This window comes from Pseudarthrobacter sp. fls2-241-R2A-168 (genome assembly GCF_030209335.1).
Taxonomy (GTDB): Bacteria; Actinomycetota; Actinomycetes; order Actinomycetales; family Micrococcaceae; genus Arthrobacter.
On sequence record NZ_JARVSG010000033.1, the window covers coordinates 168,607 to 226,277 of the forward strand.

Sequence of the window (57,671 nt, forward strand, 5' to 3'; positions counted from 1 at the left end):
CGGGCGGCTGGCCCTGAATGCGCGCGCACTGCGGGAAGCTGGTTATGAAGTCCGCACCGCGCGTGATGCGGACGGCCTCGCCCGCTTGCTGGCTGCAGGCGAACCTTCCGTCATCGTGGTGGACACGTCCTTGTCCGCGGTCGAAGCCGAGGCGCCAGTCCTGGTGATGGTGGATCTGGACAGCCCGGCCGAACTGGCAGCCATGCAGCCTCCCGGCGTCCACGACTGCATCGCCAAACCCCCGCCGCCCAAGGAACTGGTCCACCGGGCCACGTCCCTGATCAGCCAGGTGGCCCGGCGCAGGATCGCCCGGCAGGAGGCTGAGGCGCTGCGCGAACAGCTCCGGCAGGTTTCCGCCGCAGTGCGCGGAACCAACGATCCCCAGGAGATCGCCGGCCATGTGGTCGCTGGCTTCGGGCGAACGTTCAAGGCAGACCACGTCCGGCTGACCACGTTCGAGGACGAGCGGGTTCCCCCCATCACCGCCGCATGGACCAGGCCGGGCCTTGAACCGCTGGCTGACACCGCGCTGCCGGACGAGGACTCCGCCCGGCAGACGGCCGACATGCTGTGGGCCGGGGCCGAAACGTTGAGCTCCTCCGAGGGGTCCGAAGAGGACGGGCAAACAGGCGAGCCCGGAGGCAACCCGCGCCCTGGCCCTGCGGCCTCGCTGCTGGCGGTGCCGATGGGTGAAGGCAGCTCCTCGCTGGGCATCATCTGGATCGCGATGCTGGACGAGCCGCGGCAATGGTCCCGCGCAGAGCTTGGCCTGATCCAGCACGTGGCCGGCAATGCAGCACACGGGCTGATCCAGAGCCACCTGATCAGCAGCCAGCAGCAGGTGGTCAAGCAGCTTCGGCAGCTGGACAAGGCGAAAACCGACTTCCTCGCCACAGTGAACCACGAGCTCAGGACCCCGCTGACGTCCATCATGGCCTACCTGGACATGATCCAGGAAAGCACCGAGCAGCCCGTATCGCCCGAAGTCCACCAGATGCTGGACATCGTGGTCCGCAATACCGAGCGGCTCCGGATGCTGATCGAGGACATGCTCAGCGTGTCCCGCAATGGCCTCGAAGACAATCTGATGCATCTCACCCCGGTGCGCCTGGGCCAGACGCTGGACCTGGTGGCGGGGGCCCTGCGGCCCCTGGCCCAGCTGCAGAATGTCACTATTGCGGTGGATCCTGCACCGGAGGACCCCGAAATCCTGGCTGACGAGGTGCAGCTGCAGCAGGTATTCACGAATCTGGTGTCCAACGCCATCAAATTCACGCCAAGCGGCGGCCGGATTGAGGTGGGAAGCGAGTCCCATGCGGCGGCAGACGGCACCCGCTGGGCAACCGTCAGCGTGGCTGACACCGGCATCGGCATCTCCAGCGAGGAAATCGACCACGTTTTCACCAGGTTCTACCGGGCGTCCAATGCCATGTCCGGAGCCATTCCCGGAACCGGGCTGGGGCTGGCCATTACCAAGGACATTGTGGCGCGGCACGGCGGCCGGATCGACGTGGCCTCCACCCTGGGCTCCGGCACCACCGTCACAGTGAGCCTTCCACTGGATACTGACCGCAACCGGGCCAACTGAGCGCGGGAGGAGGAACCGATGTTTGCCGACAACGACCCCCGGCTTTCGCAACTGCTCGAAGGCATTGTGCGGCTGGCGTCGGGAGACCTCAATTCACGGATCAACGTTTCTGAAGCCCGCGACGAACTTGATGCCATCATTATGGGCACCAACCTCCTGGCCGAGGATCTTCAGATCATTTACGAGGAACTCGAACAGCGGGTGCAGGTACGCACCCAACTCCTGCACGAAGCCCACCTGGAAATGCAGAAAATGGCCATGCAGGACCCCCTGACCGGCCTGGCCAACCGCTCTGCGCTCATCGACGCCTTGAGGGCTGCCATCGAGGACAGTGCGGATGAGGGGCCCGTGATCCTGTTGATGGACCTGGACGCCTTCAAGTCCATCAACGACAGCCTCGGCCACACCGCCGGCGACCAGGTACTGGTCACCGTGGGCGAACGGGTCCGCGCGGCGGTGCGGGACACGGACGTCGTCGCCCGGCTGGGCGGGGACGAGTTCGCGATCGTGATGCCGGCGGTCTCCGCCGACCAGGCCGCCATCGCGGGGCACCGCATCCTGGCGTCGCTGAATGACCCGATCGAGCTGCCGGGGAGGAGCGTGCGCTGCGGGGCCAGCATCGGGCTGAGCGTTGGCGGCGCCGGCCAGACGCCCGAGGACATGCTGATGGAGGCCGACGTCGCCATGTACGCCTCCAAGGCTGAGGGGCAGAACAGGCTCCACCGGTTCGAACCCGGCCTGCTGCTGGTACGCAGGCTCCGCAGCCAACTGGTGGAGGACCTCCGCACCGCTATCAGGACCGACGGATTGACCCTGCACTACCAGCCGGTAGTGGAGCTGGGCTCCGGCCGGATCGAAGGCGTGGAGGCGCTGGTCCGCTGGAACCACCCCACCCGCGGGCTCATAATGCCCGACGAATTCATTCCGTTGGCCGAGGAGGCCGGGCTGATCTCCGAACTGGGGCTGTGGGTGCTGCGGGCCTCGGTGCGCCAGCTGCGGGAATGGATCGCCGGACAGTTCGTGGACCAGCGTTTCTCCGTGCGGATCAACATCTCCGCCACGGACCTGCAAAGCCTCCAGTTCATTGAGGATGTGCGGAACGTCCTGAAGGAAACCGGCGTCCGGCCCGAACAGGTGGTCCTGGAACTGACCGAGGTGGCCATCGTCAAGGGCAATGAACTGGACCGTTACTCGCTGGGCGGGCTGCGCGGCCTCGGCGTCGGGATCGAAATCGATGACTTCGGAACAGGCTATTCGTCCATCAGCTATCTGCGCCGCTTGCCGGTGGACCGCGTCAAGGTGGACCGCTCGCTGATCGACGGCCTTGGCACCGATCCAGGCCAGCCGGCACTTGTGGCGGCTGTCCTGCAACTCATCCGGGCCTGCGGCCTGGAAGCGGTCTGGGAAGGGGTCGAAACCGCGGAACAGGCGGAGATCCTCCGCGGCCTGGGCTGCCTCAGCGCCCAGGGCTATTACTTCAGCAGGCCGGTTCCGCCGGACCAGGTTCCCGATCTGTTGGCGGCACAGCCGGAAAGCGCTAACCAGTAAGGCGAAATGTACTGCGCTTTTGTCCGCCCCGATATACGATCATCGTGCTGGGTCTAATTTTCGTCACCGTGATTTTGCGGCTTGCCAGCATCATTGGACTTTAGAAGCGGTTATAAATTGAACATCAAAGGGCCATTGGGTCATTACTTCGTCAACTGGGGGCGTAGCTAATGTCGGTTCGAGTACAGGCGTGGGGAATCATCGCCGCTGTTTTGGGGGATCCGGATCCGTCCGGGGCCGCTGTCCGGCAGCGCCTCAGCAAGAGCCTCGATGAAAATCCTGGCGTGCCCGAAAGGGCCTTGCTGGAATATCTCCTGGAAACCCGTCGCAGCGACGCCAACACCGTTGAAACGCTGGACAGTGTCCGGAAAATGCGCCTGGAACCCAGCGCTATTCCGCCACAGATTGCGGAACGTATTGACGCAATCCGCAGCATGTCCCGCATCAGCGCATTGCTTGAAAGCCAAATGCTGATGACGGCGTTCCAGCCCATTTATGGGCTGGCCGACGAAACAGTAGTGGGTGTCGAGGCGTTGTCGCGCTTTGTCAGCGACGATGGCGCGGCCGCGGAACTGTGGTTCGCCGAGGCAGCAGCCGTAGGCCTGGGCGCGAACCTGGAGTTTTCCGCCCTCGGATCAGCCGCTGCCGCAGCCCGGGATCTCCCGCAAAACCTTTACGTGTCGTTGAACATTTCACCCACGTCCTGCCTGGATCCGCGGCTGCCGGAATTGTTCGAGCACATCGACCTGCCCATCAGCCGGGTGGTGCTCGAACTGACCGAATCCGTCAGTGACGAGGAGTACCCGCAGTTCATCGCCGCCATCAACCCGCTGCGCGACCAGGGCCTGCGCATCGCGGTTGATGACACCCACCCGGGGGCCGGTGCGCTGAGCCGGATGGTGCACCTGCGGCCGGACTTCCTGAAGGTCGGCCGGAACGTCATTGGCGATGTGGACAACGACGGCATCCAGCGCGCCCTTGCCGGCTGCCTGGCGGACTTCGCTGAGCAGATCGGCACCACCCTGATAGCGGAGGGCATCGAGACAGTCGGCGAGCTCAAGGTCCTGACGGAGCTGGGCATCAGCGCCGGCCAGGGCTACCTCCTGGGCCGGCCGTCGGTGCGGCCGCAGGACTGGGCGAGCTGGAACACCCGCCTGGACATGGACGGCCTGAAGAGCCAGCTTGTGGGCCCGGAACAGTCCGGGCACGTTTCGCCGCCCAAAGAGATGCACTGACAAACGACGTGCACTGATAACGAGCTGCACTGACTCAGGCCGGCCCGGCATGGGCCGGCCTGCTTACTCGTCGTGGCCCTGGTCGCCGCTCATCTGGTCCTCGGCTGGCGGCGTCTCGCCCGGAGGCACTCCCCCGCCGGGCTCCAGCCCCGTGACGTTGCCCTCCGCCGGGTCCGGATTCGGTGAGCCTGCAGAGTCCCTGCCTCCCTGCGGACCGGCGCCCTGCAGACCGGCGTCCGGGTGAGGTTTGCCCGGCTGGTCAGGATTGGCGGGGTCGTTTTCCGGATGGTAACTGCTCACAGTATGGGTCCTTCCTGCCCGGCCGCGGCCCGTTGCCTCAGCTCTGGACTAATTGTAAGCATGCTGATAATTCTGGAAGGGTAATGCTCCGGAAAGTCCACTGGGGGCGCCGGAGCGCGATGTCGGAAGGAGCAGTCACATGGGTATCGGCGACAGCATCGGCAAGGCAGCAGAGAACGCCATGGAGGATCTGGCCGGAACGAGCGATCCCGCCGAGAAACGGGATGTTCCTGACCCCGCGGATCCCAACAGCGACGTGGAGGTCCACTCCTCCCTCAGCGAAGGGTCCAACGCCATGGAAGCCGAGAAGCAGAAGGCACCCGGACTGAAGGCCGGACCAGCGCCAGGGCCAGTCTCGGAGTCGCCCTTGGGCGGGGACGTTGACGACACCAACAATGATCGGGCGAACGACGACGGCGGGCTGGCCGGCAGTGCATCCGCTCCCGCCGGCGGGACGGAGTCGGGTGGCGGAGGCTCAACTCGGGGCGTTCCGGGGGTTTCCGGAGGATTGCCGGACAGCAACCCCGACGAGTTGAGGGCCGATCCGACCGAAGGTGACCAGGACCCCTCCACGAGCACAGGCCGGGACTATAAGGAATAGGCCAACAGGGAATAGCCCGCCCGGTCAGGACTCCTGCCGTCCGTCGGGCCACTCACCGCGTTCGCGCAGCACGTCCCGGAGCAGGTCCGCGCGGTCGGTGACGAGCCCGTCCACATCCAGCTCCAGCAGGCGGCGCATCTCAACGGGATCGTTGATGGTCCAGACATGGACCACCAGCCCCAGGGAGTGCGCACGCCGGACAAACCCGGGGGTGACCACCTCGATCCCGCCCCTGCGCGCAGGCACCTGGAGGGCGTGGACATCATGCAGGATCCGGCGCATGGCCCAGCGGAAAACAGGTCCCGGCAGCAGCCGCCCCAACACAACAAACAGGGCCACCGGAACAACGCCGGCCGACGACGCCACAGGCCGGCTCAGCAGCTTGAGCACGGCCCGCCGCCGCCGGTCCGAAAAGCTGGTCACCAGCACCCGGTGGTGCGCCTGGTGGCGTTCGATGGCGGCGGCAAGGCTCCGGACGGAGTTCCAGTCCTTGACGTCCACGTTGAGGCGCGCGCCGGGAAGCCCGGTGACCAGGTCATCAAAGGTGGGGACGGGCTCACGGCCTCCGATCTTCGCCAAGGCCACGTCGGCAGAGGTCAGGCTGGCGATGCGGCCCGCCCCGTCGGTCACCCGGTCCAGGGTCTCGTCATGGAAAACGAGCACCACCCCGTCCACTGTGGTGTGGACGTCCGTTTCCAGGTACTGGTAGCCGAGTTCGACGGCGGCGTGGAACGCGGCCATGGAGTTCTCCAGCCCCTCCCGTGAAAAACCGCGGTGGGCCATGGCGACTGGCGGCTGGGCCCCGGTGCCGGAGTGGGTGAAGAATGGCAGACTCACGTTGTGAGCGTACCGGAGCGGGAGCGCCCGCAGGGCGCTGCCGCCAAGCAGCCCCTAGTCTTCGTCCGGGAGTATCTCCACGCCGTCGCTGCAGTGCAGCAATGTACGCCCGCGGCCGCCGTCGAGGTTCACCCATACCGCGGTATGGTCGCCGGTGATCGCGTCCACCAGCCCACCCGTTTCAAAACCGGGCGTGAGGACCACGCGGACGCGGTCGCCCTGCCGGAGCTGTTTCCAGTGCGGAGCGGGCGTTGCCTTGCGCAGCGGCGCATCAGCAGCGCCGTGTTTTACAGTTCGTGCCATCGTTACCCCTTGAGCCGTAAGGGGAGGTGTTGCCCCCTGCTTCCACCTTAGGGAGCAAAGGTGAACGCCAGGTGAGCGCAGGCTGTGAAAAGGGCTTAGGGAAGCTGGACACCCAGCGAAGCCAGCCGGGCCTCGAGGACCTGGGCCACGCCGTCGTCGTCAAAATGCGGCGCCTGCTGCCCCGCTGCGAGGATGGCCTCCGGGTGTCCACTGGCCATCGCGTAGCCGTGGCCGGCCCAGCGGAGCATTTCGATATCGTTGGGCATGTCCCCAAAGGCCACAACGTCAGCGGCGTCAATGCCCAGCGAGGCCGCGTATTCCGCCAGCGTCACCGCTTTGTTGATGCCGGGAAGGCACAGCTCCAGCATCGCAACCCCCGGCGAGGAGTGCGTGACGGCCGCCAGATGTCCGACGGCGGGCCGCACCTCGGCGAGGAAGTCGTCAGGGGTGCCCTCCCGGACGATCGCCAGGAACTTGACCACCGAGTCATCCGCGGCGAGGGTTTCGGCGAGCGGCGCGGGGGTGAACTCGCTGAGCAGCTCGCTGGATTCGTTCTCGATGAAGCCGGGTTCGAGGTGGAAGCCGGTCAGGGTTTCGGCGGCGAACAGGGCGGCAGGGCGGAGCTCCTTGATGATCCGGCGGACCTCCAGCACGGTCCCGATGGGCAGCGTGCGGGCGGACACCAGCTTTTCCGTTTCGAGGTCCCAGACCACGGCGCCGTTGGAGCAAATGACGGTGCCGGTGTGTCCGAGCTGGTCCTGCAGGGGGTGCAGCCAGCGCGGCGGCCGGCCGGTGACAAAGACGAGTTCGACGCCGGCGTCGCGGCAGGCGTGGAAGGCGCGGACGGTGCGGTCACTGATTTTTCCGTCGTGTCCAAGGATCGTTCCGTCAATATCGCTCGCTACCAACCGCATCTGGCAAGTCTACGTGGCCGTCCCCTGCTAGAAGCTTGCGACGGTGAGGCCCAGGCCCAGGAGGCCGCGGCCTGCCTGCTCAAGGATCGGATCGGTGGCCAGGGTCGGATGGTTGAGCAGGACGCTGACGTCGCGCTGGATCCGTTGAAGGGGGTGTGCAAGCCGGTGGGCGCTGCCGCCGGAGCCCGCCATGATCATGGTGACAGCCTGCGCGGACGCCTCGCCGCTGAGGGCAAAGGACAGCCGGTATTGCGCCCTTTCCTCCTCGGTCATGCCCGCGCCCGATACCTGCCCCGACTGCCGCCGGTGGGACGCTGCTGACAAACGCGCCGCCTCTGCCCAGTGCAGCCGCGCGGTGGTGACAAGCCCGTAAGCCTGGGCAAACCGGGCCTGCGCGAGCGGCGAATCACCCTGGCGGTTCTCCACTGTGTTCTTGACCTTGCGCTTGAGCATCTGTCCCCGGAACAGTTCCAGGGCATATTCCGCGGCGCCCAGGGCAGCGGACGGCGCCACGATGTTCAGGAGGGTGGCCATGGGCGTATGGATCATTGGATCCGGATGGATCCGGCTGCCGGGGTTGTCCGCAGCGGCCAGCAGTGACCATTCCATGGTTCTGTGGGCGGGGACAAACAGCCCCTCGGCATGGATGTCATTGCTCCCGGTTCCCCGAAGGCCGGCGGTGTGCCAGGTGTCCACCACCTCCACATCATCAATGGGAACGAGGCACTGCAGCCTGACTTTGCTGTGCCGGGGCCCGTCCTGCTCAACTGCCAAAAGTGCCCACTGTGAGTGCAGCACTCCCGAGGCGAAGCTCCAGCGGCCCGTGATGAGGAACCCGCCAGGCACTTTCCCGGCAATACCAAGGGGTGCGCCGGTGGCGGCGGCCAGAGGGGCGGGCCCCTCGGCGAAGACTTCATCCTGGGCGGCCTTGGGCCAGCGTGCGAGCATCCAGACGTGCTCGATCAGGTGTCCAACGTTCCAGGCAGTGGAAGGGCAGCCTTGCGCCAGCCTTCGCACCACCTCGACGTAGGTGTCCACGCCCATGCCGTATCCGCCCACCCCTTTGGGGGCGAGGATCTTGAAGACGCCCGCCTCCTGCAGCTCAGCCATGGTGCTCTCGGGGATGCGCCGGAGGCGTTCCGTTTCCTCGGCGCGCTCCCGCAGCCGGGGAATGAGGGCATCAACGCGGGCGAGCAGTTCATCATGGGTGGGGATATACCCGTGCGCCTTGCTCAAAGCATGGAAGCCGGCGTCGAGGTCCAGGGGTGCGATCGCGGTGTCGTCAAGAAAAATTGTCATGTGCGGTCCTGTTCGGAAAGTGGCCGGGTTCAGGCGGGCAGGTTCAGCGTGTGCCCGGTGTGGTCCCGCTTGGCTGCCAGGTAGCGGTGGTTGGCTTCGGAGAGGTGCACGCCGGTGGGAACCTGCTCGGCGACGCTGATGCCGTGGCTGCTGAGTTGCGCCGCCTTGTCCGGGTTGTTGCTCAACAGCCGGATGGAGTCCACGCCCAGGGTGGTGAGCATCTGGGCGGCAGCGGTGTAGTCCCGTTCGTCCTCGCCGTGCCCCAGGGCAACGTTGGCTTCGTAGGTATCCAGGCCCGTGTCCTGGAGTGCGTAGGCATCCAGCTTGGCGTAAAGACCGATTCCGCGGCCTTCCTGCCGGAGGTAGAGAAGGAAGCCGCCGGTGGCCGCAACTGCTTCGACACCTTCGCGAAGCTGGGGTCCGCAGTCACAGCGTTCACTGCCGAAGACGTCGCCGGTCAAGCATTCGCTGTGGAGCCGGACCAGGGGCGCCGGCCGCCCGGGTCCCTGCTGCAGCAACGCCTGTTCCCATTCGCCCAGCGCGAGGAGCAGGTGCTCTTTGCCATCGGCCAGCCCGTGGAAGGTCATAACGTCGGCCGGGACTGTGAATCCGTCGTCGAACCGAAGCGGCACGGAGACCTGGCTCCGGACGGTTACCTTCCTTCCCGCTGCTTCCTGGGTCCACGCAGTGGCGGCATCGGCGAAGCCGGGGACGTGCTGTTCAAAGGTAGCGGTCATGTCAGTTCCTAGCGGAGGTGGTTGAATCTTCAACTAACCTTACGCCTCATTACTTGAAGCTTCAAGTCTTTTGCTGGAACAAACCGCAGGACCTCAGACTTCCGCAGGAACTCCTTGCTTCCGGCCGGTACCACCCAGCCGGGCCGTGACCTTCGCCGCCGCGGCGGCACAGGATTCCCCCAGCGCCTGGAGGCGGTCCTGCGACACCCGGAACCGCGGAGCCGGGATCAGGACCGCGGCCACCATCTCGCCGCGGTGGTCGAAGACGGGGGCAGCAAGTCCCACTTCGTCGATGGACGTTTCGCCGTAGTTGATGGCCCAGCCGCGCCGCGCGTCGTCCTTCAACCGGACGAGGTACGCGTCCAGGCTGGCTTCGTCCAGGCCTGGGTAGGTGATGGCGCCGCTGCTGAGGAGGGAACGGACACGGGGTTCGGGTTCCTGGGCCAGGAAGACCTGTACTGAGGCGCTGAAGGCATCACTGTAACGGGCGCCAAGCGGCGTGGTGTGCTTGATCTGGTGGCGGCTGGCGATCTGTTCCACGCAGATGGATTCATCGCCGCTCCACACCATCAGGGCGCTGGTTTCCCCGGTTTGTTCGGACAGCTCGCGGAGCACGGGGTAGGCCACCCGGCGCTCCTCAAGTTCCGCCAGCAGGGGCCCTGCCACGGCAATCAGCCCCAGTCCCAGCCGGAACCGGCGCGTCTCGGCGTCCCTCTCCACCAGGTGCTCCTGCTCAAAGGTGGCCAGGATCCTGGAGACTGTGCTCTTGTGCAGGCCTACGCGGTTGGCGATCTCGGTGACTCCGAGGAGCGGCTCATCCGCGGTAAATGTCCGGAGGACGGCAATGGCGTTGACGATGACGGAAGCGCCCTTGGTGTCGCCGTTGCCAGTGGTTTCGGGTTCTGTTGCGCTCATGATGTAGACCATCATTCCCTAATGAAGGCCGAAAGCGGCGCCGGTATGGTCCCGGCGCCGCCTCGGATATGGGTGCTGCCGAGCTTAGGCTCCGATGATGTTGTATTCGGGGCCGAAGGGGAACTTGGTGATGTTTTCCGCACCGTCTTCGCCCACCACCAGGATGTCGTGCTCGCGGTAGCCGCCGGCGCCGGGCTGGCCGTCCAGGACCGTGATCATCGGTTCCATGGAAACCACCATGCCCGGTTCCAGCACAGTGTCGATGTCCTCGCGGAGCTCGAGCCCGGCTTCCCGGCCGTAGTAGTGGCTGAGGACGCCGAAGGAGTGCCCGTAGCCGAAGGTGCGGTTGGCCAGCAGGCCATGGCCGACGTAGATCTCATTCAGCTCGGCGGCGATGTCCTTGCAGACGGCGCCGGGCTTGATGAGCTCCAGGCCGCGCTTGTGCACCTCCACGTTGATGTTCCACAGCTCCAGTGAGCGGGCGTCCGGCTCGCCGTAGAACAGGGTGCGCTCAAGGGCGGTGTAGTAGCCCGAGGTCATGGGGAAGCAGTTCAGGGACAGGATGTCGTGTTCCTGGATCTTGCGGGTGGTGGCCCAGTTGTGGGCGCCGTCGGTGTTGATGCCGGACTGGAACCACACCCAGGTGTCGCGGATTTCGGAGTTGGGGAAGGTCCTGGCAATCTCATGGACCATGGCCTCGGTGCCGATCAGGGCCACCTCGTATTCGGTGATTCCTGCCGTGATGGCGTTGCGGATCGCCTCGCCGCCCAGGTCCCCGATGCGGGCACCGTGCTTGATGACTTCGATTTCCTCGGCCGACTTGATCATGCGCTGGCGCATCGCTGCCTGGGCCACGTCCACCAGGGCCGCGGACGGGAATGCCGCCTGGATCTTGTTGCGGTTGTCCAGCGGCAGGGAGTCGTCTTCGACCCCGAGCCTGCGGACGCTGATGCCGCGGGTGCGCAGCACCTCCTGGATGGCGAAGATGTAGTTGTCGCGGCGCCAGTCGGTGTAGACGATGTTGTCGCCATAGCTGCGGCGCCACGGCATGCCGGCGTCGATATTGGCGGTGACGGTGACGGTGTCGTCCTTGGTGACCACCATGGCGTACGAGCGGCCAAAGTAGGTGAAGAGGAAGTCGGAGTAGTACTTGATGGAGTGGTAGCTGGTGAGGACGACGGCGTCGAGGTCCTTCTCGGCCATGATGCTGCGGAGGCCGGCGAGGCGGCGCTCGAACTCGGCGTCGGAGAAGGTGAGGCTGACCTTTTCGCCGTTCTTGAGGACCTTCAGGCGCTCCAGTTCGGCGACGGACGTTGCGTTCTCGGTGGTGATGGTCATCGTCATGATGCCTTTCTGTTGATGCATTTCTTGAGGTGAGGTTGGTCTGGAAGGGAAGCTATTCGTGGCGCAGGGGCTCCCTGCAGGTTTCCCTGGACAGGGCCACGGCCACGAGGGACACCAGGGCGGCGGCGACCAGGTACCAGGCCGGCGCGAGGTCGTTGGCCGTGGCGGCGATCAGGAGGGTGGCCATAAACGGGGCGGTGCCGCCGAACAGGGCATTGGAGAGGTTGAAGCTGACGGCGAAGCCGCTGTAGCGGACGCGGGTGGGGAACATCTCGGCCAGGAAGCTGGGGAGCGTGCCGTCATTGAGGGTGAGCATGGCGCCCAGCAGGATCTGGACCAGGACCACCACCAGGAAGTTTCCCGTTCCCAGCAGGGCGAACGCCGGCACTGTCAGCAGGATGAAGCTGACCGATGCGGCAATCAGTACCTTCTTGCGGCCATACCGGTCCGAGAGCATTCCCGTGAGGAAGATGAAGCCGATGTAGGTGACAAGCGCCACCGTAGTGGCCAGGAATGATTCGGTAGCGCCCAGGCCAAGCTCGGAGGACAGGTACGTGGGCATGTAGCTGAGGATGACGTAGAAGCCGACGGCGTTGAGCAGCACTGCCCCGACGGCCTGGAGCAGCTGCCGCCAGTGGTTCCGGAAGAGACTGGAAACCGGTGCCTTGACGGCCTCGTCCTCCTTGGCCAGTTCGCGGAAGACCGGGGTGTCTTCGAGCTTGGTACGGATGTACCGGCCGATGAGCCCCATCGGAGCAGCCAGGAGGAAGGGCAGGCGCCAGCCCCAGCTGTGCATCGCTTCGGAGCTGAGCAGTGTTGTCAGCAGGCCGGCGAGCAATGACCCCAGGAGCAGCCCGGCGGCCGTGCTGGCGGGCACGACGGCGGCATACAAACCGCGCCGGTTGGCGGGGGCGTATTCCACCAGGAACGCTGATGCTCCGGCGTATTCTCCCGAGGCGGAGAAGCCCTGGACCACCCTGATGACCAGGAGCAGGACCGGAGCCCACAGCCCGATCATGTTGTATCCGGGGATCAGGGCAATGCAGAACGTGGCCCCGGACATGATCAGGATGGACAGCGAGAGGGCGGTTCGCCTGCCCACCCGGTCTCCGATATGCCCCCATACAAAACCGCCGAGGGGGCGTACCAGGAATGAGATCGCAAACAGGGCAAAGGTCAGGAGGAGCCCGGCCTGGGGATCCGTTTGTGGGAAAAAGACTGCAGCGATGGTGACGGCCAGGTAGCCGTAGACCGCGTAGTCGAACCATTCAACAAAGTTTCCAATGAAGCTGGCCGCGATCACCCGGCGGCGGGTTTCCTTGCTGACGGCACTGTCAGCGGAATTCGAGCCACCGGGCTCCGCGTGCAGACCCTGGTTCCGGGCCACGGAGGAAGTTTCGTTACTCATGTATCCACCAAAGTTGTTGTGGTTGCATTCGGCGCAACGCTGTTGCATCAGATTAGGCGTGATGGCCGCCACAGTCAATATGCTGGAGAGCTGAGCGTCGAGGCGGAGTTGCCTAGGCGAAGGAGGCGTCGACCAGAACGGTTGAAGCGTGAGACGATGAACGGAAGTTGCTTCAGTAGCAGCCCTGTTGCATCAAAGAGGACGCGCGACGCCAATGGGCGCGCTCGACGAGCCGCAGTGACGGGCCGTTCTATTGACACCCCGCAGGCCGACTGACATATTTCGAGTACGCATAATGTGAATCGTGTTGTTCATTACGCAATTCAGGATTCACAACGCAGGTGGAGCGAACGGGATCGACCATCCCTTTGGGGCCGGTTACCTACCCCTTCGGGTAGCCGCCGGGAGGAGCCGCGGCTCCTAGAATTGTTTGTCGGGTCGGGATCGTCGTTCGGCCAACGAAAGGAACACAGGAACCATGGTTCACAAGGTCAAGGCAGTCATTGCCAAGGAAAAGAACGCCCCCGTGTCAGTTGAGACCATCCTGGTGCCGGATCCCGGACCAGGCGAGGCACTGGTGGACATCCTCACCTGCGGCGTCTGCCACACGGACCTGCACTACAAGCAGGGCGGGATCAACGATGAATTCCCCTTCCTGCTGGGCCATGAAGCAACCGGTGTTGTCAGCGCGGTGGGTGACGGGGTTACCTCCATCGCCCCGGGCGACCGCGTCATCCTGAACTGGCGTGCGGTGTGCGGCGAATGCCGGGCGTGCGCAAAGGGCCAGCCGCAGTACTGCTTCAACACAGCCAACGCCACCCAGAAGATGACCCTTGAGGACGGCACGGAACTCTCCCCCGCCCTTGGGATTGGCGCCTTCGCCGAGAAGACCCTGGTTGCCGCCGGGCAGTGCACCAAGGTGGACCCCGACGTTGATGCCGCCGCCGTGGGCCTGTTGGGCTGCGGTGTAATGGCTGGCATTGGCGCCGCCATCAACACCGGCGAGGTAAAGCGCGGCGAATCCGTGGCCGTGATCGGCTGCGGCGGTGTGGGCATCGCCGCGATCGCCGGCGCCAAGCTGGCCGGCGCCACGACCATCATCGCCGTGGACATCGACGCCAACAAGGTCGAAATGGCCAAGTCGCTGGGCGCCACGCACGGCATCGATTCCAGCAAGGAAGACCCCATCGAGGCCATCCGTGCCCTCACGGGAGGCAACGGAGCTGATGTGGTGATTGACGCAGTCGGCCGCCCTGAAACGTACAAGCAGGCCTTCTACGCCCGCGACCTCGCCGGCCGCGTGGTCCTGGTGGGCGTCCCCACTCCGGACATGCAGCTGGAACTGCCCCTGCTGGACGTCTTCGGCCGGGGTGGCTCGCTGAAATCCTCCTGGTACGGCGACTGCCTGCCCTCCCGCGACTTCCCCATGCTGGTGAGCCACTACAAGCAGGGCAACCTGGACCTGGACGCTTTTGTCTCCGAGCGCATCAGCATCGACCAGGTGGAGGAAGCCTTCGAGAAGATGCACGAGGGCAAGGTCCTGCGCTCCGTTGTTGAACTGCCTGCCGCGGGGGTGGTTTCCTGATGACCGTCCGGATTGAGAACCTGGTCACCTCTGGCACTTTTTCGCTCGACGGCGGCACCTGGGACGTGGACAACAACGTCTGGATCGTGGGCAACGACGAGGAATGCGTCATTATCGATTCCCCGCACGACGCCTCAGCCATCCTCAACCAGGTTGGTGGCCGGAAGGTCAAAGCCATCCTGCTGACCCACGCGCACAATGACCACATCGGCGCCGCACGCGAGGTGGCTGACGCCGTCGGCGCACCCATCTACCTCAACCCGGAGGACCTGGTCCTCTGGGAACAGGTCTACCCGGACACCGGGCCGGACCAGGAACTGCACGACGGCGACGTCTTGGAGGTGGCTGGGGCGACCCTCAAGGCCATCCACACCCCGGGCCACTCCCCCGGTTCCACGTGCTTCCGCCTGGAAAGCGAAGGAACGGTCTTCACTGGGGACACGCTCTTCAACGGCGGCCCGGGTGCCACCGGGCGGTCCTACAGCGACTACCCCACCATCCTCACCTCGATCCGGGAACGGTTGCTGACGCTGCCCGGTGACACGGTGGTCCGCACCGGACACGGCGACAACACCACCATCGCCGCGGAGCAGGAAACCCTGGCGAAGGTCGCCCCGTAGCCATCGAAGTACCAGAAGTGTCCAGCAAAGGCGCACCAGGAACCTTGGTGCGCCTTTGCTGGTGCCAGAACTACGTATGCCGGTAAGGAAGTTGGAACGATGAAGTTCGGTAAGCAGCCCGCCCCCGTCGCGGACATCAATGAGGACGACCTCGAAGTCCACAAGCCCAAGACCGAGGCGGCCGGTGTGAAGGCCGTGATGGTGGCGCTGGAACGCGCGGTGGCGCAGGCCGGTGTGACCCGGACTGCGCAGTCGTTGCTCCGGTTGAACCAGCGCGGCGGTTTTGACTGCCCTGGGTGTGCTTGGCCTGAGTCGGACAAGAAGCGCAAGGCGGCCGAGTTCTGCGAGAACGGCGCCAAGGCCGTGGCCGAGGAAAACACCCTCCGCACGGTGGGCGCCGAGTTCTGGGCGAAGCACTCCATCGCCGAGCTGTCTACCAAGACGGAGTACTGGCTGGGCAACCAGGGCCGGTTGAGCGAGCCGGTGGTGATCCGTGCCGGTGAGACGCACTACTCGCCGATTTCCTGGGCGGACGCGTTTGAACTGATCGGGGAGCACGTCCGGGCCAGCACGCCTGACCGGTGCGTTTTCTACACGTCCGGCCGGACCGCGAACGAGACAGCCTTTATGTACCAGCTGTACGCCCGGGCCCTGGGCACCAACAACCTGCCGGACTGCTCCAACATGTGCCACGAATCGTCCGGCTCGGCGCTGAACCCCACCATCGGCATCGGCAAGGGCACCGTCTCACTGGACGACATCCACGACGCCGAACTGATTTTTGTGGTCGGCCAGAACCCAGGCACCAACCACCCGCGCATGCTGTCCGCGCTGAAGGAGTGCAAGGACAAGGGCGGCAAGGTGGTGGCGGTCAACCCGCTGCCCGAGGCCGGGCTGTTTAACTTCAAGGACCCGCAGACCGTCTCCGGCGTCGTCGGCGGCGGCACACCGCTGGCCGACGAATACCTGCAGATCAAGGTGGGTGGGGACCTTGCCCTGTTCCAGGCGCTGGGCCACCTGCTCCTGGAGGCTGAAGAACAAAACCCTGGGACCGTCGTCGACCATTCCTTCATCGCCGCCCAGACCGACGGGTTCGACGCCTACCGCCAGGCCCGCGGAACGCTGGACTGGGCCGAGACCGAGAAAGCCACCGGTCTGACCCGCGCACAGATCGAAACAGTGGCCGGGATGCTCATCAAGTCCAAGGCGTCCATCTTCTGCTGGGCGCTGGGCGTGACGCAGCAGCCGCACTCGGTGGACACCATCAAGGAAATGGTCAACGTCCTGCTCCTGCAGGGCAACTTCGGCAAGCCCGGCGCCGGCGCCTGCCCGGTCCGCGGGCACTCCAACGTTCAAGGCGACCGGACCATGGGCATCTGGGAAAAACCCAAAGAATGGCTCCTCGAAGCCCTCGACACCGAGTTCGGGATCACCTCCCCCCGGCATCACGGCTACGACGCGGTCGAGTCCATGGAAGCGTTCGAACGCGACGAAGTGGACGTGTTCGTTTCGATGGGCGGGAACTTCTCACTGGCCTGCTCGGACACCGAAACCCTGGAAGCCGGGATGCAGCGGATCGGGCTGACCGTGCACATCTCCACCAAGCCGAACCGCTCGCACATCGTCCACGGCCGCACCTCGCTGATCCTGCCCACCCTGGGCCGGACGGACAAGGACGACAAACACCCCAAGGGCGCCCAGTTCCTCTCTGTGGAGGACTCCATGTCCGTGGTCCACTCCACCCAGGGCAGGCTCACCCCGGTCTCCGAGCACCTGCTCGCCGAGCCGGTGATCGTGGCACGGATGGCCGAGGCCACGTTCGGCCCCGACCACTCCGTGGACTGGAAAGCCATGGCCGAGGATTACGACGTGATCCGCGACCACATCGAACGCGTGCTGCCCGGCTTCGAGGACTTCAACGCCCGGGTCCGGACCAAAAACGGGTTCGTGCTGCCCAACCCGCCGCGCGACACCCGGTCCTTCAAGACCGACATCGGTCGCGGCCGCTTCACTGTCAGCCCGCTGGAATACCTCACCCCGCCCGACGGGCACCTGGTGCTCCAAACCATCCGCAGCCACGACCAGTACAACACCACCTACTACGGACTGGACGACCGGTACCGCGGCATTTCGGGCGGCCGGCGCGTGATCCTCATCCACCCTGAAGACCTGGCCGAGCTCGGTTTCGAGGACCGCGACCTCGTGGACGTGGTCAGCACCTTCCGCGGGCACGACCGCACGGCGGACAAGTTCCGGCTCGTGGCCTACCCCACCGCGAAGGGCTGCGCCGCCGCGTACTTCCCCGAAGCCAACGCCCTGGTCCACAAAGAAAACGTGGCCCGCGAGTCCAACACCCCCGGCTTCAAAGCCATGTTCGTCCGCTTCACGCCGCACGTAGAGGAAATCGCCGCCGAGGTCGCTGCCGCAGAGCTGGAGCCCGCCGCGGCAAGCTAGCAGTGCATTTGCCCCTGGGAAGTTCTCCCTTCAACAGGCAAGAAGGAACGACGGCGACATCCGGCAGGTGCCGGGTGTCGCCGTCGCTGTTTTATCACCGCGTGGGCGGCCTCCTCACCGGTGGAGGGCTAGACGGGGTTGTTGCCGTCGGGTTGCTCTTCGGGATCCTGGTCATCGCCGTAGCCGCCCGCCGAGGCAAGTCCGGCTACCTGCTGCCCTGCGTTGGTCTGCCCGGGCGTGAAACTCGTATCCGGGGTGTCTCGTGAGTCTCCCCCCGCCTCTGGCGCGACATCCTGCCGCAGGTGCTCATCTGAGGGAATGTTCTTGGAAACCTCGTCATCTGCCATCCCCTCAGCCAAGCACCAGCCGTCAGCGAGGGCAAGGTTTGGGACACCCGGCATCTCTTCGCGAGATGTCATATAACAGCAATGTTCGACGCCGGGACTGCCGTTAAGTGCCATTTCGCGGGCACGAAGAAGGGTGGTTGGGCCTGCCGGTCTCAAGCAGGTCCAACCACCCTTCGCGGCGCGGGCTAGCCGCGGAGGCGCTCCATGCCCGGGTCGAAGAGGGGTTCAGGCGTGACGGTGGCCGCCACACGGCGCCCGAAGTACTCGATCTCCACGGCGTCGCCCTCGGTCACCGAAGTTGGCAGCCATGCGTAGGCGATCGGCTTGCGGACGGTGTAGCCGTAGGCGGCGCTCGTGACGTACCCGGCGGCTTCGCCGTTCACGTACACCGGTTCCTTGCCCAGCACGATGGACGTGCCGTCGTCGACCGTCAGGCAGCGCAGCGTCTTGGCGGCGGGCTGTTCCCGAAGGGCAACCAGGGCTTCCGCCCCCACGAACCCGATCTTGTCCTTGGCCACGGAGAAGCCCAGGCCGGCCTGGTACGGGTGGTGCTCGGACGTCATGTCCGTGCCCCACAGCCGGTAGCCCTTCTCGAGGCGCATGCTGTTGAACGCGCCGCGGCCGGCGGCGATGATGCCGTGCTCGCGGCCCGCCTCGAACAGCAGGTCCCAGAGCTTCAGGCCGTACTCGGCGGTGGTGTAAAGCTCCCAGCCGAGTTCACCCACGTAGGACAGCCGCATGGCGGTGACGGGGATGCCGCCTACGGAGATTTCCTTGGTCCGGAAGTACTTCAGGCCGTCGTTGGTCAGGTCGTCGGAGCTGACCTTGCCGATCACCTCGCGGGCCAGCGGCCCCCACAGCCCGATGCAGCAAGTGCTGCCGGTGATGTCCGAAACATGCACCCACTGGGAGGGATCGGCGGCGGACTGCTTCCGCGCTTCCACCCGCAGGTAATCGAAGTCCACGTTGCTGTTGACGCCCAGCTGGAAGTCTTCCTCCGCCAGCCGCGCGACGGTCACGTCACTGCGGATGCCGCCGTCGTGCTCCAAGAGCAGGCAGTACGTCACGGCACCCGGCTTCTTGGCAATGTTGCCCGTGCTGAGCCGGTGCAGCAGCGCCTGCGCGCCGGGGCCCACCACGGACAGCCGCTTCAGCGGCGTCATGTCGAAAAGTCCGACGGCGGTACGCGTCTTCCACGCCTCGGCCGCCGAGATGGGGGACGAGTACAGGGCGGACCAATCGTCCCGCTCCGGCGTCTGCCAGTCCTCCGGCAGCTCCTCGAGCAGGCTGCGGTTGGCTTCGAACCAGTGCGGCCGCTCCCAGCCGGCGGACTCCAGGAAGAACGCCCCGAGCTCCTTCTGGCGCACGTTGAAGGGGCTGACGCGCAGGTCCCGCGGGGATTCCCTGGGCTGCAGCGGGTGCATAACGTCGTAGATTTCCACGAAGTTCTGCTGGGACGTCTCGCTGACATACGCGTCGGATGTCTGCACCTTCTCGAAGCGGGTCAGCTCGCAACCGTGCAGGTCCGTGCGGGACCGGCCTTCCACCAGCAGCTCCGCCATCGCCTTGGCCACGCCGGCCGAGTGCGTAACCCAGACGGCTTCGGCCACGAACAGGCCTTGGAGGTCGGGCGCCTCGCCCATGAGCGGGCCGCCGTCGGGGGTGAAGGAGAAGATGCCGTTGAAGCCGTCCTCGATCGCGGAGCTGCGCAGCGCCGGCAGCAGGTCCTGGCTGTCCTCCCAGGCTGGCAGGAAGTCTTCCAGGGTGAACTCCAGGCGGGAGGGCATGCGGTGGTCCGACATTTCCTCTGCGGCGACCCTCGGCAGGGCGGACATGTCCACCGGCATGGGGCGGTGGGCGTAGCTGCCGATGCCGATGCGGTTGCCCCATTCGCGGTAGTACAGGTCCTTGTCCTGGTAGCGCAGGATGGGCTTGCTGGCACCCTTGGGAAGCTCGTTGACGCCCTCGAGTTCGAGCAGCGGCGTGCTGACCACGTACTGGTGCGCGAGCGGCAGCAGCGGTACTTCCAGGCCCACCATCTTGCCGAGCTCACGGCCCCAGAAGCCTGCACAGGACACCACGATGTCTGCCGGGATCAAACCCTCGGACGTTTCCACGCCCGTCACCTTGCCGCCCTCCTGGGCGATCCCGGTGACGGTGGTGTTGCCCTGGTACGTCACGCCGGCCCCGCTGGAGCGCTCGATCAGCAGCTGCACCGCACGGGCGGCCAGGGCCAGGCCGTCGGTGGGGATAAGCAGGCCGCCCAGTACTTCGCGGCCGCCGGTGAGCTTGCCGGTGTTCAGCAGCGGGTAGATCTTTTCGCATTCGTCAGCGTCGACGATCCGGCTTTCGACCCCCCAGGAGGTCATCACGCCCATCTTGCGGTGGAGATCGGCCAGCCGAACGGGGGTGGTGGCCAGTTCCAGGCCGCCTACCTGGTTGAAGCAGGACTCCCCGTCCTTGCTCAGGGCGAGGAACTTGTTGACCGTGTAGGTGGCGAATTCGGTCATGGTGCGTGACTGGTTGTTCTGGAACACCAGGCCCGGAGCGTGCGACGTGGAGCCGCCGGCAAGTTCCAGCGGGCCCTGTTCCACCACCGTGATGTTGGTCCAGCCGCGGGTAGCGAGTTCGTCGGCAAGGTTGGTTCCGACAATGCCGGCGCCGATAATGACAACGCGTGGTGATGCGCTCATGGGTGTTGTTTCTCCTGTTTTGCGTGGCGGGCGTTGGCGTTAGCGGAAGACGACAGTGCGGGTTTTGTTCAGCAGGACCCGGTGCTGGCAGTGCCACTTAACTGCGCGGGACAGTGCCTGGGACTCGGCGTCCCGGCCGACCGTGACCAGTGCGTTCGGGTCGAGGCTGTGGTCCACCCGGTACACTTCCTGCTCGATGATCGGGCCCTCGTCCAGGTCTGCGGTGACGTAGTGCGCAGTGGCTCCGATGAGCTTCACACCGCGGTCGTAGGCCTGGTGGTAGGGCTTGGCACCCTTGAACCCGGGCAGGAAGGAATGGTGGATGTTGATGGCCCGGCCGCGGAGGCTGGCGCACAGGTCGTTGGACAGGACCTGCATGTAGCGGGCCAGGACCACCAGGTCCGCGTTGTACTCGGCCACCAGTTCCAGCAGGCGGGCTTCGGCTTCGGGCTTGGTAGCGGCCGTCACCGGGACGTGGATGAACGGCAGGCCGGCGGCTTCCGCCATGGGGCGAAGGTCCTCATGGTTGGACACCACAACCGCGATCTCCGCACCCAGGCTGCCGGCGCGCCAGCGGAAGATGAGGTCGTTGAGGCAGTGGCCGAACTTCGAAACCATCACGAGCAGCCGCTGCGGGCGGCCGTCGTGGATGGAGAATTCCATGTCGAACTCATCGGCGACGGCGGCGAACTCTGCGCTGAGGCCTTCCGCGGAAACTTCCTTGTCTCCCGGGGTGAAGGCCGTGCGCAGGTAGAGCTTGCCGCTGATGTGGTCATCGAATTGCTGGTGTTCAACAATGTCGAAGCCGCGGTCAGCAAGGAATGCCGTGATGGCCCGGACAATTCCGGGGCGCTCCGGGCACGCAAGGGTGAGGACGTACTGCACGGTGTCGGTGCCGCGGACGCCGGCAACGTCGCCGGCCTCCACCGTCACGTTACCGGTGGGGCGGCCTTCGAGGACTGTGGTCATGGTCTACTCCTAATTCTTTGCTTGGGCTTGGGTGTCAGCGGGGGAAGCCGGGCAGCGGCCGTCGTCCGGGCAACGCTGATCACACTGATGCTTGGTGACGAGGTCGAACTGGGCGCCGCCGTGCTGGTCCACGCCGCTGCGGATGGCGCGCTCCACTACGGAGTCCGCCAGCCGGCGCCGGAGGGAGAGGGGATCGCGGCGCAGGTCCTTGACCAGGGCGAAGCACAGCAGCAGCATGACCAGCACGAAAGGCAGGGCCGCCACAATAGTGATCCGCTGCAGGCCGGAGAGCGCTTCCGAGGGTTCATCGCCGCCGGCCAGCAGCATGACCGCTGCCACGGCGCCGGTGAGGAGCCCCCAGAAGATAACGAGGCCGCGCTTGGGATCGGCGGCGCCGTTGGAGCTCAGGGAGGCCATGATGATCGACGCCGAGTCGGCTCCGGTGATGAAGAAGATGGCCACCAGCACCATGGCCAGGACGATGACGGCGGCGGTCAGCCAGGCGGGCATGGACATGTTCTTCACCAGGTCGAACAGTGCCCCGTCGAAGTCGATGCTCGGGACTCCGTTGGTTGTGGTCACCATGCCCGGCGTTCCCGCCTTGTCCGCTTCCTGCTGGATGTGGAAGGCCGTGCCGCCAAAGATGCCGAACCAGATGACGCTGACGATGCTGGGAACCAGCAGGACGCCGGTGACGAACTGCCGGATGGTGCGGCCCCTGCTGATGCGGGCGATGAACATTCCCACGAAAGGCGTCCAGGAAACCCACCAGGCCCAGTAGAAGATGGTCCAGCCGGACATCCACTTGCGCAGGGCCTCGTCCCCCACTGCTTCGGTGCGGGAGGACATTTCCGCGAGGTCCCTGGCGTAGTCCCCCACGGCGGCAGGGATGAGGTTGAGGATGAACAAGGTAGGCCCGGCAATGAAGACGATGAGCGCCAGGACCACGGCCAGCACCATGTTGATGTTGGACAGCCATTGGATGCCCTTGCTGATGCCGGAAACAGCCGAAGCCACGAAGCAGGCCGTCAGGATGGCAACGATGGCCACCAGGACCGGCGTGCCGATTTCCCCGACCCAGCCGTTCGAGGTCAGGCCGCTGCCGATCTGGAGGGCCCCGAGGCCCAGGGATGCGGCGGTGCCGAAGAGCGTTGCGAAGATGGCAAGGATGTTGATGAACTTCCCGGCGGGGCCTTCCACTGCCCGGAGCCCGAAGAGTGAGGTAAAGGCAGCGGAAATCAGCTGCCGGCGGCCCAGGCGGTAGGTGCCATAGGCCATGGCGATTCCGACGACGGCGTACATGGCCCAGGGATGGAGGGTCCAGTGGAAGATGGAGGTGGCCATAGCTGTCTGGATCGCGGCAGGCGTGCGGCCGTCCACCGTTCCGGGCGGCGGGGAGATGTAGTGGTAAAGCGGTTCGGCCACGCCGTAGAACATCAGGCCGATGCCCATGCCGGCGGCAAACATCATGGCAATCCAGGAGACAGTCCGGAACTCGGGCTTTTCGCCGTCCTTGCCCAACGGGATGTTGCCCCATTTGCCGAGCGCAAGCCAGAGGACGAAAACAACAAACAACGAGGCCAGGACCATAAAGAGCCAGCCGGTGTATTCCATCACCCACCCGAGGGCGGCTGTTGACGTGGCGGCCAGGCTGTCCCGGCCCAGGAAGCCCCAAGCCACAAAGGCCAGGGCGAGGACACCGGTGATGCCGAAGGTGGCCTTGTCGAGGGTGAGCTTACGGTTCCGCCGTTGTGCCACTGCCTGTTCGGCCTTGGTCTGGCGGAGTTCCTGCATGATTTGTTCGGTGTCCTCCGCGTCGTGTGATTCGTGCGCGGAAGGAGAGTTCTCCGGTGCAGGAACCACGTTGGGCTCCTCCAGCTCAAGGGGGGTTTGGGCATCCATACGGATGTCGCTGTTCAAAGCCATGTCAAGTCCTTTGGTTTGAATTCATGGGCTCACGCTGTACACCGGCGTCCCCAAACCGGGCGGAAGATCGGTGTCTTCCTGGCTATTCATTGATGAAGGTCAGTTGTGCTTCCAGCATGGCGACTGTTCCGTAAAGAACAACACGTCTCGCCATAAGCAACACAGTGGCCCGAATCACAGTCGCATGTCAAGGTATTTCTCAAGTCTTAAGCCCTATTTCAAGGGTTCCGGCTGCGCCTTGACAGCCGGAACCGGGCTAGGCATCGATAACGAGGTCCGTCTGCGCCGTGGAGCAGCAGGGCAGGAACTTGCCCGCAGAGATTTCCCGCGCCCGGATTCCGCCCTGGTGGTTCATCTCGACGTCTCCTGAGAGCTTGACGACCTTGCAGGAGCCGCACATGCCTTCCTTGCAGTTCGCGCCGATCCTGACGCCGGCACGCTGCGCCGCCTCGAGGATGTGTTCGGTAGGGTCGATCCGCACATTGATGCCGGTACGCATAAAGGACATGGTGAGGCTGCCTGTTCCCACCGTGTTGAAGGTGGAGGCGTCAGGGGGTCCAGCTTCCGGCTCGCTGCCCGGGCTGTCGACGGCGGGGTTGGAGCCGGGTGTGTCCGGGTCGCTTATTTCCAGCGGCAGCCCTGAGGCCTGCAGCGTCCCGTCCGCGTCATAGCCGGGCTCATAGAGCCCGAACGCGGCGGGCTGGCTTTCGTAGTAGTCCTCGGCGGATTCAGCGATTTCGTCGGCGATTTCCTCCGCGACGTCGGCTGCAAGGGACACTTCCTGCTGGTATTCAAGGAGCGTCTGGCGGTCTCCGGAGAAGAACTCCATGTAGATGGACGTGTCGTCGACGCCGACCTTATTGAGGAGCCCGGTGGCGGTGTTCAGGTAACCCTCGGGACCGCATGCGTACACCTGGCGGCCATTGGCATCGGGGGCCACCTCCTCGAGCATGGCCGCCGTGAGCCTTCCCCTGAGCCCTTCCCACCCCTCCGGTACGCTGCGGTCGCCCAGCGAGTAGTGGACCTTGAAGCGGGAATCCACGGAGGCGATGTAGGCCAGTTCCCGGTGGAAGGCAAAGCCTCCGGCATCCGAGCCGTGGTAGAGGACCACAACATCGGCGTGTCCCGGCAGGGAATGGATGGTCCGCACCATGGACATGACGGGTGTGATGCCCGCGCCGGCAGCAAGCAGGAGATACCGCGCCCGCCGGTCGGCGTCGGGCAGGTGGAATGCTCCCACCGGTCCCAGCATCTCGAGGACCGTGCCGGGTTTGATGTTCTCGTGCACCCAGGGCGAGACCAATCCCGTGGGGTCGCACTTGACGGTAATACTGAAGGTCCAGGGCTCGGTGGGCGAACTGGACAGCGAATAGCTGCGGTCCACCGGCTCCTGGTCCTCGCCATTGACGGGAAATGCGACGTTCACGTACTGGCCGGCACGGAACGCCAGCGGCGCACCGTCGCAGCGGCGGAACACGAAGGTCATCATGGCGCCGGCCTCGGGAACCGTCTCGACGCATTCGGCCATGAACTCCTGCGGATGCCACGGGCCCAGCGCACGGGCTGCCCGGGCGGGCGCCTCAGGGCTTCCCATCACCCTGTTCCACGGCATCTCAAGACCGCGGATACGCTGTGGCTCCTGGGTTGCCGTTTCAGTGAGGAGTTCAATCATGCCAAGTGCTCCTGCACGCGCTGCACGTACCAGTTGATGAACGCCTCGACCTGGTATTCGCTCTTCATGTAGGGACCGGGCTCGTAGGCGGGGCTGCCGGCACCCTGCTGGCACAGCTCCACGAACGCCTTGTCCTGCAGGTTCGTTTGCTTCCAGGTGTAGGTGAGCTTCTCCAGGTCGTAGTCGACGCCTTCCACGGCGTCGTCAGCCACCAGCCAGGTGGTGCGTACGAGGCTCTGGTGTTCGTTGATCGGGAAAACACCGAACGTGATGACGTGGTCGCCGAGGAAATGGAACCAGCTGTTGGGCTGCAGGTGCATCGAGCAGCGGCCAAGGCGGAAGTCGGGCAGGTCACCCAGCAGCTTCTTGGAAAGCCTCCGGCCGTCCGCGGAGAACGATTCGCCCTCTCCATCGAGTGATTCCCGTGAGATACGGATCCCCGCGATGCGCGTATCAAGCTCCTCGACCACCTCGTAGGGAAGGCCGTAGCGGCGGCAGCGCTCCTCGAGGGAGGACTGGGCATCCTTGTTCCGGTTCCACACTTCCTCAAGGTGGGGCGGGATCAGGCCCTCGGTCAGGCCCCAGGTGGGGAAGAGGGAGCAGGCCAGCTCAGGGTGGCCGTCGCAGTGGTAGCACTCACGGTTGTTCTCCATGACGAGCTTCCAGTTGCCCTCTTCGATGATGTTCTGCTGGTAGGCGATTTTTGTCTTGGAGAGATCGTGCGGCGCCAGGTAGGGCTCAAAGATCTTTGCGGTTTCGTCGAAGTCCGTCGGCGGTTCATCAGCGATGCAGACGAAGATGAGCCCGGCGATCTCGCGGCCGTGGGCGCGCTTGAGGCCGAAGCAGCTCTTGTCGAACTTCGTTTCCCCCGGCGCGGAGGCGTGGATCAGATTTCCCTCCGGGGAGTAGGTCCAGGAGTGGTAGCCGCAGACCAAGTTTCCGGTTGACCCGGCAGCTTCGGTGAGAACGCGGGCGCCGCGGTGGCGGCATACGTTGTGCAGGACGTTAACCGCGCCGTCGTCGTTGCGCAGCACAATCAGGGAGTAGGGACCGTAGTCGACGGTGACGTAGTCGCCCGGCTCCGGCAGTTCGGCGGTGCTGGCGGCAAAGATCCAGTGCTGGCCGAAAATGGCCTCCATGTCGATGTTGAAGATCGAGCGATCGGTATAGAAAGGGGCATCGAGGGAGTAGCCGGTGCGCCGGAACTCAAACAGCGCGGCAATTTCCGCCAGCTGCTCGGCAGGCAAGGATGCAGCGAGTTTTCCGCGTGAATTGAGGGGGACGTTCACTGAAGCAGTCATGGGTTTCCTCCCGGGAGGCATGGAGTAGTGGGTGTTGCGTTGGCCATGCGTGCGCGGGGTGCTACCGGCATGGTCGAAGTAGTTGTAATGATGAGATTAGGGTCACAGCGGCTGCAACAAAAGCGCAAGATTTTGAAGATAACCCTGCACAATAGATGCATGATCGATCCACGGCTCATAACACTTCGGGTGTTTGCCCGGTGCGGCACTGTTGGCGCGACCGCGGAGCTGACCGGCTACTCTCCCTCGGCGGTCTCCGCGCAATTGCGGGAGCTCCAGCGCGTGCTGGGAATGCAGCTGCTGACGAAGGACGGCCGGGGTGTGCGGCTCACGGCCACTGGCCGCTTTCTCGTGGAGGGCTCAGACACCCTCATCGCGGAATGGGAGAGCCTGCGCGCCGCGGCCATGGAGGCCGGCGACCAGGTCCAGTCCCGTTTCGGGCTTGGCGGATTCTCCACCGCGGCCGCCCAGTTGCTCGCGCCGCTGGCCGCCACTCTGCGCTCGACACGCCCCCTTCTGGAGGTACAGGTTCTTGAGGCTGATCCGGCCCGCTGCTTTGACCTGTTGGTTGCCGAACGAATCGACCTTGCAGTCATTGTCGCCATGCAGTCCGACACTTACGGTGAGGACGATCCGCGCTTCGAGCAGAGAGTTCTGCTCGACGATCCACTGGACGTCATCATTCCCGGTGACCATCCGCTGGCATCACGGGAAACAGCAACGCTTGAAGAACTCGCATCGGAACCCTGGATCACGGAGTCCGCCGGTTCCACCTACCATTCCCTCTTCACCGCGGCGTTCACGGCAGTCGGGGTGACACCGCGGATTGCCCATGAAGCCGTTGAGTGGGAAACCCACATCGCGTTCGTGGGTGCGGGGCTGGGCGTCGGCCTGCTGCCCCGGCTGGCGCCTTTGCATGGTGCCGAAAATGTGGTTCGGCTACGCATCACTGGTAAGACGAAACCCACGCGCCGCATTATCGCCGCGGTGCGCAGGGGCAGCATCGCCTCACCCCTGATCCAGGAGTCGCTCGGCATCCTGCAGGTCAACGCCAATCGGATCCTCACCAGCCGGCTCGACGAGGATCTCTGAGCGCTGCCGGCGTGGTGCCGCCGGTACCGCATTTAAACCCCGATGGTCGCCAATACAGCGCCGGCATTCACCACGCCGCCGGCTTCCGTCCGGATATCGGTGACGGTCCCGTCCCGGTGGGCGGATACCTGGGTTTCCATCTTCATAGCCTCAAGAACGACGACGGGGTCCCCCGCCGTGACATGGGCGCCCGGCTGCACGAGCCATTTCACCACGGTCCCGGCCATGTCCGCCCGCAGGTCGCCGGGGTCAACAGCGCCGGGATCAACAGTGCGGGCGGCAGCGCCGCCGTCGTGCCCTCCTTCCACAGAAGCGCCTTGCGGAAGGCTTCCACCTGAACGTGTCCAGCCGTCCAGCAGGTCCGCGGGAAGGCCGACGGCGAGGCGCCGGCCGTTCACGTCAACGGTGATGGTGCGCCGCGCACCGTCCGGAGCGGAGGTTCCGAACTCGGGATCCGCCGCGATGGTGTCCGCGAAGTCCGTCTCGATCCACCGGGTGTGGACGGCGAGCGCCGTCTCTGACGTGAAGTCGGGGGCCTGGACCACGGCGCGGTGGAACGGCAGGACAGTGGCGACGCCGGTAATCTCCATTTCGGCCAGGGCGCGGCGGGCCCGGCGGAGCGCCTGCTGCCGGTCGGCGCCGGTGACGATCAGCTTGGCCAGCAGGGAATCGAACTGCGGCGCCACGATGGAACCGGCGCGCACCCCCGAGTCAAGGCGCACTCCCGGACCGGTGGGGCCGCTGAAGGTGGCGATGGTTCCGGGCGAGGGCAGGAAACCCCGGCCCACGTCCTCGGCATTGAGCCGGAATTCAAAAGAGTGCCCGCGCGGCGTGGGATCGGAGGCGAACTGCAGGGGTTCGCCGGCGGCAATCCGGAGCTGTTCCTGGACCAGGTCCACGCCGGTGGTCTCCTCCGTAATGGGGTGCTCCACCTGGAGGCGTGTGTTCACCTCCAGGAACGCGACGGTCCCGTCCGCGGCCACCAGGAACTCCACTGTTCCGGCACCGGAGTAGGCGGCTTCCCGGCACACGGCCTTGGCGGCGTCGTAAATCTGCCTGGTCTGCTCCCCGGTGAGGAACGGTGCCGGCGCCTCTTCCACCAGCTTCTGGTGCCGGCGCTGCAGGGAGCAATCACGCGTTCCCACCACCACCACGTTGCCGTGCTGGTCGGCGAGCACTTGGGCTTCCACGTGCCGTGGCCGGTCCAGGTAGCGTTCCACAAAGCATTCGCCGCGGCCAAAGGCCACTACCGCTTCGCGGACTGCCGAGTCGAAGGCTTCCTCGATCTGGTCCATCTCGCGGACAACTTTCAGCCCGCGCCCGCCGCCGCCGAAGGCCGCCTTGATGGCCACCGGAAGGCCGTGCTCTTCGGCGAAGGCCCGCGCTTCGGCAGCCGTTGCCACCGGCCCGTCGCTGCCCGCCACCAGTGGCGCCCCTGCCCTGACGGCGATCTCCCGGGCCGTGATCTTGTTGCCCAGCAGCCGGATGGCTTCCGGTGACGGCCCGATCCACGTCAGGCCCGCATCCAGGACAGCCTGGGCAAAGTCGGCGTTCTCGGAGAGGAACCCGTAACCCGGGTGCACTGCGTCCGCCCCGGACTCGGCGGCCACGCCCAGCAGCCGGGGGATGTCCAGGTAGGTTTCGGACGGCGCGTTGCCGCCCAGGCTGTAGGCCTCGGAAGCCGCGCCCACATGAAGGGCGTCGGCGTCCACGTCCGCGTACACCGCCACGGACTCCAGGCCGGCGTCCTCACAGGCACGGGCAATGCGGACGGCGATCTCTCCGCGGTTGGCAATCAGGACCTTGCGCATATGCTGCTCACTTTGTCTGGGTAGCGTCGGGGGAAGGATGGGTATTGGCGGGCAGCGGATATCCGGGAGCCCAGCGGAACCTGAGGCGTCCGCCGATGGGGACCTGCGCGGCGACGTCCAGCTGGTGGTCCACCACCACGGCCACCACGGGGTAGCCGCCGGTGATGGGATGGTCAGCCAGGAACAGCACAGGCTGCCCCTCGGGCGGAACCTGGAGGGCTCCGGCCACGGTCCCCTCGCTGGCCAGTTCCCCCTTCCGGCTCCGTTCCAGGGGTTCGCCGTCCAGGCGCATCCCCACCCGGTTGGAACGGGGAGTCACCGTCCAGTCCTGGCTGCAGAGCGAGTCCAGCGCGGCAGCGTCGAACCAGTCGTCCCGCGGTCCCGGCACGATGTCAAGGACGGTCACTCCGGTGTCCGGATAGTCCGGCTGGATTTCAGGATTGCCCACCACGTTGGAGGAGGTGGCCTTCCCCCCCTTGATGAACCCGTCCGCCGTCAGGGGTGCGGGGCCGATGCCGGACATGGTGTCGGTCGAACGGCTGCCCAGGACGGGTTGGATGTCCACGCCGCCGCGGATGGCAAGGTAGGTGCGGAATCCGCGCTCCGGCGCCCCGAGGGTCAGGACCTCGCCGTCAAGCAGGGCAAATGCCGTTGCCATGGGTATTTGGCGCGCTTCCCCGGAGCGGCCGCCGTCGTCCCCCGCCGTGCTGTCATTCGCGGCGCTGTCCCCGGCAGTGTTGGTGCCGGCTGTGCCAGCGGCGGGAACGTCCGACGGCGGCGCAATCGTCAGTGCCACCGGCGCGCCGGTGACGGCGAGCACCTGGTCCCCCACCGCCTGCACGCGCAGCCCGCCTGCTACGGTTTCCACGACGGCGGCCGATGGCTGGTTGCCCACGATCCGGTTGGCGCGCCGCAGGGAGGAACGGTCAAGAGCCCCCGCGGCCGACACTCCCAGCCCGCCGTGGCCGTGGCGGCCCAGGTCCTGGATCAGGCTCTGGAGCCCGGGCGACAGGATCCGCAGGCCGGAAGCGGCACCGGCTTCTGCAACGCTTTCAGCAGGGGCGGGCTCCGGAATTTCCACCAGCTCCCGCACGGCCCGGAACTGCACCCGGTCCCCAGGCGCGGCCAAAGCCGGCTGTTCCCGCCCGAGGTCCCACATCCGGGCGGCGGTGCGGCCGATCAGCTGCCAGCCGCCGGGTGACTGCCGCGGATACACTGCCGAGTAGTTGCCGGCGAGTGCCACCGATCCCGCCGGGACCACGGTGCGTGGTGAACTCCGGCGCGGGACTTCCAAGGACTGGTTCTCCCCCACCATGTACCCAAAGCCCGGCGCGAAGCCGCCGAAGGCCACGGTCCAGACCTGTCCTGTGTGGGCTGCCACCACTCCCTCAACCCCGAGCCCGCTCAGCCGACCCACTTCGGCGAGGTCCTCGCCGTCGTACACGGTCTCGATCTGCACCAGCTTGCCTTCCGACTGCGCCTGGGCCGTCAGGTCCAGCTCCAGCAGCCGGGCCGCGATGCGCCGGGCGGACTGGGGCGAATCGGCCTTGACCAGCACGGTTTCTGCGGCTGCCAGGACATCGACCTGGCCGGGCAACGGGTGCTCCAGAAGCACGGCCTGCAGCGCCAGCACGTCATGGAGCCCTGCCAGTTCGGCCAGCACCGCGGTGGTGCCCACGGGCCTGACAGCGACTACCCGGGCGATGGGGCCGGCGGTGGTGTTCGTGACTGTTTCCATGGAAGACGGCCGCGCCGCTCAGGCGCGGCTCTCCCCTGCCTGGCCGGTGTGGAGCAGGTGGAGGTCTGCCTCCGGCTGCGGGTCGCGGCCCAGGCGCATGCCGATGATCGTGACGATGGCCGTGAGGAGCATGTAACCGGCGATCAGGTACCAGCCGCCGGACGCTGCGCCGTAGAGCGCGGTGAAGATCAGCGGAGCCACGGCGCCGCCCACCACACCGGCAAGGGTGTAGGCCAGGGAACTGCCGGCGTAGCGGAGCCGGGCCGGGAACTGCTCGGTGATGAAGGCAGCCTGCGGGCCGTACATAAAGGCGTGCAGGGCCAGGCCGATCACCACGCCGATGGTCAGCATCACCACGGACTTGCCGGAGATCATGAGGAAGAACAGTGGAATGTAGGCGGCGGTGGCGACGGCGGTGATGCCGTACACCCAGCGCCGGTTCACGCGGTCGGTGAGGGCGCCGGCAGCCGGGATCAGGAAGAGCTGGAAGGCGGAGCCGATGAGGATTGCCGCCAGCACGTTCCCCGTGGTCATGCCCAGTTCCTTGGTGGCGTAGACGGCGACAAACACGGTGAACAGGGCGTAGAGGACGTCGGGGCACACGCGTGAGAGGGCTGCCGAGACGAGGGCGCGCGGCTCGGTGGTGAAGACTTCCTTGATGGGCGCCTTGGGGCGGTCGCCTTTGGCCTGGATGGCCTTGAAGACCGGGGTTTCCTCAAGCTTGAGGCGGATGATCAGGCCGAAGACCACCAGCAGGGCTGAGGCGAGGAATGCCACACGCCAGCCCCAGGACAGGAAGGCTTCGGTGCTGAGCGAGGCGGCCAGGATGGCCAGGACGCCGTTTGCCATCAGGTTGCCGGCGGGCGGGCCGATCTGTGCCGCGGAGGACCAGAAGCCGCGCTTGTTGGGGTCACCGAACTCGCTGGACAGCAGCACCGCGCCACCCCATTCGCCGCCGACGCCGATGCCTTGGGCCAGGCGCAGGAGCACCAGGATAGTGGGGGCCGCGGCGCCGATGACCGAGTAGTCGGGCAGTGCACCGATGAGGACGGTGGCGACACCGATCAGCACCAGCGTGAACACCAGGACGTACTTGCGGCCGATTTTGTCGCCCAGGCGGCCGAAGATGACACCGCCGATGGGGCGTGCCAGGTAGCCCACCGCGAAGGCGGAGAAGGAGAGGAGCAGCCCCACGAACTCGTCATTTGAGGGAAAGAAGATCTTGGGGAACACCAGCGCCGAGGCGACGGAGTAGATGGCGAAGTCGTAGTACTCCAGCGATGTGCCGGTGAGGCTGGCGATGTAGGCCTTCAGCGCGCCGGCCGGCGGCTTCCTTGCCGCGGTCCTGGCTGCCTTGTTGGTGCCGGTCATGTTTCCTCCGGGGGGATGAGGGGTGGTTCGGGATGGGGATGGTGCGGGGTTTAGAGGAACGAGCCGATGCTGACACCGGCATCCTCAAGTGCGGACTTCACGGCGGCGGCCATGGCCACGGCCCCCGGTGAGTCACCATGCACGCAGATGCTTTCTGCGCGGATCTTCAGGGTGGATCCGTCGATGGCCCGGACGGAGCCTTCCGTAGCCATCCGTAATACATGCTCCGCCACTTGGGCGGGGTCGTGAAGGACCGCTGCGGGCTGTGACCGGGACACTAGTGTCCCATCAGGGTTGTACGCCCGGTCGGCGAAAGCCTCGGTCACCGCGCGCAGGCCCGCTTCCTCCGCAAGCCGCAGGACCTCGGAACCGGGGAGGCCCAGAATGGGCAGGCCCGGGTCAACCGATTTCACTGCGTCGACGACGGCCTGGGCCTGGGCAGTGTGACTGACGATGGCGTTGTAAAGGCCGCCGTGCGGCTTCACGTACTGGACCCGGGCTCCCTCCGCGGCTGCGAGCGCCTGCAGGGCACCGATCTGGTAGACGACGTCGTCGGCCAGTTCGGTGGGGCTGACGTCCAGGAAGCGGCGGCCGAAACCTGCCAGGTCCCGGTAGCCCACATGAGCGCCGATGACGACGCCGGCTGCCGCTGCGTTCCGGCAGGTCCTGCGGATGACGGTGGGATCTCCAGCGTGGAACCCACAGGCGACGTTCGCGCTGGACACCGAACCGAACATGGCCGTGTCATCACCCAGGGTCCAGCGCCCGAAGGATTCGCCGACGTCGCTGTTGAGGTCGATGGCTGTCATTTGTGATTCCCGTCTCATTGATGGCTCCCCACTAGGATGCACTAAAAATTCAAATTGTTCAACGATCCTTCGATTCAACGATGTGGCGATCGTGTAAATTCTCGGATATGACCTCTTCGAGCCCCGTCCGGCCAGCTCCTGGCCGCCTCCGGGTCGCAGTACCTTCCGTGGCCGAGCGGGTGGCAGAGGAATTGCGGCGCCAACTTGCGGAGGGAACGCTGCTGCCGGGAACCCGGCTCACCGAATCCACCATCGCCGAGGACTTGGGGGTTTCCCGCAACACCGTCCGGGAGGCCTTCGCCGAACTCGCCAGCGAACGGCTGGTGGTCCGCCTCCCCAACCGCGGCGTCTTTGTGGCCAACCTCGACGCAGGGGACATCCACGACGTCTATACCGTGCGCCGCGCCATCGAAGTCAGCGCGGTCCGCGGCGGAGGCAGCGCGGAGGACATCGCTGCGGTCCGGGCAGCGGTGGAGGAAGGCAAGCGGGCCGCGGCGGCTGGCGACAATGAAGCCCTGGGCACCGCAAACCAGCATTTCCACGGCGCCATCGTTGCGATGGCCGGCAGTCCGCGGCTGAACAGCATCATGAGTCAGGTGCTGGCGGAAATGCGGCTCTACTTTCATAAAGCCACCATGGATGCCGATTTTTACCGTCATTACCTGCCGGACAACGAGGCGATCTGCGCAGCCCTCGAGTCCGGGGAGCCGGACCGGGCGGCCAACCTGTTGCTGGCGTACCTGGACCGCTCTGAGGACAACCTGAGCGATGTACACAGTGCCGGTGCAGGGTAAGCGCACGGCAGCGGCCGGGGAAACAGAATGAGCGCGCTTGGATACCTTGCGGCCTCAGTGCCGCCGCGGCTGGCGATGGCAGGTTCTACCGTTGCCATCCCCATCCTCGCGGTCCAGGAACTGGACGACGTCTCAATCGGCGGCGCCCTGGTGGCCGTCTCGCTTGGACCCAGCGTTGTGGCGGCGCCGATGGTGGGTGCGGCGCTGGACCGCTCCCGCCGGCCAGGAGTCCTGGTAGCGGTGGCGGGTTTCCTGACCGCGGCCGCCCTCGCCACGGCGTCCTTCCTCGGCGAGGTCCCGCTGCCCCTGGTGTTCGCGTTCCTGGCCGTTGCCGGGGCGCTCTCGCCCTTCTACATGGGCGGGCTTTCGAGCTTTGTGGCAGATGAGATCCCGGACCAGCGGCGGGCCTTCGCCTACGACGCGCTCTCCTACAACATTTCTGCAGTTGCCGGGCCTGCGCTGGTGGCTGTCATGGCCTCGTTCCTGCCCGGCGGCGCCGCGTTGTGGGTCCTTTCAGCCGCCGCGTTCGCCGGAGCCGTCGGCGCGGCCGTTGCCGGCCTAAAGGCCCGCGGCCGCACCGGCGGCTCGGTGTGGCAAACGGTCAAATCCGGCCTGCACCGCATCCTCAGCCACCGGCCGCTGGCCGTGGTCACCGGCGCGTCCACCCTGACCCAACTTGGCCAGGGCGGACTTGCGGTGGCAGCCGTGGCACTCTCGATCGAACGCATCGGTACGCCCGGCCAAGGTGCACTGCTGGTGACTGCGTTCGCCGTCGGCAGCCTTCTGGGCGCCTTGTACGAGACCATCCGGCCCACACGCGCCCGCCCGCACACAGTGATGATGCTGGGATTCCTGGCCACCGGCTTGCTGACCATCGGGGCGTCCTTCGACTTCGGCACCGCCTGGACCGTGGCTGCCATCGGCCTGTCGGGAGTGTTCACCGCCTCCACCTCCGCAGCCATGCTCTTCCTCCGCAACCACCTGAGCCCGCCGCACCTCCGGTCCCAGATCTTCACGGTGGGCGCAGGCTTCCGGGCCACGGCGTCCGCCGCGGGTGCCGGACTTGCCGCCTCCGCTACCGGGTGGGGTGGCGGACTGGCCGTGGCAGGGATCGGCGTTATCTGGGTGGTTTCGGCGGCGCTGATGGCCGGGTATCCGCCGGCTGCATCCGCAGGTTCGGCCGGCAGTCAGCGCCGGGTATAGCCCATCCTGGCGCTGACCTGCAGTCCGGCCTGCTGGAGGCCCTCGATGAGTCCCGGCGCGGTCTCCGGATCGAAGCGGAAGGCCGGTCCGGAGATGCTGATGGCCCCGATCACCGCGCCCAGGTGGTTATAGACCGGGACGGCGACTGCCGTGAGGCCGATCTCGAACTCTTCGCGCACCACACCGTACCCGTCGCGCGCGACGTCGAGCAGCTGGGTTTCGAGTTCCTTCCGGTCAGTGATGGTCCGGGGAGTCCGCGGCGGCAGCCCGGTCTCCGTCAGGATGCGGTCCCGTTCCTCGGCGGGTAGGGCCGCCAACAGGACCTTTCCGCTGGAGGTGGCGTGGAGTGGCGTCAGGTTGCCCACCCAGTCGTAGGTGGCAAGGGTGGACGGGCCCATCGCCTGGTCCACATTGACGGCGTAGTTGGAACGTAGGACGGCAAGGTTCACCGTTTCCTTGAATTCTTCGGCGAGCCCCTCGAGCACGGGCCTGGCCTCGCGGACCAGGCTCAGCCTGCCCGGGATGGAGCTGGCCAGCCGCAGGATGCCAAAGCCCAGCTGGTATTTGCCGCGCTCGCTGTTCTGGTGGACCATTTCCCTGCTCACCAGCGAACCAAGCAGCCGGGAGACGGTGGATTTGTGGATGCCCATTTCCTCGGCGATGTCGCTCACGCCCGCGTGGCCGTCCCGCGCCAGGATCTCCAGGACCGCGAGGGCGCGGTCCACGGACTGCACGCCGCCGTGGCCCGCCTCCGCGTCGGCGTCGGGCTCCCGGTCATTGTTCGAAGCCATGATCCATACTCCCGCCCGTGGCACCATCGGGTTGGTTCCACAGTTTCGATCCTAGACCGGGAGCTGTGACGGAGCTGACAAGCGCGTTAATCGCGTTAACGCAGGCCGTTGCTGTGTGCGAGCGCCATGGCTTCCGTACGGGAGGAGGCGCCGATCTTCCGGTACAGGTTGCGGAGATGGAACTTCACGGTGTTCTCGCTGATGTGCAGTTTCGCGGCGATACCGCGGTTTCGCTGCCCTGCGGCAAGCAGCTGCAGCACCTCGACTTCCCGCTCCCCCAGGTTCCAGTCGGCCGCCTCTGCCAGTGGACGGGCCGGCGGGTCCAGCGGGAGGGTGACGGCGACGTCGGCACCCCAGCCGGGCATCACGTCCACGCCCATACTGCCGTTGAGGGCCTCGACGCGCTGGACCAGGCGCGCCATGGCCGGCGCCGAGGCGGACAGTTCGCCGGGGCCGTCGTCGCGCACGTTGATGAGCAGGTTCACGCCGTCGCAATCCCACTGCGTCCGGACCCGGCGGACGCCTTCCTGGTCCACCATTGCCAGCACCAGGCCGCGCACAATGGCCCTCGCTGCGTGCGCAACCTCGCCGGGAAGCGCCCGGCCGTTGACCGGCGGTTCGATGAACTGCACGTCGATCCCGCTGAAGCTCATCAGCGGGCGAAGGTCCTCGCGGAGCCGCTGGAAAGCTGAGGCTACAGGCTCTTCGACGAGGTCCGTGGTCCGGTCGCTGAGTGTGCGCAGGCCCACCAGGGCTTTGGCGGCGACGTCAGTTGCGGCGGTGCGGGCGGCAGCGTCGGCCAGCGCCGGCGACCTGAGCGCAGCCAGCAGGGTCTCGAGGGTGGTGGAGTGCTGGTCCACCAGTTCGGCCGTCACGCGCAGGCGCTCTGCAGATGCGGCGCGGGATTCTACGAGGTACGACGGCGGCGCATCAGCCACCTTTTCGCGGATCCGTTCGGCCGCCAGGCGCCACAGGTAGTTGAGCAGCCAGTGCGGGTCCGGCCCAGTGTCGGAGCCTGGAATTGGCTGCGGGTCGGAGAGGACCAACAGTGCGTTCCTGGGCGACGTCATGGCGAGAATCTGCCGGATTCCGCCGCCGAAGGCGGCTTCGCCGCGCCACGTCCCGGCGTCCGCGTCGGCGAGGAGCGTGGCCCGGATGGCGTCGAGTTCGGCGATCGAGACCCGGCTGATGATGGCCTCGGCACCGGACTTCTTCTGCGGGCGGCCGGTGCAGTCTTCGGTGAAAATCACCAGGGCAGTCGATTCCCAGTAAGGGCTGGCGGCCTCCCGCAGCCGGTGGGCGATCTCCATCAGCGGAGCAGTGGCCAGATCGGCGACGGCCTCAAGCAAGGCGGTATTGGGGTGTTCCACCTGCCCAGTGTACGGGCGCAGCGCGAAACAGCTACCCCTTTGGGTAGCAAGGACCGTCCGATCATGGCGTTGGACCCACCCGCCGGACGGGCGAGCATTGAAGGGTCACAACGTCCAAGGAGGTACGCATGAGCGCTATCGCAGCAGCAACAGACCCGGCCCATACAGCCCCCGGCACGTCCCGTGCCTTTGACCAGAACCGCGCCTTGGTCCTGGACGAGATCAGCGCCGTCTTCCGGCGGATCGATCCCGAAGAGGTGGCCGCCCTGGTGACGGAGCTGAGGCTGGCCGACAGGATCTTCGTGACCGGCGCCGGCCGCAGCGGCCTGGTCCTGAAAATGGCGGCGATGCGGCTGATGCACCTCGGACTGACCGTGCACGTGGTGGGCGAAACAACATCCCCCGCCATCCGGGCCGGCGACTTGCTGCTCGCAGCCTCCGGTTCCGGCACCACCGCCGGCGTGGTGAAGGCGGCGGAAACCGCCGTCGCCCAGGGCGCCCGCGTGGCCGCCTACACCACCAGCAAAAGTTCCCCGCTGGCCAATGCCGCGGCCGCCGTCGTCCTGATTCCTGCGGCACAGAAGACGGACCACGGCTCGGCGGTAACCCGGCAGTACTCCGGGAGCCTCTTCGAGCAGGTGCTGTTCGCCACGACCGAAGCCGTGTTCCAAAGCCTGTGGGACGAGGACGCCGCCGCCCCGGAGGACCTCTGGCAGCGCCACGCGAACCTCGAATGAGTTGCACCCTCCCTCATCAAGCCTCCTCAACAACCCGTCAACCGAAAGAGATACAACATGAAACTGCAAGTCGCCATGGACGTCCTCACCATCGAAGCCGCCCTCGACCTTGCCGGCAAAGTCGCCGAATACGTGGACATCATTGAACTGGGCACGCCGCTGGTGAAGAACGCCGGGCTGTCCGCCGTCACCGCTGTCAAGACCGCCCACCCGGACAAGATTGTGTTCGCCGACATGAAGACCATGGATGCCGGCGAGCTCGAGGCGGAGATCGCCTTCGCCGCCGGCGCGGATCTGGTTTCCGTCCTTGGCAGCGCGGACGATTCCACCATCGCCGGGGCCGTGAAGGCGGCCCGGGCACACAACAAGGGGATTGTGGTGGACCTGATTGGCGTTGCGGACAAGGTCACCCGGGCCAAGGAAGCCCGTGCGCTGGGTGCCAGGTTCATCGAATTCCACGCCGGCCTGGATGAGCAGGCGAAGCCCGGCTACAACCTGGACGTGCTGTTGAACGCCGGCGAAGAGGCCCGCGTCCCGTTCTCCGTAGCCGGCGGCGTCAACCTTTCCACCATTGAAGCGGTGCAGCGTGCAGGTGCTGACGTGGCCGTCGTCGGCGGGTCCATCTACAGCGCCGACGACCCCGCCGTCGCTGCCAAGGAACTGAAGGCCGCGATCATCTAACGCTTGTTGATTGAGCTTGTCGAAATCACGACGGCGGCCCTCACCTTCTGGTGCGGGCCGCCGTTTCGCGTTGCGGCTATTCGAACGAACGGATGGTGATGCCGGAGAAGGTGGCCGCGCCGCCGTCGGAGTACAGGGAAATCCCGGTGTCACCCTCCGCAAAATGCACCTGTTGCGAGAGCACCGTGTGGCCGGCATTGACGAACACTTCGACGCTCTGCGTGTCAACGAAGATCCGCAAATGTACCGAGCGCGCGGCGGGATCAATGGGTGCCGTCGCCCGCGTGAACGGGACCAGCGAGAAGCCTGGCTGGTCCGACGGCGCCCGGTCCACGTACAGCTCGTTGACGTATTTGCCGATGTTCGTGTGCCCTGCACCGTCACTGGAACGGCCCACCGAAACCCCGACGTTCGCGGCCGCCTCCCACGATATGTCCAGCTCCAGCTCGTAGGCCCGGCCGCACCACGGCAACACTGTGCTTCCGTTCACTGAGCGGTCCGGGAGGGTGGTGGTGGCCGTAACGTACTGTGCCAACGCCGTGACCGGGCTGCTGAGCAGCGAGTACCACCCGCCTGCCTGACGTTCCAGGCGCAGCTCGCGGACGATCGAGTTCTGGCCGTTGTACCCGTCGGTGGCATCCGTGGGAACATCACGGGCGGCGTACTTCCAGTTGTTCATCCAGCCGATCGCGTACCGCCGGCTCTCCGGGGCCTCACGCGCGGGCCAGGTGACGGCGCCGTACCAGTCCCAGCCCCAGTCGAGCCATTGCGGGTTGCTGACGTCGTCGGCGAGGAACTGCTCCCCGTCCCACGTTCCGGTCCAGTAGGCGTAAGTCATGGGCAGCCCGATGCTGTAGGCGTCCATGCTGGCGCCGAGCACCCAGTGCCGGGAACCGTCACTCGCTGTCATTTCGAACAGGTCCGGGCACTCGATCCCGCCCAGGGCGTGGTTCGGAAAGTCGAAGTTGCGTTTGAGCTGCCAGTTACGCAGGTCCGTTGACGTATAGAAGGCCGCGTACCTGGCGCGGCCAATGACGCACACCCATTCACTGCGCGCCTCATCCCAGTGGATCTTCGGGTCGCGGAACCACTCCGCATTCTCGATCTCCGCCTGCGTGGTGGCGGTCCGGCCGTCGCTGTTAAAGATCACCGGATCGGGCAGTGCGGTGAAGGTGTAGCCGCCGTCAGTTGACCAGTAGAGGTATTGCTCCTGGTACTTACGGATGCCGCCCGTGGGCTGCGTGGCCAGCACAACAATGGCGCCGGCCCCGAACCCCGCAGTATTGGCACTGTCCACAACGGCTGAGCCCGACCACACGGGGAAGTCCGGCTGAAGCGGCAGTGCAACTCCATGGTGGGTGAAGGACACGCCATCGGCGGTGGTGGCGTGGTCCCATCCGCCCTGGCCGTTGTTCTGCGTGGAATGCAGGTAGTAGAGATGGTAGGCGCCGTCCAGGTAGACCGGGCGCTGCGGGTCGCAAAGCCAGCCGGACGGCGGCGTCATGTGATAAGCAGCCCGCAGGGACCCCTGGGCGAGGGCAGGACCGGCAGACGCGGCGCTGCTGATGAATAGCGCGAGGGCTCCTGCTCCTGTGCCCTGCAGGACATGGCGGCGGGAAATGGCATGGGTCATCATTGACTTCCTCTCGTGGGGGCGGCTCTGCCCGTGCGCCCGGTGGTGCGCCTTCGTTGGCGTCGGGTCGCCGTTCTGATTAAGCGCTTTAGCAGGAGAAGCTACCGCCGGAGCGACTTCCTGGTCAAGCGTTTAGGCAAAAAGTCCAGCCGCTGTTCGCAACTTCCACTGCTCGCGGATTGAACTTTGCTAAAACGCTTGATCACGCAGACGATTAGCGCTACCTTCGAGGTGATCAAACGCTTTAGCAGAAAAAGGACATCAACGCTGATGAATCACCCGATCTTCTTCCAGCCCGCCGATGCCTGGGTGGGGGACCTCATCCCTTTCCAGCACGACGGTGAGTTCTGGCTCTTCTACCTCCACGAGGTCCGTTCCGAACCAAAACCGGGAACCGCCTGGAACCTCGTCACCACCAAGGACCTGATCCAGTTCCAGGACCACGGAGTGTCCCTCCCGCATGGAACGGACGCGGACCTGGACTTCAACGCCTATACGGGCAGCATCGTGGTGGATGAATCAGGCGTCCACCACTTGTTCTACACCGGGCAGAATCCGAACAACCTGGGACCGGACGGGCTGCCCTTGCAGCTGGTCATGCACGCCACCAGCACTGACGGCATGCGCACCTGGGTGAAGCACCCTGAGCTCACGTTCGGCGCACCCGCCGGCTACGAGTCCGGCGACTGGCGGGATCCTTTCGTTTTCCGGGATGAGGCAGCCGGCCAGTGGCGGATGTTGATCGCCGCCCGGCACTCCGAGGGACCCGAGCGGCGCCGCGGCGTCATCGCCCAGTGCACCTCCCGGGACCTGATCACCTGGGAGTACACCGAGCCGTTCTGGGACCCCCGCCGCTACATCACCCACGAATGCCCGGACGTGTTCTCCTGGGGCGGCTGGTGGTACATGGTCTACTCCGAGTTCTCGGAAAACTTCACCACCAGGTACCGCATGTCCAGGAGCCCCGACGGCCCCTGGACGGTACCGGCCCAGGACTCCATCGACGGGCGGGCCTTCTACGCCTCAAAATCCGCGGAACGGGACGGCCGGCGGTTCTTCTTCGGCTGGATCGCCAGCAAAGAAGGAAATTCCGACGACGGCGCCTGGCAGTGGGCGGGCACCATGGCAGTTTTGGAGGCCCGGCAGAACTCCGACGGGACCCTGGGCTTCGGCTTCGCCGACGAACTGGTGGACAGCTTCTGGGACGAGGTGCCGCTGACCTTCAACCGTGAGCTACCCGCGCGGCTCCATGTACCGGACGGCTACTCAGCCACCATCTCCAACGAGGACCTCCCCGGCCAGTTCTACGCGAAGGCAGTGCTGGACATCGAACCTGGCACCACCGAATGCGGACTGCTGCTTCGCGCCAGCCCGGACGGCGACCACTCCTACGTCCTCCGCCTCGAGCCCAAGCGCGGCCGGCTGGTCTTCGACCGGTGGCCCCGGGCTATCAGCGGCGACGCGCAGTGGCATGTTTCCGGCGATGTCGCGTTCGAGCTGGAACTCGAGCGCCCCTGCGACCTCAGCCCCGGCCGGCACACCCTGGAAGTCGTCGTCGAGGGCGATCTGTGCGTCGCCGTCGTAGACCGGCAGGTGGCACTCAGCACCAGGATCTACAACCTTCCGTCGGGGCGGATTGGCCTGTTCGCCGGCGAAGGCTCAGCCACCGTCACAGATTTTGAAGTACGCAAACGCACCAGCAACTAAATCCCTGTCCCTCCCCAAACCCCTCCGTTCCAATCAAGGAAGATTGCCGCAATGAAAAATATGCTCCGCGCAGCCGCCGCCGCAGCTGTCACCGTCCTCGCCCTGACCGCCTGTGGCGGCGGCAGTTCCACCGATCCCTCGAATGTCAGTCCGGCAGGCGAGGTCAAACCCCGCGAAATCTCGTGGCTGCTGTCCCGCCCGGCCGACGGCGCCGTCATCAACATCATGACCAAGCTTGCCGATGACTATGCCAAGGACCACCCGGGCTTCAAGCTGAACCTCATCACCACCCCCGACCGGCCGTCCTACATCCAGAAGCTCGAGACCCTGGCCGCCGCCAACAAGCTGCCCGAGTTGTTCGATACCGACGCCACACCTTTCGCGCAGCAACTGGCCAAGCAGGGCAAGATGGTGGACGCCGACAAGCTGCTGAAAACCTTGGACCTCTACGACGACTACCGTCCCGGTGCGCTGGACTACCAGCGGTTCGATGACGGGTCCCTCTTTATGATTCCGTTCCAGTTCGAACTGGAATTCATCTGGTACAACAAGGCCCTCCTGGAGAAGGCCGGGGTGGCCGTCCCGAAGTCGCTGGACGACATCCCCGCCATGTGCACCTCCCTCCGCAACGCCGGGATTACCCCCATCGCCATCGACGGCCAGGACCAGTGGCCGCTGGAGCGCTACGTCGCCTACCAGCCGTTCCGGGAAGCCGGGCCGGACTTTGTCCAGAAGCTGAAGAAGGGCGAAGCGAAGTTCACCGATGCCGCCGGGCAGAAGACCGTGAACTGGATGGCGGAGCTGGGCAAGGCAAAGTGCTTCCAGGAAGGCTTCTCCGCCCAGGGCTACTCCGACGCGCAGAACCAGTTCACCTCCGGCCAGGCCGCGATGTACAACATCGGAACCTGGGAACTGCCCAGCCTGGCCACCGACAAACTGAACCCGGCCGTCCGCGACGATATCGACTTCTTCACCCTGCCCACCACGGCGGGATCGGCGACGTCGGCAAACGAGTTCGTCTCGCCGTCGGGGATTGGCATGGCCGTCAACGCCAAGACCTACGATCCGCTGGTAAGTGACTTCCTGAAGTTCGCGCTGCAGAAGTACCCCGCGGAATATGCCGCCACGGGAGCTCTCTCCCCCACCACCACGGTGGAAACCACCGTCCCGGCCAACGCCACCCCGCTCTACCGGAAGGCACTTGACCAGGCCAAGGACCTGGGCTCGAAGCAGGCCATGCCGTGGGACACCCAGCTTGATCCCACCACGAACGGCCGGCTGCAGCAGGAGCTCGTCCTGCTGGTGCAGGGCAACATCACGCCGGATCAGTTCACGGCCACCATGGACAACACCATTGCGCAAAACGCCCCGAAGTTCTTCAAGTAGGCACTGCTTCTTCCAGTAACCACTGCGGCGGGGGACCTTCCAGGTCCCCCGCCCGAAAGGCCCGCCATGCAACCCAACAGGATGCTTCCCAACAGGTCACGGACCTCGGTCCTGGTCTTCCTGCTCCCGCCCCTGCTGCTCTACGGCGCAGCGGTACTTTTCCCGATCCTGCAGTCGCTGTTCCTCAGCTTTTTCTCCTGGAACGGCATCAGCGACATGGAATTCGTGGGGCTGGACAACTATGTCCGGATGTTCGTTGCCGACGACATCTTCTGGCGCGCGTTCCTGAACGCCCTCCTCTACCTGGCCATCTGCCTGGTCCTGCAGCTGGGCGGCGCCCTGCTGGTGGCCAGCCTGCTCACCTCGCTCAGCCGGGGACGCGAACTCATCAAGACCCTCTACCTGCTGCCCGCGATCATTTCCACCGTGGCCATCGCGTTCCTGTTCGTCCGGATCTACTCCATCGACCCCGTGGGCCTGCTTAACCAGCTGCTGCACTGGATCGGGCTGGGCGGCCTGGAGCGGCCCTGGCTCTCGGACGTCAACACCGTGCTCGCCGCAGTCTCGGCGCCGGAGGGCTGGCGCTTCACCGGGCTGTACATGCTCATCATTTACGCAGCCCTGATTGCCGTGCCCAAGGAACTGGAGGAAGCCGCAGTCCTGGACGGAGCCTCCCGTTGGACCCTGTTCACCAAAATCCGCTTCCCGTACATCCGGCCGGTCTGGATCACCACCACCATCATGGCCACCACCTACGGCCTGCGCGGCTTCGACATCCCCTACCTGATGACCAACGGCGGGCCGGGACAATCTTCCGAACTGCTGACCACGTACATGTACAAGACCGCATTCACCAGCACGGACTTCGGCTACGCCAGTACCATCTCCGTCTTCATCGTCGTTGAGTGCCTCGTCGCCGTCGGCCTCATCCTGTTCCTGCTCAAGCGGAAGGCAGAGTCATGACCATCCAGGCACCCCCAGCCAGCCCACCCGCAGTGGTTCCGCCCCGCCCGGCAGTCTCCCGCCGCCGTCGTAAGCCCAACCTGTTCCGGACGCTCTCCCGCGTGCTGATCATGCTCATTGTGATTGTCCAGGTCTACCCGCTCGCGTGGCTGTTCCTGACCAGCCTGCGGACGGAACACGACTTTGCCACGGGCGATCCCTTTGCCCTCCCCAGCTCCCTCACGTGGGACAACTACGCCAGGGCCTTCGAAACCGGGGACCTTGGCCGGAATATCCTCAACAGCTTCATCGTGACCATGGGTGCCAATATCCTGATTGTCCTGTTCGGCATGATGGCCGCGTACGCCATCCAGGTGCTGGGGTTCCGGCTCAGCAAACTGGTGCGCGGGCTGTTCCTGATCGGCATCATCGTCCCGGTTCAGATCGCGCTGGTCCCGCTGTTCATCGACTACTCGGCGGTGAACCTGCTGGACACGTACCAGTCGATGATCATCCCGCTGGCCGGCTTCTCGCTGCCGATGTCCGTGTACTTGTTCTCGTCGTTCTTTGAATACATTCCCCGCGAAACCTACGAGGCAGCTTCCCTGGACGGCGCCGGCCCTTACCGGATCTTCGGGCTGATCACCCTGCCGCTGTCCCTGAACACGGTGGTGACGGTGGTGCTGGTCAACAGCATCTTCATCTGGAACGACTTCATCTTCGCCAACACGTTCGTGCTGTCCGAGGACCTGAAGACCATCCCGCTGGGCCTGCAGAACTACATCGGCGCCATGGGCAAGGTGGACTGGACGGCAACCTTCGCGGCTGTGTGCGTCACCATCACCCCGCTGCTGCTCGTGTTCCTGGTGCTGAACAAGGCCATGATCCAGGGGCTGGAGAGCGGGGCGACGAAGGGATGAGAGCGCCAACAGATGGATATACTCCTGACGGAGGGCAGATGAGTTCAATGGAGAAAAGTTCAGGGGAGGCGGCGCCTGCTGGCCGCTCCCGGCGGACCCCGGAACGCGCCCATCCTGTCACCCTGCGGGAGGTCGCCGAAGCTGCCGGCGTTTCCACCGCCACCGTCTCACTGGTGGTCAACAAGAAAAAAAGTGCCCGGATCGCCGAAGAGACCCGGCAGCGCGTCAAGGATGCCATCCGGACCCTCGGCTACCGGCCGAATGCCATGGCCAAGACGTTGGTCAGCGGAACCTCCCGCTTCATTGGGCTGGTGGCCGACGGCGTTGCCACCACCCCCTTTGCCGGCCAGATCATCCATGGCGCCCAGGACGAGGCGTGGAAGCACGGTTATGCCCTCCTGATCGCCAACACCGAGGGCAACGGCGAGCTGGAGCAGGACGCCATCCAGATGATGCTCGAGTACAAAGTGCGGGGCATCCTCTACTCCACCTGGTTCCACCGTCAGACCGACATCCCCGCACCGCTGCGGGAAGCGGACTTCGTCCTGGTGAACTGCTTTTCCCATGAGCCCGGTGCCCGCGCCGTGGTTCCGGACGAGGTCCAGGGCGGGCGCTCGGCCACGGAGATCCTGCTGCGGCACGGCCACCGCCGGATTGCCTTCATCAACGCCACCATTCCCGCCCCGGCCAAGGACGGCCGGCTCCAGGGGTACCGAGAGGCACTTGAGGAGGCGGGGGTTCCGTTCGATCCCGAGCTGGTGATGGAAGCGTATCCGGACCAGGAAGGCGGATACGGGGCCACCGGGGCGCTCCTCCAGCGCGACGTGACGGCGGTGTACTGCTACAACGACCGGATGGCCATGGGCCTTTACGACGGCCTGCGGGAACGCGGGTTGTCCATCCCAGACGACATCGCCGTGGTGGGTTTCGACAACCAGGAAGTCATCGCCGCGCATCTTAGGCCCCCGCTGTCCACGGTTTCGCTGCCCCATTACGAACTGGGCGCGGCGGGGGTGCGGATGCTGCTGGAGCTCGAGGGGGCACCAGAGATGGCGGCCAACGGGGTGGCGAAGATGTACTGCCCCACCGTGGAACGGACGTCAGTCAAGGCCCAGGCGCGGGCCTGACCTGGTTTCGATACAGCAACGCGGGGTCACTTATGGCCCCTCCGAGCCGGGAAATTGGGCCGGAAGTGACCCCGCGTTGGAGAAAAAGTACGACGACGGGTGGCGGCGTCATGTCGAGGCGCTGATCACCCGGTTCCGCCCCGCGAGCACGCCCGTCATGGCGAGGACCGCCATGATCCCCGCGGTGACCAGGAGCGGAAGCGTCCAATCTCCGCTCAGATCGCGAAGCCCGCCGAACACTACCGGCCCAACGGCAGCGAGGCCATAGCCAACGGACTGCGCCATGCCGGACAACGACGCCGCCTGCGGATGGTTCACGGTCCGGAGGCTGAACAGCGACAGGGCAATGACAATGAGGCTTCCGCATCCGATTGCCCCCAGAACAACCCACATCAGAATTAGGTCCGGCGCGATTGCCAGGCCCAGGAACGTCACAACCATCGCCGCTCCGCTGGCGAAGGAAACAAGCCGCTGGTCCGAACCGCGGTGAAGAATTCCGCCTGCCCCGAGGCTTGCGAAAACGCTGACGAGCAGGAAAAGGGACAGATGGATTCCGGCGGTAGCGGCCGGGACCCCGCGGCTTTGTTCGATGGTTGGCAGCCAGGCCATCAGGACGTAGAAGGCGATCGACTGAAGTCCCATGAAGATGGTCACCTGCCAGCCCAAGGCTGATGCCCAAGGCGACCGGTAGGAGACCGCCGGCTTGGCGGCGTCCACACTGCCGGAGCTGTGCCGGCGGAGCCATGGCAGGAGCACCGCCATGGCGATGAGGGCAAGTCCCGCCCAGATACCGAGGGCAAGCCGCCACCCTGCGGGGGACGTTTGCGCCACGGGCACGACGACGGCGGCCCCCATGGCGGCGACGGCGGCCTGGGTGGCGGTGTAGCTCCCCGTCAACTGACTGACCCTCATGGGAAAGTCGCGCTTGACGAGGGAGGGCAGCAGGACGTTGAGGAACGCGATGGCCAGACCGATCATTGCCGTGCCCGCCCAGATCAGGCCGGGCACAGGCAGGGAGCGGAGCACGATGCCCGAGGCCAGGATCAGCAGGGACATCCACAGCGCACGGTCGAGGCCCAGACGGGAAGCGAAGGCGGGCGCCACGGGTGAGAAGACTGCGAAAGCAATAAGCGGAAGCCCGGTCAGGAACCCTGCTGCAGCACTTGTCAGGTCAAGATCGCCGCTGATGTTGGCGAGCACCGGACCCACGCTGACAAAGGACACCCGAAGGTTGACGGCGATGAGCAAAACGCCGATGAAGGCGAAGCCGAACCTGACGGTGTGGTCCTGGGCGTTCCGGGTGGTAGCGGGCCTGGCGCGCATTCCATCCTTTCAAGGGCGGGAGACCGTCCCGGTTTATGCGGCGTTAAGTGAGAGAGGGTCCCGGTTTATGCCGCGTTAACTGAGAGAGGGTCCCGGGGCGGGCTAGAGGATCTTCCGGATGGTTTCCTCGAAACTGGTGACGTGGTGCAAGGCCAGCTCCCCTGCCTTGTCCGCGTCGCCGGCGGCCACCGCCTTGAGCAGATCCACGTGCTCGGTGATGTGTCCTGTCACCGAGGGGACCTTGTCCAGCACCACGCACCAGATCCGCGTGGCCAGGTTGTCGTAGCGGATCAAGGTGTCTTCCAGGTGCGGGTTGGCCGCGGCCTTGTAGATCAGCCGGTGCACCATCAGGTCGTAGCGCATCAGGTCGCGTGATTCGCCGGCGCCGGGATCGATGCTTGCGATGGCATCGGCCACGTGCAGCAGTTCCCGGCGCATGCTTTCGCTGGCCCTGTCCGCCGCGCGGCGCGCCGCGAGGGGCTCCAGCAACTCCCGGATCTCGGACACGTCAGCCAGCTCTGTAAAGTCCACGTTGGTGGCAAAAGTCCCGCGGCGGGGATACGAAATCACCAGATGGTCCACCTCGAGCCGCTTGATCGCCTCGCGGACGGGAGTACGGCCAAAGCCGAGCTCGGCGGCCAGCTGGCCATCATTGATGGGCTCGCCGGGACGGATTTCCAGCATGATCAGCTTGTCGCGCAGCTGCCGGTAGGCGGCCTCCGCCTGCGACGGCGCTTCCTCCTCCGCCGGCGTCAGGGCAAGAAGTGCATTCAAGGGCTGCTCCGTTCTTCGATACCCGCCAGATCCGAACTCGTAGCTTCCACCCGCTTCGGTCCAGCTATTGACTCTGCTGTGATCCCAATCATACCATTGACCTCACACTGATATATCAGTCATTGAACAAGTGGTATTTCAAAGGAGCATCCGTGGTTGAGCAGTTGAACGAGCGACTTTCCGCAGTCGATCCCGAAGTCCAGCAGGCCATTGCGCAGGAGCTGGTGCGCCAGCAGTCCACGCTGGAAATGATCGCCTCCGAGAATTTCGCCCCGTCCGCCGTGATGGAGGCTCAGGGTTCTGTCCTTACCAACAAGTACGCCGAGGGCTACCCGGGCAAGCGCTACTACGGCGGCTGCGAGCACGTTGATGTGGTTGAGCAGCTGGCCATCGACCGGGTCAAGGCCCTGTTCGGCGCAGAATTCGCCAACGTCCAGCCGCACTCCGGCGCCCAGGCCAACGCTGCCGCCATGTTCGCCCTGCTGAACCCGGGCGACACCATCATGGGCCTGAGCCTGGCCCATGGCGGCCACCTGACGCACGGCATGAAGATCAACTTCTCCGGCAAGCTCTACAACGTGGTGCCGTACCACGTGAGCGAATCCGACCTCCGCATCGATATGGCCGAGGTGGAGGCGCTGGCCCTGGAGCACCGTCCCAAGCTGATCGTTGCCGGCTGGTCCGCCTACTCCCGCCAGCTGGACTTCGCCGAGTTCCGCCGCATCGCCGACCTCGTTGGCGCCTACCTCATGGTGGACATGGCGCACTTCGCCGGCCTGGTTGCGGCCGGCCTGCACCCGAACCCGGTGCCGTACGCAGACGTTGTCACCACCACCACGCACAAAACCCTGGGCGGCCCCCGCGGTGGCGTGATCCTTGCCAAGGAGCAGTACGGCAAGAAAATCAACAGCGCCGTCTTCCCTGGTCAGCAGGGCGGTCCGCTGGAGCACGTGATCGCCGCCAAGGCCGTGGCCTTCAAGCTCGCGGCCTCCCCCGAATTCAAGGAGCGCCAGGAGCGCGTCCTGCAGGGATCCAAGCTTCTCGCCGAACGGCTCCTCCGCGACGACGTTGCCGCAGCAGGAATCTCCGTAGTCAACGGCGGCACCGACGTCCACCTGGTCCTCGTGGACCTCCGCAACTCCGAGCTGGACGGACAGCAGGCCGAAGACGCCCTGCACCGCATCGGCATCACCGTGAACCGCAACGCCGTGCCCTTCGACCCCCGCCCGCCGATGGTCTCCTCCGGCCTGAGGATCGGGACCCCCGCGCTGGCCACCCGCGGCTTCGGCGCCACCGAGTTCACCGAAGTTGCGGACATCATCGCGACGGCGCTCATCGCCGCTGCGGGCAACGGCACCATTGGTGAGGCCACCGTCGTCGAACTCCGCGCACGCGTCACGGCCCTTGCCGAACAGTTCCCCCTGTACCCCCACCTCAGCGAAGGCTCCGACGTTGCCGCCTTCGAAGCAGATTTGATTGGAGCCACCAAGTGAGCGCAGACCACCTCCCCGAGCACCCGGACTTCCTCTGGCGCAACCCTGAGCCCAAGTCCTCCTACGACGCCGTGATTGTGGGCGGCGGCGGGCATGGCCTGGCCACCGCCTACTTCCTGGCCAAGAACCACGGGATGACCAACATCGCCGTCCTGGAAAAGGGCTGGCTCGCCGGCGGCAACATGGCCCGGAACACCACCATCATCCGCTCCAACTACCTCTGGGATGAGAGCGCGGCCATCTACGAGCACGCCCTCAAGCTCTGGGAAATCCTCCCCGAGGAACTCGAATACGACTTCCTCTTCAGCCAGCGCGGCGTGATGAACCTCGCCCACACCCTGGGTGACGTCCGCGAAAGCATGCGCCGCGTCGGCGCCAACAAGCTCAACGGTGTGGACGCCGAGTGGCTTGACCCGCAGCAGGTCAAGGAACTCTGCCCCATCCTGAACATCAGCGACAACATCCGCTACCCCGTGATGGGCGCCACCTACCAGCCCCGTGCAGGCATCGCCAAGCACGACCACGTGGCCTGGGCCTTCGCCCGCAAGTGCGACGAGATGGGCGTGGACATCATCCAGAACTGCGAAGTCACCGGCTTCGTCAAGGACGGCAACCGCGTGGTGGGCGTCAAGACCAACCGCGGCACCATCAACACCGAAAAGGTGGGCCTCGCCGCTGCCGGCCACAGCTCCGTCCTGGCCGAAATGGCAGGCTTCCGGCTCCCCATCCAGTCACACCCGCTGCAGGCGCTGGTGTCCGAACTGCACGAGCCGGTCCACCCCACGGTGGTGATGTCCAACCACGTGCACGTCTACGTCTCCCAGGCCCACAAGGGCGAACTGGTGATGGGCGCCGGTGTTGACTCCTACAACGGCTACGGCCAGCGCGGTTCCTTCCACGTCATCGAGCACCAGATGGCTGCCGCCGTCGAGCTCTTCCCCATCTTCGCCCGGGCCCACGTGCTCCGGACCTGGGGCGGCATCGTGGACACCACGCTGGACGCCTCGCCGATCGTGGGCAACACCCCGGTGGAGAACATGTTCGTGAACTGCGGCTGGGGCACCGGCGGCTTCAAGGCCACCCCCGCCGCGGGCATGACCTTCGCCCACAACATCGCCACCGGCGAACCGCACAGGCTGAACAAGCCGTTCGCACTGGAGCGCTTCGAGACCGGCGCGCTGATCGACGAACACGGCGCTGCCGCCGTCGCCCACTAGCCGCCAGACGCACTTTAGAAAGAAGACGCACATGCTGCTCATCTCCTGCCCCAACTGCGGCTCGCGCGACGAGACCGAGTTCCATTACGGCGGCCAGGCCCACGTGGCCTACCCGGAAAGCCCCAACGAGCTGACAGACCGCGAATGGGCCGAATACCTGTTCTACCGGGACAACACCAAGGGGGCCTTCGCCGAGCGCTGGCTGCACAGCACCGGCTGCCGCCAGTGGTTCAACATGCTCCGCGACACCGTCACCTACGAGATCCAGGCGATCTACCCGATGGGCTCGCCCCGGCCGGACGCCGCAGGCAAGGTGACCGCCGAAACCGGCACTGCCAGCACCGCCGCTGACAGCACCACCACCGGAAGCGCGGCACCCAGCATCGCTGCCACGAGCACTTCCCCCACTTCCAGCACCACCGCCCCGGAAGGAGCAACCAAGTGACTTCCCAGAACGCCCGCCTCGCCGCCGGCGGACGCATCGACCGCACCATCTCCTGGCGCTTCACGGTGGACGGCGAAGAGTTCACCGGCCACCCCGGTGACACCCTCGCTTCCGCCCTGCTGGCCAACGGCCGCGTCGCCGCCGGCAACTCGCTGTACGAGGACCGCCCGCGCGGCATCATGTCCGCGGGTGTGGAGGAAGCCAACGCGCTGGTCCGGGTCGAGCCCCGCTTCCCCGGCCACGTGGCCGAGTCCATGCTTCCCGCCACCACCGTCACCCTGGTGGACGGGCTCAAGGCGGAATACCTCAACGGACTCGGCAAGCTGGACCCGGCCGATGACCGCGCCGAATACGACAAGAAGTACGTCCACACCGACGTCCTGGTGATCGGCGGCGGCCCCTCCGGCCTGGCAGCAGCCCGCGAGGCCGTCCGCAGCGGCGCCCGCGTAATGCTGCTGGACGACCAGCCCGAACTGGGTGGTTCCCTCCTCTCCGGCTCCACCGCATCCGAATTGGCTGAGACCATCGAAGGCAAGCCCGCCCTGGAATGGGTGGCTGACGTCGAGGCCGAGCTCGTCTCCGGCTCCGAATCCACCGTGCTGAACCGCACCACTGCCTTTGGCGCCTACGACGCCAACTACGTGATCGCCGTCCAGAACCGGACCGACCACCTGTCCTCCCCCGCCGCTTCCGGCGTATCGCGCCAGCGTATTTGGCACATCCGTGCCAACCAGGTGGTCCTGGCCCCCGGCGCCCACGAACGCCCGCTGGTGTTCGAGAACAACGACCGCCCAGGCATCATGTTGGCCTCCGCCGTCCGCAGCTACCTGAACCGCTACGCAGTGGCAGCTGGCCAGCGCGTGGTCATCAGCACCACCAATGACAGCTCCTACGCCCTGGCCGCGGACCTGCGGGCTGCCGGCGTCAAGATCGCCGCCGTGGTGGACGCCCGTCCTCAGCTCACCGACGTGGCGGCAGCCGCCGTCGAAGCCGGCACCCGCGTGCTGATCGGCAGCGCGGTGGCCAACACCTCCGGGGACAATGACGGCCGCCTGGACGGCGTCACCGTCCGCAGCATCAACGACGACGGCGAACTCACCTCGGGCATCGAAAAGATCGCCTGCGACCTGCTGGCTGTGTCCGGCGGCTGGAGCCCGCTGGTCCACCTGCACTCGCAGCGGCAGGGCAAGCTGCGCTGGGACGAAGACCTGGCCGCGTTTGTGCCCAGCACGGTAGTCCCCAACCAGCAGACCATCGGCTCGGGCCGCGGCTCCTTCGAGACCACAGACTGCCTGGCCGAGGGAATCTCCGCCGGTGCTAAGGCGGCCATCGCTGCCGGCTTCAGTGCCGCCGTCGAACCTTCCCCGCTGGGTGAGCCTAAGGCGTCAGCCCCCACCCGCCAGCTGTGGCTGGTGCCGGGCGAGCAGGGCACTCCGGACGACTGGCACCACCACTTCGTGGACTTCCAGCGCGACCAGTCCGTGGCTGACGTGCTGCGTTCCACCGGCGCCGGCATGCGGTCCGTGGAGCACATCAAGCGGTACACCTCCATCAGCACCGCCAACGACCAGGGCAAGACCTCCGGCGTCAACGCGATCGGCGTCATCGCCGCCGCGCTGCGCACCGCAGGCGAAGCTTCCCGCGGCATCGGCGACATCGGCACCACCACCTACCGGGCACCCTTCACCCCGGTGGCGTTCGCGGCACTGGCCGGACGCCAGCGCGGCGAGCTGTTCGACCCCGCCCGCGTCACCTCCATCCACCCGTGGCACGTCGCCAAGGGCGCCCTGTTCGAGGACGTGGGGCAGTGGAAGCGGCCCTGGTACTACCCGCAGGCGGGCGAGGACATGGACGCCGCCGTGCTCCGTGAGTGCGCCGCCGTCCGCGACTCCGTGGGCTTTATGGACGCCACCACCCTGGGCAAGATCGAAATCCGCGGCAAGGACGCCGGCGAGTTCCTGAACCGGGTCTACACCAACGCGTTCAAGAAGCTCGCCCCGGGCTCCGCCCGCTACGGCGTGATGTGCACCCCTGACGGCATGATCTTCGACGACGGCGTGACCCTGCGCCTCGACGAGGAAACCTACTTCATGACCACCACCACCGGCGGCGCCGCCAAGGTGCTGGACTGGCTGGAGGAATGGCTGCAGACCGAGTGGCCGGAGCTGGATGTGCACTGCACCTCGGTGACGGAGCAGTGGAGCACCATCGCCGTCGTCGGGCCCAAGTCCCGTGAGGTCCTGGCCAAGGTGGCACCGGAACTGGCCGCGAACGGCGGGCTGGACGCTGAAGCCTTCCCGTTCATGACCTTCCGCGAAACCACCCTCGCCTCCGGCGTCCGCGCCCGGGTCTGCCGCATCTCCTTCTCCGGTGAACTCGCCTACGAGATCAACGTGCCGTCCTGGTACGGACTCAACACGTGGGAAGCCGTGGCAGCCGCCGGCGCCGAATTCAACATCACCCCCTACGGCACCGAGACCATGCACGTTCTCCGCGCCGAAAAGGGCTACCCGATCGTTGGCCAGGACACGGACGGCACCGTCACCCCGCAGGACGCGGGGATGGAATGGATCGTTTCCAAGGCCAAGGACTTCATCGGCAAGCGGTCGTACGCCCGGGTTGACGGACAGCGTGAGGACCGCAAGCACCTGGTGAGCGTCCTGCCGGTTGACGGCGGCATCAGGCTCCCCGAAGGCACTCAGCTCGTGGAGAAGGGCCGTTCCACCAACCCCGCCTACGGGCCGGTCCCGATGGAAGGCTTCGTCACCTCCAGCTACCACAGCGCAGCACTGGGCAGGTCGTTCGGCCTGGCCCTGATCAAGAACGGCCGCAACCGGATCGGCGAAACCCTTGTGGCAGCCGCCGGCGATCAGCTGGTGGACGTTGTTGTCGCAGAAACCGTACTTTTTGACCCCGAAGGAGCCCGCAAAGATGGCTGAAACAGCAGCACCCGCAAACTCCGCCCAGAAGGACCTCTCCCTCCGCGTCAGCCCGGCAGCCCCGCTCAGCGAAGCCTTTGAATCCGGCTCCGTCCAGGGCGTGGTGGAACTGCGCGAAGTCTCCTTCCTCACCATGGTGGGCCTCCGGGTTGACCGGAACAGCGACGCCGGACAGCGCATAGCCGCCGTCACCGGCGGACTGCCCGCAGCGTGCGGCGGGGTCAGCGGCACGGGCGATACCTCTGTCCTCTGGCTCGGACCGGAAGAATTCCTGGTAGTGGCACCGACGGAAGCCCACGAGTCCCTCGGCGGCGACCTGATCCAGGCACTGCGCGAAGCCCTGGCCGACGGCGCAGGCCAGGTGGTGGATCTCTCCGCCAACCGCACCACCTTCGAGCTCATCGGACCGCGCGCCCGTGCAGTCCTGGAAAAGGGGTGCTCCCTGGACCTGCACCCCCGCGTCCTGTCGGCCGGCACGGCGCTGTCCACCGAAATCGGCAACATCCCCGTGGTGCTGTGGAAGACCGGCGAGGAGTCCTTCCGGATCTTCCCCCGCGCCTCGTTCGCCGATTTCCTGGGCCGCTGGCTCCTGGACGCCATGCGGGAGTACGCCTCCCCCGAGGTCCCCTAAATGGCGCTCAGCGTCCTGGACCTTTTCTCCGTTGGCATCGGGCCCTCCTCGTCACACACGGTGGGCCCGATGCGGGCAGCGAAGCTGTTCGCCGACGGGCTCAAAGGCGAAGGACACCTGAGCTCCACCACGCGGGTCCAGGCCGAACTGTTCGGTTCCCTCGGTGCCACCGGGCGGGGCCACGGCTCGGACAAGGCTGTGGTCCTCGGTTTCAAGGGCCTCGACCCGGAAACCGTGGACACCACCACCGCCGATGACCAGGTGGCCGCCGCCGCGCTTGACGCCGAACTGTGGATCGGGGGCGACCACCGGGTGGACTTCAACTGGGACGAGGATGTGGTGCTGCACCGCCGCAAATCCCTCCCGGCCCACCCGAACGGCATGACCTTCCGGGCTCTGGACCACTCCGGCGCCGTGCTCAGCGAGCGGAGCTTCTATTCCATTGGCGGCGGCTTCGTGGTGGACGGCGATGCCGACGCCGGCGACCGGATTGTGGAAGATTCCACCGTCCTGCCCTACCCCTTCAGCACCGCCGACGAACTGTTGGAGATCTGCCAGCGCGAGGGTATGTCCATCTCCGACGTGATGCTGGCCAACGAGCTGGTGTGGCGGACAGAAGCGGAACTCCGGGAAAAGCTGCTGGGGCTGTGGGCCGTGATGCGCGAATGCGTGGACAACGGCTGTGCCGCGGAAGGAATCCTTCCGGGCGGGCTCAACGTCCGCCGCCGCGCGCCGTCGTTATTCCAGACCCTGACTGCGGATACCGGAGTAACCGACCCGCTCCGGGCGATGGAATGGGTGAACCTGTTCGCGCTGGCCGTGAACGAGGAGAACGCCGCCGGCGGGCGGATCGTCACCGCGCCCACCAACGGCGCGGCGGGCATCGTCCCGGCGGTGCTGCACTACTACGTGAAGTTCGTCCCTGGCGCCAACGACGACGGTGTGGTCCGCTTCCTGCTGGCCGCGGCCGCCGTCGGAATCCTGTTCAAGATCAACGCCTCCATTTCCGGCGCCGAGGTGGGCTGCCAGGGTGAAGTGGGTTCCGCCTGCTCTATGGCCGCCGCCGGGCTCTGCGAAGTGCTGGACGGGACGCCTGCCCAGGTGGAAAACGCCGCCGAGGTGGGGATTGAACACAACCTGGGCCTGACGTGCGATCCGGTGGGCGGACTGGTGCAGATCCCCTGCATCGAGCGCAACGCCATCGCCAGCGTGAAGGCCATCAACGCCGCCCGCCTTGCCCTGCACGGCGACGGCAGCCACAAGGTGTCCCTCGACAAAGCCATCAAAACGATGCGCGAAACAGGAGCCGACATGAAAACCAAGTACAAGGAAACCTCCCGCGGAGGCCTTGCCGTCAACGTAATCGAGTGCTGAGCCATGACTGCAATTGAGACTGAAACCGTCCCTGCCGCTGCCCCCACCACGGTGGAGCACGTCCTGACCCTGGACTGCAGCGAGTCCCCGGGCATCGTCCACGCCGTGTCCGGGTTCCTGCTGGAACACGGCTGCGACATCATCGACAACCAGCAGTTCGGCGAGCGCTCCGAGGGGCACTTCTTTATGCGGGTGCATTTTGCGTCCGACGGCGACGCCTCCACCGCGGACACGCTGCGGGCCGCTTTTGGTCCTGTCGCCGAGCGGTTCGGGATGCGCTGGAGGCTGGAACGGCACGGCTCCAAGCGCCGCGTGCTGATCATGGTGTCCAAGTTCGGGCACTGCCTCAACGACCTGCTCTTCCGGGCGCGGATCGGTGAGCTGCCGGTCGACGTGGTGGCCGTCGTGTCCAACCACACCGACCACCGCGCGCTCGTTGAGTGGCACGGGATCCCGTTTTTCCACGTGCCGGTCACGGCTGACACCAAGCCTTCGGCCGAGGGACGCCTGCTGGAGCTGGTGGACGAGTTCGATGTGGAACTCGTGGTGCTGGCCAGGTACATGCAGGTGCTCAGCGACAACCTGACCCGGAAGCTGGACGGGAAGGCGATCAACATCCACCACTCGTTCCTGCCCAGCTTCAAGGGTGCCAAGCCGTACCACCAGGCGTACGCCCGTGGCGTGAAAACTGTTGGTGCCACGGCCCACTACGTCAACAGCGAGCTGGACGAGGGACCAATCATCTCGCAGCAGACCGTTGAAGTGGA

At 65.8% G+C, this 57,671-nt stretch carries 48 protein-coding genes (2 of these 48 only partly in view); 24 read left to right on the forward strand and 24 right to left on the reverse strand.

Translation table 11 applies throughout. The features are described from left to right. The 3 genes from QRN11_RS16915 to QRN11_RS16925 form a co-directional block, all read left to right on the forward strand. Window positions 1-1,588 carry the 3' portion of a sensor histidine kinase gene (locus QRN11_RS16915; protein ID WP_285313720.1) on the forward strand. Its footprint begins 35 nt before the window's first position, so 1,588 of the gene's 1,623 nt are visible here — the last part of the coding sequence; the start codon falls outside the window, past its left edge; the stop codon is at window positions 1,586-1,588. 18 nt (window positions 1,589-1,606) lie between these two features. Next, complete coding sequence (locus QRN11_RS16920) at window positions 1,607-3,136, forward strand: putative bifunctional diguanylate cyclase/phosphodiesterase (protein WP_285313721.1); 1,530 nt, start codon at window positions 1,607-1,609, stop codon at window positions 3,134-3,136. Window positions 3,137-3,306: 170 nt separating this feature from the next. Next, window positions 3,307-4,371: an EAL domain-containing protein gene (locus tag QRN11_RS16925; RefSeq protein WP_285313722.1), complete on the forward strand. Its 1,065-nt coding sequence runs from the start codon at window positions 3,307-3,309 to the stop codon at window positions 4,369-4,371. Between the two features lie 63 nt (window positions 4,372-4,434). Here the strand turns inward: QRN11_RS16925 and QRN11_RS16930 are convergent, their stop codons facing one another. Further along, window positions 4,435-4,671, reverse strand: a complete 237-nt coding sequence (locus QRN11_RS16930) for a DUF6480 family protein (protein ID WP_285313723.1) — start codon at window positions 4,669-4,671, stop codon at window positions 4,435-4,437. A 139-nt stretch (window positions 4,672-4,810) separates the two neighbouring features. Here QRN11_RS16930 and QRN11_RS16935 point away from each other — a divergent pair, with 139 nt between their 5' ends. Then, entirely contained in the window at window positions 4,811-5,272 is a 462-nt protein-coding gene (locus QRN11_RS16935; protein WP_285313724.1) for a hypothetical protein, read from the forward strand. A gap of 24 nt (window positions 5,273-5,296) precedes the next feature. On the opposite strand, the gene QRN11_RS16940 is transcribed toward QRN11_RS16935, so the two are convergent. The 8 genes from QRN11_RS16940 to QRN11_RS16975 all read right to left on the reverse strand — a co-directional run bounded on the left by QRN11_RS16940 (window position 5,297) and on the right by QRN11_RS16975 (window position 13,029). Next, entirely contained in the window at window positions 5,297-6,109 is an 813-nt protein-coding gene (locus QRN11_RS16940; protein WP_285313725.1) for a glycerophosphodiester phosphodiesterase family protein, read from the reverse strand. Window positions 6,110-6,163: 54 nt separating this feature from the next. Beyond that, window positions 6,164-6,412: a hypothetical protein gene (locus tag QRN11_RS16945; RefSeq protein WP_285313726.1), complete on the reverse strand. Its 249-nt coding sequence runs from the start codon at window positions 6,410-6,412 to the stop codon at window positions 6,164-6,166. A 95-nt stretch (window positions 6,413-6,507) separates the two neighbouring features. Continuing rightward, window positions 6,508-7,326, reverse strand: a complete 819-nt coding sequence (locus tag QRN11_RS16950) for an HAD family hydrolase (RefSeq protein ID WP_091419270.1) — start codon at window positions 7,324-7,326, stop codon at window positions 6,508-6,510. Between the two features lie 27 nt (window positions 7,327-7,353). Further along, a complete protein-coding gene (locus tag QRN11_RS16955) occupies window positions 7,354-8,625 on the reverse strand; it encodes an acyl-CoA dehydrogenase family protein (protein ID WP_285313727.1) in 1,272 nt (423 codons plus the stop codon). Between the two features lie 29 nt (window positions 8,626-8,654). After that, window positions 8,655-9,362: a GTP cyclohydrolase II gene (locus tag QRN11_RS16960; RefSeq protein ID WP_285313728.1), complete on the reverse strand. Its 708-nt coding sequence runs from the start codon at window positions 9,360-9,362 to the stop codon at window positions 8,655-8,657. 93 nt (window positions 9,363-9,455) lie between these two features. Further along, window positions 9,456-10,277 carry an IclR family transcriptional regulator gene (locus tag QRN11_RS16965; RefSeq protein WP_142063257.1) on the reverse strand — a complete coding sequence of 274 codons (822 nt, stop codon included), beginning with the start codon at window positions 10,275-10,277 and terminating at the stop codon, window positions 9,456-9,458. Window positions 10,278-10,361: 84 nt separating this feature from the next. Beyond that, entirely contained in the window at window positions 10,362-11,615 is a 1,254-nt protein-coding gene (locus tag QRN11_RS16970; RefSeq protein WP_285313772.1) for an aminopeptidase P family protein, read from the reverse strand. 58 nt (window positions 11,616-11,673) lie between these two features. Next, window positions 11,674-13,029, reverse strand: a complete 1,356-nt coding sequence (locus QRN11_RS16975) for an MFS transporter (protein ID WP_091419266.1) — start codon at window positions 13,027-13,029, stop codon at window positions 11,674-11,676. A 478-nt stretch (window positions 13,030-13,507) separates the two neighbouring features. On the opposite strand from QRN11_RS16975, the gene QRN11_RS16980 reads away from it, so the two are divergent. The 3 genes from QRN11_RS16980 to QRN11_RS16990 all read left to right on the forward strand — a co-directional run bounded on the left by QRN11_RS16980 (window position 13,508) and on the right by QRN11_RS16990 (window position 17,688). After that, the gene (locus QRN11_RS16980) at window positions 13,508-14,614 is read left to right on the forward strand and encodes an S-(hydroxymethyl)mycothiol dehydrogenase (protein WP_285313729.1); all 1,107 of its coding nucleotides are present in this window, start codon (window positions 13,508-13,510) and stop codon (window positions 14,612-14,614) included. Continuing rightward, complete coding sequence (locus QRN11_RS16985; RefSeq protein WP_285313730.1) at window positions 14,614-15,234, forward strand: MBL fold metallo-hydrolase; 621 nt, start codon at window positions 14,614-14,616, stop codon at window positions 15,232-15,234. The genes QRN11_RS16980 and QRN11_RS16985 overlap by 1 nt, the downstream gene beginning before the upstream one ends. Before the next feature lie 99 nt (window positions 15,235-15,333). After that, window positions 15,334-17,688 (forward strand): FdhF/YdeP family oxidoreductase, encoded by a 2,355-nt coding sequence (locus tag QRN11_RS16990; RefSeq protein WP_285313731.1) that lies wholly within the window; start codon window positions 15,334-15,336, stop codon window positions 17,686-17,688. A gap of 128 nt (window positions 17,689-17,816) precedes the next feature. On the opposite strand, the gene QRN11_RS16995 is transcribed toward QRN11_RS16990, so the two are convergent. From QRN11_RS16995 to QRN11_RS17020, 6 genes are all read right to left on the reverse strand, one after another. Beyond that, window positions 17,817-18,107 (reverse strand): hypothetical protein, encoded by a 291-nt coding sequence (locus tag QRN11_RS16995; protein WP_285313732.1) that lies wholly within the window; start codon window positions 18,105-18,107, stop codon window positions 17,817-17,819. Between the two features lie 113 nt (window positions 18,108-18,220). Then, a complete protein-coding gene (locus QRN11_RS17000; RefSeq protein ID WP_285313733.1) occupies window positions 18,221-20,728 on the reverse strand; it encodes a GcvT family protein in 2,508 nt (835 codons plus the stop codon). A gap of 39 nt (window positions 20,729-20,767) precedes the next feature. Continuing rightward, window positions 20,768-21,697, reverse strand: a complete 930-nt coding sequence (gene purU / locus QRN11_RS17005; protein WP_142063279.1) for a formyltetrahydrofolate deformylase — start codon at window positions 21,695-21,697, stop codon at window positions 20,768-20,770. Window positions 21,698-21,706: 9 nt separating this feature from the next. Beyond that, on the reverse strand, window positions 21,707-23,623 hold the full coding sequence (locus tag QRN11_RS17010; RefSeq protein ID WP_091419253.1) for a BCCT family transporter: 1,917 nt from the start codon (window positions 23,621-23,623) through the stop codon (window positions 21,707-21,709). 256 nt (window positions 23,624-23,879) lie between these two features. Further along, window positions 23,880-25,295 (reverse strand): ferredoxin reductase, encoded by a 1,416-nt coding sequence (locus QRN11_RS17015; RefSeq protein ID WP_285313734.1) that lies wholly within the window; start codon window positions 25,293-25,295, stop codon window positions 23,880-23,882. Continuing rightward, window positions 25,292-26,596: an aromatic ring-hydroxylating oxygenase subunit alpha gene (locus QRN11_RS17020; protein ID WP_285313735.1), complete on the reverse strand. Its 1,305-nt coding sequence runs from the start codon at window positions 26,594-26,596 to the stop codon at window positions 25,292-25,294. The genes QRN11_RS17015 and QRN11_RS17020 overlap by 4 nt, the downstream gene beginning before the upstream one ends. A gap of 159 nt (window positions 26,597-26,755) precedes the next feature. Here QRN11_RS17020 and QRN11_RS17025 point away from each other — a divergent pair, with 159 nt between their 5' ends. Then, window positions 26,756-27,688, forward strand: a complete 933-nt coding sequence (locus tag QRN11_RS17025) for a LysR family transcriptional regulator (RefSeq protein WP_142063288.1) — start codon at window positions 26,756-26,758, stop codon at window positions 27,686-27,688. Window positions 27,689-27,720: 32 nt separating this feature from the next. Here the strand turns inward: QRN11_RS17025 and QRN11_RS17030 are convergent, their stop codons facing one another. The 4 genes from QRN11_RS17030 to QRN11_RS17045 are packed head-to-tail and all read right to left on the reverse strand — an operon-like array spanning window position 27,721 to window position 33,417. Next, a complete protein-coding gene (locus tag QRN11_RS17030) occupies window positions 27,721-29,499 on the reverse strand; it encodes an ATP-binding protein (protein WP_285313736.1) in 1,779 nt (592 codons plus the stop codon). 7 nt (window positions 29,500-29,506) lie between these two features. Continuing rightward, window positions 29,507-31,237, reverse strand: a complete 1,731-nt coding sequence (locus QRN11_RS17035; protein WP_285313737.1) for a 5-oxoprolinase subunit B/C family protein — start codon at window positions 31,235-31,237, stop codon at window positions 29,507-29,509. Between the two features lie 18 nt (window positions 31,238-31,255). Continuing rightward, window positions 31,256-32,608 (reverse strand): MFS transporter, encoded by a 1,353-nt coding sequence (locus QRN11_RS17040; RefSeq protein WP_285313738.1) that lies wholly within the window; start codon window positions 32,606-32,608, stop codon window positions 31,256-31,258. 50 nt (window positions 32,609-32,658) lie between these two features. Next, the gene (locus QRN11_RS17045; RefSeq protein ID WP_285313739.1) at window positions 32,659-33,417 is read right to left on the reverse strand and encodes a LamB/YcsF family protein; all 759 of its coding nucleotides are present in this window, start codon (window positions 33,415-33,417) and stop codon (window positions 32,659-32,661) included. Window positions 33,418-33,524: 107 nt separating this feature from the next. On the opposite strand from QRN11_RS17045, the gene QRN11_RS17050 reads away from it, so the two are divergent. Beyond that, window positions 33,525-34,211: a GntR family transcriptional regulator gene (locus QRN11_RS17050; RefSeq protein ID WP_285313740.1), complete on the forward strand. Its 687-nt coding sequence runs from the start codon at window positions 33,525-33,527 to the stop codon at window positions 34,209-34,211. A 27-nt stretch (window positions 34,212-34,238) separates the two neighbouring features. Further along, window positions 34,239-35,414 (forward strand): MFS transporter, encoded by a 1,176-nt coding sequence (locus QRN11_RS17055; RefSeq protein ID WP_285313741.1) that lies wholly within the window; start codon window positions 34,239-34,241, stop codon window positions 35,412-35,414. On the opposite strand, the gene QRN11_RS17060 is transcribed toward QRN11_RS17055, so the two are convergent. After that, the gene (locus QRN11_RS17060) at window positions 35,399-36,205 is read right to left on the reverse strand and encodes an IclR family transcriptional regulator (RefSeq protein ID WP_285313742.1); all 807 of its coding nucleotides are present in this window, start codon (window positions 36,203-36,205) and stop codon (window positions 35,399-35,401) included. The two genes, QRN11_RS17055 and QRN11_RS17060, sit on opposite strands and share 16 nt — an antisense overlap. Window positions 36,206-36,300: 95 nt before the next feature. Continuing rightward, window positions 36,301-37,575: a helix-turn-helix transcriptional regulator gene (locus tag QRN11_RS17065; protein ID WP_502935045.1), complete on the reverse strand. Its 1,275-nt coding sequence runs from the start codon at window positions 37,573-37,575 to the stop codon at window positions 36,301-36,303. A gap of 128 nt (window positions 37,576-37,703) precedes the next feature. Here QRN11_RS17065 and hxlB point away from each other — a divergent pair, with 128 nt between their 5' ends. Beyond that, on the forward strand, window positions 37,704-38,312 hold the full coding sequence (hxlB, locus tag QRN11_RS17070; protein ID WP_142065100.1) for a 6-phospho-3-hexuloisomerase: 609 nt from the start codon (window positions 37,704-37,706) through the stop codon (window positions 38,310-38,312). A 57-nt stretch (window positions 38,313-38,369) separates the two neighbouring features. Then, a complete protein-coding gene (hxlA, locus tag QRN11_RS17075; RefSeq protein WP_285313743.1) occupies window positions 38,370-38,993 on the forward strand; it encodes a 3-hexulose-6-phosphate synthase in 624 nt (207 codons plus the stop codon). Window positions 38,994-39,069: 76 nt separating this feature from the next. On the opposite strand, the gene QRN11_RS17080 is transcribed toward hxlA, so the two are convergent. Then, window positions 39,070-40,626: a glycoside hydrolase family 32 protein gene (locus tag QRN11_RS17080; protein ID WP_285313774.1), complete on the reverse strand. Its 1,557-nt coding sequence runs from the start codon at window positions 40,624-40,626 to the stop codon at window positions 39,070-39,072. Window positions 40,627-40,896: 270 nt separating this feature from the next. Between QRN11_RS17080 and QRN11_RS17085 the strand changes: the two genes are divergently transcribed. The 5 genes from QRN11_RS17085 to QRN11_RS17105 all read left to right on the forward strand — a co-directional run bounded on the left by QRN11_RS17085 (window position 40,897) and on the right by QRN11_RS17105 (window position 46,708). Next, entirely contained in the window at window positions 40,897-42,333 is a 1,437-nt protein-coding gene (locus QRN11_RS17085; protein WP_285313744.1) for a GH32 C-terminal domain-containing protein, read from the forward strand. A gap of 51 nt (window positions 42,334-42,384) precedes the next feature. Beyond that, window positions 42,385-43,719, forward strand: coding sequence for an ABC transporter substrate-binding protein (locus tag QRN11_RS17090; RefSeq protein WP_285313745.1), 1,335 nt, complete (start codon window positions 42,385-42,387; stop codon window positions 43,717-43,719). Window positions 43,720-43,800: 81 nt separating this feature from the next. Continuing rightward, window positions 43,801-44,682 (forward strand): carbohydrate ABC transporter permease, encoded by an 882-nt coding sequence (locus QRN11_RS17095; protein WP_285313775.1) that lies wholly within the window; start codon window positions 43,801-43,803, stop codon window positions 44,680-44,682. Continuing rightward, window positions 44,679-45,581, forward strand: a complete 903-nt coding sequence (locus QRN11_RS17100) for a carbohydrate ABC transporter permease (protein WP_285313746.1) — start codon at window positions 44,679-44,681, stop codon at window positions 45,579-45,581. Before QRN11_RS17095 ends, QRN11_RS17100 begins: the two co-directional genes overlap by 4 nt. A gap of 38 nt (window positions 45,582-45,619) precedes the next feature. Next, window positions 45,620-46,708 (forward strand): LacI family DNA-binding transcriptional regulator, encoded by a 1,089-nt coding sequence (locus QRN11_RS17105; protein WP_285313747.1) that lies wholly within the window; start codon window positions 45,620-45,622, stop codon window positions 46,706-46,708. Window positions 46,709-46,816: 108 nt separating this feature from the next. On the opposite strand, the gene QRN11_RS17110 is transcribed toward QRN11_RS17105, so the two are convergent. Both QRN11_RS17110 and QRN11_RS17115 read right to left on the reverse strand, forming a co-directional pair. Beyond that, window positions 46,817-48,031, reverse strand: a complete 1,215-nt coding sequence (locus tag QRN11_RS17110) for an MFS transporter (RefSeq protein WP_285313748.1) — start codon at window positions 48,029-48,031, stop codon at window positions 46,817-46,819. A 102-nt stretch (window positions 48,032-48,133) separates the two neighbouring features. Next, a complete protein-coding gene (locus QRN11_RS17115) occupies window positions 48,134-48,805 on the reverse strand; it encodes a GntR family transcriptional regulator (RefSeq protein ID WP_285313749.1) in 672 nt (223 codons plus the stop codon). A 152-nt stretch (window positions 48,806-48,957) separates the two neighbouring features. Between QRN11_RS17115 and glyA the strand changes: the two genes are divergently transcribed. The 7 genes in view from glyA to purU (QRN11_RS17150) are tightly spaced (at most 31 nt apart) and all read left to right on the forward strand, a layout consistent with a single transcriptional unit that may run on beyond the window. Beyond that, a complete protein-coding gene (gene glyA / locus QRN11_RS17120; protein WP_285313750.1) occupies window positions 48,958-50,298 on the forward strand; it encodes a serine hydroxymethyltransferase in 1,341 nt (446 codons plus the stop codon). Continuing rightward, complete coding sequence (locus QRN11_RS17125) at window positions 50,295-51,515, forward strand: sarcosine oxidase subunit beta family protein (protein WP_285313751.1); 1,221 nt, start codon at window positions 50,295-50,297, stop codon at window positions 51,513-51,515. The genes glyA and QRN11_RS17125 overlap by 4 nt, the downstream gene beginning before the upstream one ends. A 31-nt stretch (window positions 51,516-51,546) precedes the next feature. Continuing rightward, a complete protein-coding gene (locus tag QRN11_RS17130; protein WP_091419219.1) occupies window positions 51,547-51,960 on the forward strand; it encodes a sarcosine oxidase subunit delta in 414 nt (137 codons plus the stop codon). After that, complete coding sequence (locus QRN11_RS17135; protein ID WP_285313752.1) at window positions 51,957-54,899, forward strand: sarcosine oxidase subunit alpha family protein; 2,943 nt, start codon at window positions 51,957-51,959, stop codon at window positions 54,897-54,899. Before QRN11_RS17130 ends, QRN11_RS17135 begins: the two co-directional genes overlap by 4 nt. Beyond that, complete coding sequence (locus QRN11_RS17140; RefSeq protein WP_285313753.1) at window positions 54,892-55,530, forward strand: sarcosine oxidase subunit gamma; 639 nt, start codon at window positions 54,892-54,894, stop codon at window positions 55,528-55,530. Before QRN11_RS17135 ends, QRN11_RS17140 begins: the two co-directional genes overlap by 8 nt. Next, complete coding sequence (locus tag QRN11_RS17145; protein WP_285313754.1) at window positions 55,531-56,904, forward strand: L-serine ammonia-lyase; 1,374 nt, start codon at window positions 55,531-55,533, stop codon at window positions 56,902-56,904. Window positions 56,905-56,907: 3 nt separating this feature from the next. Continuing rightward, window positions 56,908-57,671 carry the 5' portion of a formyltetrahydrofolate deformylase gene (purU, locus tag QRN11_RS17150; RefSeq protein WP_285313755.1) on the forward strand. Its footprint extends 133 nt past the window's final position, so the window shows 764 of its 897 coding nt (coding positions 1-764); its start codon is at window positions 56,908-56,910; the stop codon falls past the right edge of the window.

What these genes read in the sequence shown, in the direction of transcription:
- QRN11_RS17095 (WP_285313775.1), top strand. Translation starts at nt 43,801, where the DNA reads ATGCTTCCCAACAGGTCACGGACCTCGGTCCTGGTCTTCCTGCTCCCG.
- QRN11_RS16985 (WP_285313730.1), top strand. Translation starts at nt 14,614, where the DNA reads ATGACCGTCCGGATTGAGAACCTGGTCACCTCTGGCACTTTTTCGCTC.
- QRN11_RS17080 (WP_285313774.1), bottom strand. Translation starts at nt 40,626, where the DNA reads ATGACCCATGCCATTTCCCGCCGCCATGTCCTGCAGGGCACAGGAGCA.
- QRN11_RS16950 (WP_091419270.1), bottom strand. Translation starts at nt 7,326, where the DNA reads ATGCGGTTGGTAGCGAGCGATATTGACGGAACGATCCTTGGACACGAC.
- QRN11_RS17000 (WP_285313733.1), bottom strand. Translation starts at nt 20,728, where the DNA reads ATGAGCGCATCACCACGCGTTGTCATTATCGGCGCCGGCATTGTCGGA.
- hxlA (WP_285313743.1), top strand. Translation starts at nt 38,370, where the DNA reads ATGAAACTGCAAGTCGCCATGGACGTCCTCACCATCGAAGCCGCCCTC.
- QRN11_RS16925 (WP_285313722.1), top strand. Translation starts at nt 3,307, where the DNA reads ATGTCGGTTCGAGTACAGGCGTGGGGAATCATCGCCGCTGTTTTGGGG.
- QRN11_RS16970 (WP_285313772.1), bottom strand. Translation starts at nt 11,615, where the DNA reads ATGACCATCACCACCGAGAACGCAACGTCCGTCGCCGAACTGGAGCGC.
- QRN11_RS17040 (WP_285313738.1), bottom strand. Translation starts at nt 32,608, where the DNA reads ATGACCGGCACCAACAAGGCAGCCAGGACCGCGGCAAGGAAGCCGCCG.
- QRN11_RS17110 (WP_285313748.1), bottom strand. Translation starts at nt 48,031, where the DNA reads ATGCGCGCCAGGCCCGCTACCACCCGGAACGCCCAGGACCACACCGTC.
- QRN11_RS17100 (WP_285313746.1), top strand. Translation starts at nt 44,679, where the DNA reads ATGACCATCCAGGCACCCCCAGCCAGCCCACCCGCAGTGGTTCCGCCC.
- purU (WP_142063279.1), bottom strand. Translation starts at nt 21,697, where the DNA reads ATGACCACAGTCCTCGAAGGCCGCCCCACCGGTAACGTGACGGTGGAG.
- QRN11_RS16935 (WP_285313724.1), top strand. Translation starts at nt 4,811, where the DNA reads ATGGGTATCGGCGACAGCATCGGCAAGGCAGCAGAGAACGCCATGGAG.
- QRN11_RS17055 (WP_285313741.1), top strand. Translation starts at nt 34,239, where the DNA reads ATGAGCGCGCTTGGATACCTTGCGGCCTCAGTGCCGCCGCGGCTGGCG.
- QRN11_RS17130 (WP_091419219.1), top strand. Translation starts at nt 51,547, where the DNA reads ATGCTGCTCATCTCCTGCCCCAACTGCGGCTCGCGCGACGAGACCGAG.
- QRN11_RS17145 (WP_285313754.1), top strand. Translation starts at nt 55,531, where the DNA reads ATGGCGCTCAGCGTCCTGGACCTTTTCTCCGTTGGCATCGGGCCCTCC.
- QRN11_RS17010 (WP_091419253.1), bottom strand. Translation starts at nt 23,623, where the DNA reads ATGGCTTTGAACAGCGACATCCGTATGGATGCCCAAACCCCCCTTGAG.
- QRN11_RS16945 (WP_285313726.1), bottom strand. Translation starts at nt 6,412, where the DNA reads ATGGCACGAACTGTAAAACACGGCGCTGCTGATGCGCCGCTGCGCAAG.
- QRN11_RS17140 (WP_285313753.1), top strand. Translation starts at nt 54,892, where the DNA reads ATGGCTGAAACAGCAGCACCCGCAAACTCCGCCCAGAAGGACCTCTCC.
- QRN11_RS16980 (WP_285313729.1), top strand. Translation starts at nt 13,508, where the DNA reads ATGGTTCACAAGGTCAAGGCAGTCATTGCCAAGGAAAAGAACGCCCCC.
- QRN11_RS16955 (WP_285313727.1), bottom strand. Translation starts at nt 8,625, where the DNA reads ATGACAATTTTTCTTGACGACACCGCGATCGCACCCCTGGACCTCGAC.
- QRN11_RS16965 (WP_142063257.1), bottom strand. Translation starts at nt 10,277, where the DNA reads ATGAGCGCAACAGAACCCGAAACCACTGGCAACGGCGACACCAAGGGC.
- QRN11_RS17035 (WP_285313737.1), bottom strand. Translation starts at nt 31,237, where the DNA reads ATGGAAACAGTCACGAACACCACCGCCGGCCCCATCGCCCGGGTAGTC.
- QRN11_RS17045 (WP_285313739.1), bottom strand. Translation starts at nt 33,417, where the DNA reads ATGACAGCCATCGACCTCAACAGCGACGTCGGCGAATCCTTCGGGCGC.
- QRN11_RS17060 (WP_285313742.1), bottom strand. Translation starts at nt 36,205, where the DNA reads ATGGCTTCGAACAATGACCGGGAGCCCGACGCCGACGCGGAGGCGGGC.
- QRN11_RS17030 (WP_285313736.1), bottom strand. Translation starts at nt 29,499, where the DNA reads ATGCGCAAGGTCCTGATTGCCAACCGCGGAGAGATCGCCGTCCGCATT.
- QRN11_RS17105 (WP_285313747.1), top strand. Translation starts at nt 45,620, where the DNA reads ATGAGTTCAATGGAGAAAAGTTCAGGGGAGGCGGCGCCTGCTGGCCGC.
- QRN11_RS17020 (WP_285313735.1), bottom strand. Translation starts at nt 26,596, where the DNA reads ATGACTGCTTCAGTGAACGTCCCCCTCAATTCACGCGGAAAACTCGCT.
- QRN11_RS16990 (WP_285313731.1), top strand. Translation starts at nt 15,334, where the DNA reads ATGAAGTTCGGTAAGCAGCCCGCCCCCGTCGCGGACATCAATGAGGAC.
- hxlB (WP_142065100.1), top strand. Translation starts at nt 37,704, where the DNA reads ATGAGCGCTATCGCAGCAGCAACAGACCCGGCCCATACAGCCCCCGGC.
- QRN11_RS17090 (WP_285313745.1), top strand. Translation starts at nt 42,385, where the DNA reads ATGAAAAATATGCTCCGCGCAGCCGCCGCCGCAGCTGTCACCGTCCTC.
- QRN11_RS16960 (WP_285313728.1), bottom strand. Translation starts at nt 9,362, where the DNA reads ATGACCGCTACCTTTGAACAGCACGTCCCCGGCTTCGCCGATGCCGCC.
- QRN11_RS17015 (WP_285313734.1), bottom strand. Translation starts at nt 25,295, where the DNA reads ATGATTGAACTCCTCACTGAAACGGCAACCCAGGAGCCACAGCGTATC.
- QRN11_RS16995 (WP_285313732.1), bottom strand. Translation starts at nt 18,107, where the DNA reads ATGACATCTCGCGAAGAGATGCCGGGTGTCCCAAACCTTGCCCTCGCT.
- QRN11_RS16975 (WP_091419266.1), bottom strand. Translation starts at nt 13,029, where the DNA reads ATGAGTAACGAAACTTCCTCCGTGGCCCGGAACCAGGGTCTGCACGCG.
- QRN11_RS17085 (WP_285313744.1), top strand. Translation starts at nt 40,897, where the DNA reads ATGAATCACCCGATCTTCTTCCAGCCCGCCGATGCCTGGGTGGGGGAC.
- QRN11_RS17025 (WP_142063288.1), top strand. Translation starts at nt 26,756, where the DNA reads ATGATCGATCCACGGCTCATAACACTTCGGGTGTTTGCCCGGTGCGGC.
- QRN11_RS17050 (WP_285313740.1), top strand. Translation starts at nt 33,525, where the DNA reads ATGACCTCTTCGAGCCCCGTCCGGCCAGCTCCTGGCCGCCTCCGGGTC.
- QRN11_RS16920 (WP_285313721.1), top strand. Translation starts at nt 1,607, where the DNA reads ATGTTTGCCGACAACGACCCCCGGCTTTCGCAACTGCTCGAAGGCATT.